General features: G+C 65.6%; 50 protein-coding genes, 3 other RNA genes and 1 pseudogene (1 of these 54 only partly in view). 28 read left to right on the top strand and 26 right to left on the bottom strand.

Translation table 11 applies throughout. The features are described 5' to 3' along the window. The 7 genes from bioB to lpxO form a co-directional block, all read left to right on the top strand. Positions 1 to 937: the 3' portion of a biotin synthase BioB gene (gene bioB, locus QRM60_RS08220; protein WP_285445948.1), read on the top strand. 98 nt of this gene lie to the left of the window's left edge; only the last 937 of its 1035 coding nucleotides appear in the window; its start codon lies off the left edge, out of view; it ends in the stop codon at positions 935 to 937. 99 nt (positions 938 to 1036) lie between these two features. Continuing rightward, complete coding sequence (bioF, locus tag QRM60_RS08215; RefSeq protein ID WP_285445947.1) at positions 1037 to 2242, top strand: 8-amino-7-oxononanoate synthase; 1206 nt, start codon at positions 1037 to 1039, stop codon at positions 2240 to 2242. Between the two features lie 2 nt (positions 2243 to 2244). Continuing rightward, positions 2245 to 2610, top strand: a complete 366-nt coding sequence (locus tag QRM60_RS08210) for a hypothetical protein (RefSeq protein WP_164497989.1) — start codon at positions 2245 to 2247, stop codon at positions 2608 to 2610. Positions 2611 to 2641: 31 nt separating this feature from the next. Continuing rightward, on the top strand, positions 2642 to 3403 hold the full coding sequence (bioH, locus tag QRM60_RS08205) for a pimeloyl-ACP methyl ester esterase BioH (protein ID WP_115557529.1): 762 nt from the start codon (positions 2642 to 2644) through the stop codon (positions 3401 to 3403). 795 nt (positions 3404 to 4198) lie between these two features. Continuing rightward, entirely contained in the window at positions 4199 to 4981 is a 783-nt protein-coding gene (locus QRM60_RS08200; RefSeq protein WP_016944935.1) for an SDR family oxidoreductase, read from the top strand. 96 nt (positions 4982 to 5077) lie between these two features. Next, the gene (bioC, locus tag QRM60_RS08195) at positions 5078 to 5962 is read left to right on the top strand and encodes a malonyl-ACP O-methyltransferase BioC (RefSeq protein ID WP_114997021.1); all 885 of its coding nucleotides are present in this window, start codon (positions 5078 to 5080) and stop codon (positions 5960 to 5962) included. 276 nt (positions 5963 to 6238) lie between these two features. Further along, positions 6239 to 7144 carry a lipid A hydroxylase LpxO gene (gene lpxO, locus QRM60_RS08190; protein ID WP_285445946.1) on the top strand — a complete coding sequence of 302 codons (906 nt, stop codon included), beginning with the start codon at positions 6239 to 6241 and terminating at the stop codon, positions 7142 to 7144. A 161-nt stretch (positions 7145 to 7305) separates the two neighbouring features. Here lpxO and QRM60_RS08185 read toward each other — a convergent pair whose 3' ends face one another. The 3 genes from QRM60_RS08185 to QRM60_RS08175 are packed head-to-tail and all read right to left on the bottom strand — an operon-like array spanning position 7306 to position 9330. Continuing rightward, a complete protein-coding gene (locus QRM60_RS08185) occupies positions 7306 to 7725 on the bottom strand; it encodes a nuclear transport factor 2 family protein (protein ID WP_011035635.1) in 420 nt (139 codons plus the stop codon). 43 nt (positions 7726 to 7768) lie between these two features. Further along, positions 7769 to 8386 carry a YdcF family protein gene (locus QRM60_RS08180; protein ID WP_011035634.1) on the bottom strand — a complete coding sequence of 206 codons (618 nt, stop codon included), beginning with the start codon at positions 8384 to 8386 and terminating at the stop codon, positions 7769 to 7771. Further along, positions 8371 to 9330, bottom strand: coding sequence for a pyridoxal-phosphate dependent enzyme (locus tag QRM60_RS08175; protein WP_011035633.1), 960 nt, complete (start codon positions 9328 to 9330; stop codon positions 8371 to 8373). Before QRM60_RS08175 ends, QRM60_RS08180 begins: the two co-directional genes overlap by 16 nt. A gap of 157 nt (positions 9331 to 9487) precedes the next feature. Between QRM60_RS08175 and QRM60_RS08170 the strand changes: the two genes are divergently transcribed. The 3 genes from QRM60_RS08170 (at position 9488) to QRM60_RS08160 (ending at position 13454) form a co-directional block, all read left to right on the top strand. Further along, the gene (locus QRM60_RS08170) at positions 9488 to 9958 is read left to right on the top strand and encodes a hypothetical protein (RefSeq protein WP_014509288.1); all 471 of its coding nucleotides are present in this window, start codon (positions 9488 to 9490) and stop codon (positions 9956 to 9958) included. Between the two features lie 552 nt (positions 9959 to 10510). Further along, the gene (gene mnmG, locus QRM60_RS08165) at positions 10511 to 12415 is read left to right on the top strand and encodes a tRNA uridine-5-carboxymethylaminomethyl(34) synthesis enzyme MnmG (protein ID WP_285445945.1); all 1905 of its coding nucleotides are present in this window, start codon (positions 10511 to 10513) and stop codon (positions 12413 to 12415) included. Between the two features lie 391 nt (positions 12416 to 12806). Continuing rightward, the gene (locus tag QRM60_RS08160; protein ID WP_043922235.1) at positions 12807 to 13454 is read left to right on the top strand and encodes a DUF2490 domain-containing protein; all 648 of its coding nucleotides are present in this window, start codon (positions 12807 to 12809) and stop codon (positions 13452 to 13454) included. Positions 13455 to 13537: 83 nt separating this feature from the next. Here QRM60_RS08160 and QRM60_RS08155 read toward each other — a convergent pair whose 3' ends face one another. Both QRM60_RS08155 and QRM60_RS08150 read right to left on the bottom strand, forming a co-directional pair. Continuing rightward, positions 13538 to 14506, bottom strand: a complete 969-nt coding sequence (locus QRM60_RS08155; RefSeq protein ID WP_285445944.1) for an alpha/beta hydrolase — start codon at positions 14504 to 14506, stop codon at positions 13538 to 13540. A gap of 284 nt (positions 14507 to 14790) precedes the next feature. After that, positions 14791 to 15648: a PA4780 family RIO1-like protein kinase gene (locus QRM60_RS08150; RefSeq protein ID WP_011035628.1), complete on the bottom strand. Its 858-nt coding sequence runs from the start codon at positions 15646 to 15648 to the stop codon at positions 14791 to 14793. A 151-nt stretch (positions 15649 to 15799) separates the two neighbouring features. Here QRM60_RS08150 and QRM60_RS08145 point away from each other — a divergent pair, with 151 nt between their 5' ends. After that, positions 15800 to 16660 (top strand): IclR family transcriptional regulator C-terminal domain-containing protein, encoded by an 861-nt coding sequence (locus QRM60_RS08145; RefSeq protein WP_011035627.1) that lies wholly within the window; start codon positions 15800 to 15802, stop codon positions 16658 to 16660. 15 nt (positions 16661 to 16675) lie between these two features. On the opposite strand, the gene QRM60_RS08140 is transcribed toward QRM60_RS08145, so the two are convergent. From QRM60_RS08140 to QRM60_RS08100, 9 genes are all read right to left on the bottom strand, one after another. Beyond that, the gene (locus tag QRM60_RS08140; RefSeq protein ID WP_285445943.1) at positions 16676 to 17602 is read right to left on the bottom strand and encodes an alpha/beta fold hydrolase; all 927 of its coding nucleotides are present in this window, start codon (positions 17600 to 17602) and stop codon (positions 16676 to 16678) included. 490 nt (positions 17603 to 18092) lie between these two features. Beyond that, the gene (gene pcaC, locus QRM60_RS08135) at positions 18093 to 18506 is read right to left on the bottom strand and encodes a 4-carboxymuconolactone decarboxylase (RefSeq protein WP_057671185.1); all 414 of its coding nucleotides are present in this window, start codon (positions 18504 to 18506) and stop codon (positions 18093 to 18095) included. A gap of 27 nt (positions 18507 to 18533) precedes the next feature. Beyond that, a complete protein-coding gene (pcaD, locus tag QRM60_RS08130; protein ID WP_285445942.1) occupies positions 18534 to 19316 on the bottom strand; it encodes a 3-oxoadipate enol-lactonase in 783 nt (260 codons plus the stop codon). Between the two features lie 9 nt (positions 19317 to 19325). Further along, the gene (locus tag QRM60_RS08125; RefSeq protein WP_285445941.1) at positions 19326 to 20708 is read right to left on the bottom strand and encodes a 3-carboxy-cis,cis-muconate cycloisomerase; all 1383 of its coding nucleotides are present in this window, start codon (positions 20706 to 20708) and stop codon (positions 19326 to 19328) included. Positions 20709 to 20911: 203 nt separating this feature from the next. Then, complete coding sequence (gene pcaG, locus QRM60_RS08120) at positions 20912 to 21475, bottom strand: protocatechuate 3,4-dioxygenase subunit alpha (RefSeq protein WP_285445940.1); 564 nt, start codon at positions 21473 to 21475, stop codon at positions 20912 to 20914. A 4-nt stretch (positions 21476 to 21479) separates the two neighbouring features. After that, positions 21480 to 22217 carry a protocatechuate 3,4-dioxygenase subunit beta gene (gene pcaH, locus QRM60_RS08115; RefSeq protein WP_115005285.1) on the bottom strand — a complete coding sequence of 246 codons (738 nt, stop codon included), beginning with the start codon at positions 22215 to 22217 and terminating at the stop codon, positions 21480 to 21482. A 72-nt stretch (positions 22218 to 22289) separates the two neighbouring features. Further along, complete coding sequence (pcaF, locus tag QRM60_RS08110; RefSeq protein WP_115529698.1) at positions 22290 to 23498, bottom strand: 3-oxoadipyl-CoA thiolase; 1209 nt, start codon at positions 23496 to 23498, stop codon at positions 22290 to 22292. Beyond that, the gene (locus tag QRM60_RS08105; protein WP_285445939.1) at positions 23495 to 24283 is read right to left on the bottom strand and encodes a CoA-transferase subunit beta; all 789 of its coding nucleotides are present in this window, start codon (positions 24281 to 24283) and stop codon (positions 23495 to 23497) included. Before QRM60_RS08105 ends, pcaF begins: the two co-directional genes overlap by 4 nt. Further along, the gene (locus QRM60_RS08100) at positions 24280 to 25143 is read right to left on the bottom strand and encodes a CoA-transferase (RefSeq protein WP_114996994.1); all 864 of its coding nucleotides are present in this window, start codon (positions 25141 to 25143) and stop codon (positions 24280 to 24282) included. Before QRM60_RS08100 ends, QRM60_RS08105 begins: the two co-directional genes overlap by 4 nt. A gap of 253 nt (positions 25144 to 25396) precedes the next feature. On the opposite strand from QRM60_RS08100, the gene QRM60_RS08095 reads away from it, so the two are divergent. The 6 genes from QRM60_RS08095 (at position 25397) to glpK (ending at position 33110) form a co-directional block, all read left to right on the top strand. Next, complete coding sequence (locus QRM60_RS08095; protein WP_285445938.1) at positions 25397 to 26473, top strand: aromatic ring-hydroxylating dioxygenase subunit alpha; 1077 nt, start codon at positions 25397 to 25399, stop codon at positions 26471 to 26473. Between the two features lie 147 nt (positions 26474 to 26620). After that, complete coding sequence (locus QRM60_RS08090) at positions 26621 to 27604, top strand: PDR/VanB family oxidoreductase (protein WP_285445937.1); 984 nt, start codon at positions 26621 to 26623, stop codon at positions 27602 to 27604. Positions 27605 to 27837: 233 nt separating this feature from the next. Then, positions 27838 to 28659, top strand: a complete 822-nt coding sequence (locus tag QRM60_RS08085) for a DeoR family transcriptional regulator (RefSeq protein ID WP_012437127.1) — start codon at positions 27838 to 27840, stop codon at positions 28657 to 28659. Positions 28660 to 29007: 348 nt separating this feature from the next. Beyond that, positions 29008 to 30534: a glycerol-3-phosphate dehydrogenase gene (gene glpD, locus QRM60_RS08080; RefSeq protein ID WP_285445936.1), complete on the top strand. Its 1527-nt coding sequence runs from the start codon at positions 29008 to 29010 to the stop codon at positions 30532 to 30534. A gap of 184 nt (positions 30535 to 30718) precedes the next feature. Then, positions 30719 to 31543, top strand: coding sequence for an MIP/aquaporin family protein (locus QRM60_RS08075; protein ID WP_011035613.1), 825 nt, complete (start codon positions 30719 to 30721; stop codon positions 31541 to 31543). 67 nt (positions 31544 to 31610) lie between these two features. Next, on the top strand, positions 31611 to 33110 hold the full coding sequence (gene glpK, locus QRM60_RS08070; RefSeq protein ID WP_014509304.1) for a glycerol kinase GlpK: 1500 nt from the start codon (positions 31611 to 31613) through the stop codon (positions 33108 to 33110). Between the two features lie 115 nt (positions 33111 to 33225). On the opposite strand, the gene QRM60_RS08065 is transcribed toward glpK, so the two are convergent. Both QRM60_RS08065 and pobA read right to left on the bottom strand, forming a co-directional pair. Beyond that, entirely contained in the window at positions 33226 to 33738 is a 513-nt protein-coding gene (locus QRM60_RS08065; protein WP_285445935.1) for a nuclear transport factor 2 family protein, read from the bottom strand. Between the two features lie 216 nt (positions 33739 to 33954). Then, complete coding sequence (gene pobA, locus QRM60_RS08060) at positions 33955 to 35139, bottom strand: 4-hydroxybenzoate 3-monooxygenase (RefSeq protein WP_285445934.1); 1185 nt, start codon at positions 35137 to 35139, stop codon at positions 33955 to 33957. Between the two features lie 92 nt (positions 35140 to 35231). On the opposite strand from pobA, the gene QRM60_RS08055 reads away from it, so the two are divergent. Next, positions 35232 to 36128 (top strand): helix-turn-helix domain-containing protein, encoded by an 897-nt coding sequence (locus QRM60_RS08055; protein ID WP_285445933.1) that lies wholly within the window; start codon positions 35232 to 35234, stop codon positions 36126 to 36128. A gap of 27 nt (positions 36129 to 36155) precedes the next feature. Here QRM60_RS08055 and QRM60_RS08050 read toward each other — a convergent pair whose 3' ends face one another. The 7 genes and pseudogenes from QRM60_RS08050 to QRM60_RS08020 form a co-directional block, all read right to left on the bottom strand. Then, complete coding sequence (locus QRM60_RS08050) at positions 36156 to 37637, bottom strand: benzaldehyde dehydrogenase (RefSeq protein WP_042597496.1); 1482 nt, start codon at positions 37635 to 37637, stop codon at positions 36156 to 36158. Positions 37638 to 37673: 36 nt separating this feature from the next. Beyond that, entirely contained in the window at positions 37674 to 38441 is a 768-nt protein-coding gene (locus QRM60_RS08045; RefSeq protein ID WP_042597494.1) for a coniferyl-alcohol dehydrogenase, read from the bottom strand. A 23-nt stretch (positions 38442 to 38464) separates the two neighbouring features. Further along, positions 38465 to 38887 (bottom strand): annotated as a pseudogene (locus QRM60_RS08040) (transporter); the annotation flags it as partial. 74 nt (positions 38888 to 38961) lie between these two features. Further along, positions 38962 to 39438 carry a MarR family transcriptional regulator gene (locus tag QRM60_RS08035; protein ID WP_103700869.1) on the bottom strand — a complete coding sequence of 159 codons (477 nt, stop codon included), beginning with the start codon at positions 39436 to 39438 and terminating at the stop codon, positions 38962 to 38964. Positions 39439 to 40200: 762 nt separating this feature from the next. Continuing rightward, entirely contained in the window at positions 40201 to 41442 is a 1242-nt protein-coding gene (locus QRM60_RS08030) for an HD-GYP domain-containing protein (protein ID WP_202863837.1), read from the bottom strand. 148 nt (positions 41443 to 41590) lie between these two features. After that, complete coding sequence (locus QRM60_RS08025; protein WP_285445932.1) at positions 41591 to 42901, bottom strand: MFS transporter; 1311 nt, start codon at positions 42899 to 42901, stop codon at positions 41591 to 41593. A gap of 461 nt (positions 42902 to 43362) precedes the next feature. Continuing rightward, positions 43363 to 43439: non-coding RNA, sX9 sRNA (locus QRM60_RS08020), on the bottom strand. Between the two features lie 351 nt (positions 43440 to 43790). Between QRM60_RS08020 and QRM60_RS08015 the strand changes: the two genes are divergently transcribed. Further along, entirely contained in the window at positions 43791 to 44336 is a 546-nt protein-coding gene (locus tag QRM60_RS08015; protein ID WP_019237180.1) for a gamma carbonic anhydrase family protein, read from the top strand. An 81-nt stretch (positions 44337 to 44417) separates the two neighbouring features. After that, positions 44418 to 45314: a DUF2167 domain-containing protein gene (locus QRM60_RS08010; protein WP_228437879.1), complete on the top strand. Its 897-nt coding sequence runs from the start codon at positions 44418 to 44420 to the stop codon at positions 45312 to 45314. 404 nt (positions 45315 to 45718) lie between these two features. Here the strand turns inward: QRM60_RS08010 and QRM60_RS08005 are convergent, their stop codons facing one another. Next, entirely contained in the window at positions 45719 to 45985 is a 267-nt protein-coding gene (locus tag QRM60_RS08005; RefSeq protein ID WP_285445931.1) for a YkgJ family cysteine cluster protein, read from the bottom strand. A 74-nt stretch (positions 45986 to 46059) separates the two neighbouring features. Between QRM60_RS08005 and QRM60_RS08000 the strand changes: the two genes are divergently transcribed. Together QRM60_RS08000 and ilvD are read left to right on the top strand one after the other, a co-directional pair. Beyond that, positions 46060 to 46134, top strand: a non-coding RNA gene (locus QRM60_RS08000) — sX9 sRNA. A 260-nt stretch (positions 46135 to 46394) separates the two neighbouring features. Continuing rightward, positions 46395 to 48233 (top strand): dihydroxy-acid dehydratase, encoded by a 1839-nt coding sequence (gene ilvD, locus QRM60_RS07995; RefSeq protein ID WP_285445930.1) that lies wholly within the window; start codon positions 46395 to 46397, stop codon positions 48231 to 48233. Between the two features lie 120 nt (positions 48234 to 48353). Here ilvD and QRM60_RS07990 read toward each other — a convergent pair. Together QRM60_RS07990 and QRM60_RS07985 are read right to left on the bottom strand one after the other, a co-directional pair. After that, positions 48354 to 48426, bottom strand: a non-coding RNA gene (locus tag QRM60_RS07990) — sX9 sRNA. Positions 48427 to 48498: 72 nt separating this feature from the next. Then, entirely contained in the window at positions 48499 to 49482 is a 984-nt protein-coding gene (locus tag QRM60_RS07985; protein ID WP_285446028.1) for an integron integrase, read from the bottom strand. A 1738-nt stretch (positions 49483 to 51220) separates the two neighbouring features. Here QRM60_RS07985 and QRM60_RS07980 point away from each other — a divergent pair. From QRM60_RS07980 to QRM60_RS07955, 6 genes are all read left to right on the top strand, one after another. Continuing rightward, positions 51221 to 51937 (top strand): hypothetical protein, encoded by a 717-nt coding sequence (locus QRM60_RS07980; protein WP_285445929.1) that lies wholly within the window; start codon positions 51221 to 51223, stop codon positions 51935 to 51937. A gap of 779 nt (positions 51938 to 52716) precedes the next feature. Then, positions 52717 to 53310: a hypothetical protein gene (locus QRM60_RS07975; RefSeq protein WP_285445928.1), complete on the top strand. Its 594-nt coding sequence runs from the start codon at positions 52717 to 52719 to the stop codon at positions 53308 to 53310. Between the two features lie 31 nt (positions 53311 to 53341). Then, positions 53342 to 53677, top strand: a complete 336-nt coding sequence (locus QRM60_RS07970; protein ID WP_285445927.1) for a ribonuclease E inhibitor RraB — start codon at positions 53342 to 53344, stop codon at positions 53675 to 53677. A 778-nt stretch (positions 53678 to 54455) separates the two neighbouring features. Beyond that, positions 54456 to 54920 carry a hypothetical protein gene (locus QRM60_RS07965; protein ID WP_103702910.1) on the top strand — a complete coding sequence of 155 codons (465 nt, stop codon included), beginning with the start codon at positions 54456 to 54458 and terminating at the stop codon, positions 54918 to 54920. Positions 54921 to 55451: 531 nt separating this feature from the next. Further along, positions 55452 to 55712: a hypothetical protein gene (locus tag QRM60_RS07960; RefSeq protein ID WP_147309370.1), complete on the top strand. Its 261-nt coding sequence runs from the start codon at positions 55452 to 55454 to the stop codon at positions 55710 to 55712. A 59-nt stretch (positions 55713 to 55771) separates the two neighbouring features. Next, positions 55772 to 56020 (top strand): hypothetical protein, encoded by a 249-nt coding sequence (locus QRM60_RS07955; RefSeq protein ID WP_147309371.1) that lies wholly within the window; start codon positions 55772 to 55774, stop codon positions 56018 to 56020. Positions 56021 to 56154: the final 134 nt, after the last annotated feature.

The raw sequence follows: 56154 nt of genomic DNA, 5'->3' as shown, positions 1-56154 counted from the left end.
CCGTGCCCACTTCGACCCGGCCGAGGTGCAGGTCTCCACGCTGCTGTCGGTCAAGACCGGCGGCTGCCCGGAAGATTGCGCTTACTGCCCGCAGGCGCAGCGCTACGACACCGGGGTGAGCGCGCAGAAACTGATGGATACCGAAGACGTGGTGGCCAAGGCCCGCCAGGCCAAGGCCGCGGGCGCCTCGCGCTTCTGCATGGGCGCGGCGTGGCGCTCGCCCAAGGACCGCGACATCCCCAAGGTGGCCGCGATGATCCGCGAGGTGAAAGCGATGGGCCTGGAAACCTGCGCCACCTTGGGCATGCTCGACGCCGGCCAGGCGCGCGCGCTCAAGGACGCCGGGCTGGACTACTACAACCACAATCTGGACACCGCGCCGGATTACTACGATTCGATCATCCACACCCGCCAGTACCAGGACCGCCTGAACACCCTGGAGCACGTGCGCGATGTGGGCTTGAAGACCTGCTGCGGCGGCATCGTCGGCATGGGTGAAACCCGCGAGCACCGCGTCGGCCTGTTGCATGCGCTGGCCACGTTGCCCGCGCACCCGGACTCGGTGCCGATCAACCAGCTGGTGCAGGTTCCCGGCACTCCGTTGCACGGCACCGAGCCCCTGGATGCATTCGAGTTCGTGCGCATGATCGCGGTGGCGCGCATCGCCATGCCCAAGTCGATGGTGCGCCTGTCCGCCGGCCGCGAGGCGATGAGCGACGAACTGCAGGCGCTGTGCTTCCTGGCCGGTGCCAACTCGATCTTCTACGGCGAAAAGCTGCTCACCACCGGCAACCCCGATACCGAGCGCGACCAGGCGTTGTTCCAGCGGCTGGGCCTGCGCCCGATGCAGATCACCGTCGACGCCGCCGAGCACGACCACCCCGGCACCGTGCATGCGGACATCACTTGCGGCCCCGCCTGCGAGCACGCGGCCTGACCGCATCAGCGCCCAGCCGGCACCGGCCGTCGGTGCCAGCTGGGCGCGATGGGCCCGGCACGCTACGCTAGCGGCCCTCTTCCGCTGTCGACGAACACCATGGCTCGCCCCGATCTGCACGAACGGATTTCGTCGCTGCGCAAATTGCGCGTGGCCCAGGAGCGGGTGCGGGTGCGGCGCCAGGTGGGCCGCCGCGACGGCGTGCGCCTGGAAATCGATGGGCGCTGGCTGACCGGTTTCTGCTCCAACGATTACCTGGGCCTGTCGCAACAGTTCGAAGTGGTGGCCGCACTGCAGGATGCCGCCGCGCGCGATGGTGCCGGGGCGACTGCTTCGCATCTGATCTGCGGCCATCACACCGCGCACGAAACGCTGGAGCGCGACATCGCCGAATGGCTGGGCTATCCGTCGGCGCTGCTGTTCGGCAGCGGCTTCATCGCCAACCTGGCCGTGCAGCAGGCGCTGCTCAGCGAAGAAGACGATGTGTGCGTGCAGGACCGGCTCAATCACGCCAGCCTGCTGGATGCCACGCGCCTGGCCGGCTGCCGGTTGCGCCGTTACCCGCACCTGGATGTGGAAGGCGCGATGCGCCAGCTCAAGGGCGCGCCGGAGGGCGCGGCGATGCTCGCCAGCGACGGTGTTTTCAGCATGGATGGCGACGTTGCGCCACTGCGTGCTCTGAGCCTGGTCGCGCGCATGCAGGAGGCCTTGTTCTATGTCGACGATGCGCACGGCGTGGGCGTGCTGGGGCCGCAGGGCCGCGGTTGCGTGGCCGATGCCGGGCTCGGCGTGGCCGAAGTGCCGCTGCAATTGGTCACCCTGGGCAAGGCCCTGGGCGGCTATGGCGCGGTGGTGGTGGGCGAAGAAGCGCTGATCCGCCATCTGGCCGAAACCGCGCGCCCGTACATCTACACCACCGCGCTGCCGCCCGCGCAGGTGGCCGCCACCCTGGCTGCGGTGCGCCTGGCGCGTCGCGACGATTGGCGCCGCACGCGGCTGACCGAACTGATCGGCACATTCCGCGATGGCGCGCGCCGGCATGGCTTCGAACTGATGGCCTCGGACACCCCCATCCAGCCATTGCTGTGTGGCGAAGAGGCCACCGTGATGGCGATGTCGGCAGCGCTGGAGCAAGCCGGCTTCATGGTCGGTGCAATCCGCCCGCCCACCGTGCCCGAAGGCAAAGCGCGGCTGCGGGTGACGTTGTCGGCGTTGCACACGCCGCAACAGGTGCAGACCCTGGTCGATGCCATCGTGCAGGCGCGCGATGTGGTCAGCCGCCAGCCGCAGCGCGCGCTGGCCTGAGCATGTCCCCCCCGACGCCGGCGCAACGCCGCGTGTGGGAGGCAATGGCCGAGCTGTATCTGGACACCGCAGTCGATGACATGCACGCGCGCATCGTGCGCTGCCTGGCGGAGTCGCCGTTTTCGCTGGAACAGCTGCGCACGATGTTGTTGCACGAGGTACATCCGGTGCTACGCAGCAATGTGTACAGCGTGGCCGGCGTGTGGGACGGCTTCGATCCGGCGTGGTTGAGCGCGGCTATCGCCGCACACCGTGCGCGCGCGTGGCGCTGGCCCGATCGCTGGTGCTGGCGCGGCTACGCACGTGCGCAATGGCGTTGGCTCGGCCCACGCGTGGCCGCGTTGCGCGCCGAGACCGCAGCTACCTGACCAAGCACGCGTGATCGGCGACACTACGCGCATGCATATCGACGTCATCGGCCACGGGCCGGCACTGGTTCTTCTGCACGGCTGGGCACTGCATGGCGGCGTGTTCGCGCCCTTGGTGGAGCGCCTGGCACCGCACTACCAACTGCATCTGGTGGACCTGCCCGGGCATGGCTTCAGCCACGACGACACTACGCCGCTGGCCTTGCCGCACGTGGTGGGCGCAATTGCCGCGGCCACGCCGCCGGCGGTCTGGGTGGGCTGGTCGTTGGGCGGCCTGTTCGCACTGCATGCAGCGGCCACCCAACCGCAGGTCCGCGCGCTGGCGATGATCGCCGCCACGCCGCGCTTCGTGCGTGGCAGCGACTGGCCCGATGCGGTGGAACGCGAGGTCTTCGTGCAATTCGGCCAGGATCTTGCGCGCGATTACCGCGGCACGCTCGACCGGTTTCTCGCCCTGGACACGCTGGGCTCGGCGCATGCGCGCAGCGAGTTGCGCAGCCTGCGCGAAACGCTCACTGCGCGCGGCGAACCGGCAACCAGCGCGCTGCAGGATGGCCTGGGCCTGCTCGAACGCACCGACCTGCGCCGCGCGCTGGCAGCGCTTGCGCGGCCCAGCCTGTGGATCGCCGGGCAACGCGACCGCCTGGTGCCGGCCGCCGGCATGCATGCCGCAGCTGCGCGCGCGCCACACGCACAGGCACTGACCATCGACGGCGGCGGACATGCACCGTTCCTGGGCCACGCCGACCAGGTGGCCGAGGCGCTGCAGCGCTTTGTTGCAGCATTGCCCTGAGAGACTCGCACTGTGTGATGCGACGCGGCAGCAAGGTGCATCTGCCCGTGCGCAGATGCATGGCAAAGGCTTCACGTCGGCCTGCGGCGTGTAGTGAGGATTCACTGGCCGCAAGCAATCGTGAGCTGGGTTGGATGGGGTGCACTTCCGCTGACGCAGGCCTGAGCCTGCCCAGTACATCGACATCGCAGTGCACGAGTCTCTGCAGATGCAGCCTATCTCGTCAGCCGATTTCAGTGGCATGCCATCCAGGATCGCGCATGGCGCACTCATGCCTCTCCGCGCCACATTGCGAATCGAACTGCACGCAGCACACTGTTTTTTCTGTTTCCCGTCGCTATCGCCGGTCAGTGCAACAGCCTCTCGCGCCGGATCAACTCCAACTACCGTCTGCCGGGCCTGAAGGACACGTGCGTGCGCGCCGACAAGCTGCCGTACACCGCGCTGTGCGTACGCGACCCACGCAGGCGTTTAGATCCGCATCGACGACATGCTGATCCCGGACGAGCAGACGGGTGCACGCATCCTGCGCAGGGTGTGCGCCCGACTAACTACAACGCACACCTGAGATGATGAGCTCATGCCGTCCTGGTGCCACCGCGCCCATGAGCCGCGGCAATCACGCAGCACGCACCGCAGCCGCCTCTCGCAGCCATTGCAGTGATCGTGAATCGCCACGTAATGCGAGATCGCTCCTGGGACTACCGCCAATCAACACACTGTCCGATCCACCACCACACGCCGTGCAGCCGCGATCACTGATCATGCGCATTCGTTGATTTGAAGGAGCACCGCATGGATCTGGGAATCGCCGGGCGCTGGGCCTTGGTATGTGCCGCCAGCAAGGGCCTGGGCCTGGGCTGCGCACAGGCGCTGGCACGCGAAGGCGCCAATGTCGTGATTGTCGCGCGTGGCCGCGAAGCATTGGAGCAGTCCGCCAGCAACTTGCGCGCCCTGCCCGGCGCGGGCGAAGTGCGCAGCGTCGTCGCCGACATCACCACCAGCGAAGGCCGCGCCGCAGCGCTGGCCGCCTGCCCGCAGGTCGACATCCTGATCAACAACGCTGGCGGGCCGCCGCCGGGCGATTTCCGTCAGTGGGAGCGCGCGGACTGGCTGCGTGCACTCGACGCCAACATGCTGGCCCCGATCGAACTGATCCGCGCCACGGTCGATGCGATGCGCGCGCGGCGCTTCGGCCGCATCGTCAACATCACCTCCAGCGCGGTGAAGGCGCCGATCGACATCCTGGGCCTGTCCAACGGCGCGCGCGCCGGTCTCACCGGCTTCGTGGCCGGGCTGGCGCGCAGTACCGTGGCCGACAACGTCACCCTCAACAATCTGTTGCCGGGCCAGTTCGCTACCGACCGGCTGCGCGGCAACTTCGCCGCGATCGCCGAGCAACAAGGCACCAGCGCCGAGGCGGTGGCCGCGCACAAACGCGCCGGCATCCCGGCCGGGCGCTTTGGCGAGCCGGACGAGTTCGGCGCGGCCTGCGCATTCCTGTGCAGTGCCCAGGCCGGCTACATCACCGGACAGAACCTGTTGATCGACGGCGGCGCCTACCCGGGCACGTTTTGACGCCACTGGCGCTGCGTATCAACACGCCAGCGCGCATCACACCGTGTCGCTGCGGCAATTCCCTCGGCGGCGCGCAGCGGCGACAATAGCGCGGCAATGAACAGCACTTTCGACCCCCGCCACGTCCGGCGCGCCTTCGCGCGTGCCGCCAGCAGCTATGCCGCCGCCGCCGCCCTGCAACGCGAGGTGGAGACGCGCCTGCTGGAGTCGCTCGACTATCTCGGCGACACCGCACCCAAGGTGGTGCTGGATGTGGGCGCCGGCCCGGGCCATGCCAGCGCCACGATCAAGAAACGCTGGCCCAAGGCGCAGGTGATCGCGCTCGACCAGGCGCTGCCGATGTTGCGCCAGGCGCGCAAGACTGCGGGTTGGTGGAAGCCGTTTGCGCAGGTCTGCGCCGATGCCCGCGCGCTGCCGGTAGCCGATGGCAGCGTGGATGTGATCTTCAGCAATCTGTGCTTGCAGTGGGTGGAAGACCTGCCGGCGGTGTTCGCCGGCTTTCGGCGCGCGTTGCGGCCCGGCGGCCTGCTGCTGTGCTCCACCTTCGGCCCGGAGACGCTGATCGAACTGCGCGAGGCATTCGCGCAGGCCGACCCGGCCCCGCATGTGAGCCGCTTCCCGCCGATTGCGCAGTTCGGCGATGCGCTGATGATGTCCGGCTTCCGCGACCCGGTGCTGGACCGCGACCTGTTCACCCTCACCTACAACGACCTGCCCGCCTTGATGCGCGAGTTGCGCGCGATGGGCGCCACCAATGCGCTCAGCAACCGCCGCGCCACGCTGACCGGCCGCGGCCGCTTTGCCGCCGCCAGTGCGGCCTACGAACCCCTGCGGCGGCCCGATGGCACCCTGCCCAGTTCGTGGGAAGTCATCTACGCGCACGCCTGGGCACCGGCGCCGGGCGCCCCGATCCGCGAGCGCGGGCAGGACATCGCCAGCGTGCCGGTGGGCTCGATCCCGATCCGCCGCCGCCAGGACTAAGCGTTGCGATCACTGCGCGGGCGCAGCCGCCAGGCAGGCGCGGCCGCGGCATGCACCAGTCGCCTGCTTCGGTCCACCGTTGCCTCCGGCAGCACCCCGGCGCCCGCACCACGGTGCGTCAACCGCACGCAAGCAGCGCACACCCTGCCGGCGCATGTCGCCGGTCATCGGTAGGACACAGTATTACCGCCGAGCCCATCCCGATCAGGCAGGCTCGTCGCTTGCAACCGGTAGAATTCACCAGTTAACGGCCCCCGCCCCCAACCGGCCTCCCCAATGTTGAAGTGGCTCATCATCGCGCTGTTCATTGCCTCAGCGCTGTACATCCATTACCGCGGTCGCGTGCGCCACCGGCTAAGCCGGCAGCTGCTGGACCATTCCACCTTCATGGCCCCGATCAACACGCTGATGTATCTGTGTTCGCGGGTGCCGACCACGCCGTTCATCGATCCGGGCAAGGAATTTCCGGAGCTGGCCCCATTGCGCGCGAACTGGACGCTGATCCGCGACGAGGCAGTGGCGCTGCAGCAGATGCAGAAGATCCGTGCTGCCGACGGCTACACCGACATCGGCTTCAATTCGTTCTTCCGCCGCGGCTGGAAGCGCTTCTACCTGAAGTGGTACGGCACCGCGCACCCGTCGGCGGCCGAGCTGTGCCCACAGACCACCGCGCTGCTGCGCTCCATCCCCACGGTCAAGGCGGCGATGTTCGCCGAGCTGCCGCCGGGTAGCGAACTGCGTCCGCACCGCGACCCGTTTGCCGGCTCCATGCGCCTGCACCTGGGCCTGGCCACGCCCAACGACGACCGCTGCTTCATCGACGTCGACGGCCAGCGCCGTAGCTGGCGCGACGGCGAGTGGACCATGTTCGACGAGACCTATATCCACCACGCACGCAACGACACCGACCAGGACCGCATCATCCTGTTCTGCGATATCGAACGCCCGATGCGCTGGCGCTGGGCGGCGGCGGTGAACCGCTTCGTCGGCCGCAGCCTGCTCTCGGCCGGCGCTTCGCCGAATCAGGAAGGCGACAAGACCGGCGGCATCAACCGGGTGTTCCGGTATTTCTACGCCGCACGGCTCAAGGCCAAGGCGCTGAAGGAGCGCAACAACCCGCTCTACCAGACGCTCAAGTGGGGCATCTTCGTGCTGGTGGTCGTGGGCATCGTGCTGCTGTAACGCAGGCGCTACGCCCGTCAGCTACTGCAATGCCCGACCAACCACGTAGGAGCGCGCTCGCGCGCGATGTGGCGTTACCGATAACGCTTCATTGCGCGCGAGCGCGATCCAACGCAGTCCAGCGGCTGATTTAGCCAACCTGCACCGCAGCAGCCCTGGCGTCAGCGCGACACCTGCGCAATCCATTCCTGCAGGTTGTAGTAATTGGTCACCCGCGTGATCTGCCCATCGCGCACATCGAAGAACGCGCCGCCGGGCAGGACATAGGTCTGCCCGTTCGCATCCGGCAGGCCTTCGTCGGTGGTGTGGTAGACGCCATGCACCACGTACTCGGCGCCGACGCGCGTGCCTTCGTCATTGGCAGTCACCACGATGTCGCGCAGCTGCTCGCGGTAGCTGTCGTTCATGCGCTGCAGGAAGCTGGCGAAGGCCGCCCGGCCAATCTCGCGTGGCCCCTGGTTGAGGTCGTGGGCGACGTCCTCGGCCAGGAACGCCAGCATGGCGTCCCAATCGCCGCGATTGAATGCCTCGTAGTAGGCCTGGACCAGGCCGGTGGCGCGTTGCCGATTGCTCTCGCTCATGCTCGAACCTGCCGCTGGGAAAGCCGCCATCATAGGCCCGGCATCAGGCGCCCTGCACCACCAGATCGCGGTGGAAGTAATAGACCTCCTGCAACAGGAAGCGCCAGCTGGTGTGGAAGCTGCGGAAGCGCGTGCTCGGGGTGGACGACGCCAGCGCATCCACGCCCAGCTCCTGGCACAGCCGCAGCGCGCGCGCCATGTGCAGCGGGTCACTGACGATGATCGCCCGGTGCATGCCATGCCGCTCCATCAGCGCGCGCGCCTGCAGCAGGTTCTGCCGGGTGGTACGCGAGCTGGTCTCGATCACGATGGCTTCCGACGGCACGCCGTGCCGCAGCGCGTAGCGCCGCGCCACCTGGGATTCGGCAAAACGCGCCCCGTTGCCGAAGCCGCCGGTGAACAGCAGATGCGGCGCGTAGCCGCGTGCATACAGGTCCAGCGCGTGCCGGATGCGCTCTTCGAACACGGGAGAGGGGCGCGCGTCGTAGGCCGCCGCGCCCAGCACGATGATCACGTCAGCCGGTGCGGCCTGGTCGCGGTCGCCCACCCAGACGATCCAGCCGGCCACGCCCACCAGCCAGATCAGCGCCAGCATGCACAGCCGCCACCCCCAACCCCACAGGCCGAGCCCACGCGAGGGCCTGCTCACGCGGCGGCCCACGGCAAGGCGTCCAGATCGACGTTGCCGCCAGACAAAATGACGCCCACCCGCTTCCCGGCAAAGCGCGCCGGGTCGGCCAGCACGGCCGCCAGCGCGATGGCCGACGACGGTTCCACCACCTGCTTCAAGACCTGCCAGAGCAGGCGCATGGCCTGCACCACGGCGGCATCGTCAACGGTGATGACCTGCGCGCCGGCGGCCTGCAGCAGCGCGAAGTTGGGCGCCCCCAGGGTGCCGCGCAGCCCGTCGCACACGGTGTCGGGAACGAAGTCCACCAGCCGCTGCCCCGCCGCCAGCGACCGCGCGGTGTCGGCTGCGCCCGCCGGCTCGGCCAGCACCAGCGCGCAGCCGGGTGAAGCCTGCAGCGCCAGGGCCGCCCCGGCCGCCAGCCCGCCGCCGCCCACGGGCGCCACCAGCACATCCAGGCCGCCGCTGTCGTGCAACAGCTCCAGGGTTGCGGTGCCCTGCCCGGCAATCACCGCCGGATCGGTATACGGGTGAACCAGGGTCGCACCGCTGCTGGCCTGGACCTCGGCGCACAGCTGCTCGCGCGCGGCGATGGTCGGCGCGCAGCGCCACAAGGTGGCGCCATGCCGGGAAATATTGGCCAGCTTGGCAGCCACCGCGCCTTCGGGCACCACCACATGGCAGCCGATGCCGCGGGTGCGCGCGGCCAGTGCCAGCGCCGCGCCATGGTTGCCGGAAGAGTGCGTCACCACGCCATGTGCGGCGGTCTCGGCCGGCAACGCCCAGACCGCATTGCAGGCGCCGCGGAATTTGAACGCACCGCTGCGCTGCAGGTGCTCGGCCTTGAACATCAGCTGCGCACCGCTGAGCGTGTCCAGCGTGTGCGAGCGCAGCAACGGGGTCGGTGCGGTGTGCGGGGCAATGCGTGCAGCCGCCTGCAGGACGTCGGAATAGGCAGGAAGAAGCGTTTCGATCATGCTCCCAAGATTAACGTATCGCCTCACTCTTCACGGTCGAGGGTCGGCGTCCCGCGCATGCTCGTTCAATGAACATACGCGCCATCACCGCACAGTTAAGGACCGATTCAATGCCGTGGTTCGACAGTGACACCATGGTTGCAGGAGGGCACCATCCATGAAATTCCGTCTGATCCTTGCCGCCGGCCTGCTGGCCTTGAGCGGCTGCGCGACGTACGACTACACCGGCGCAGGGTCGGGTGGGTATTACCGTGGCGCGCCCGCGGTGCAGTACCGCTACCCGCCGGGCTATGCGCCGTATTCCTATGGCAGCCCTTACGGAGCCGGCGGGATCGGTCTGTACGACTATCCGGTGTACCCGGTCTATCGCGGCGGCGGCGGCTATTATTACCGCGAGTACGATCGGCGTCCGCAGTACCGTCCCTATAACAACTATGGTCCCCGGCCGAATGGCCCGCGCCCGAGTGGCCGGCCCAACGGTCCGCGCCCGCAGCGCCCCAACCCGCCGCCAGCCACCGGCGCGCCACCGCGTCCGGCGCAGCCGCCGCGTATTGGCGCTCCGCCGCGGGTGATCCGCGAGATCCAGCGGCAGACCGCACCACGCAATACGCGCCAGCAGATTCCCTGATCGGCTGACTGCGACGCAGCCCACACTTGGCAATGTTGGGGGCTTGCGTTCAGTCTGCACTTGGCTGCAAGCTAGGTGCACTGTGTGACCCGCCACGTCGTTTTCTGACCTGGCCACTCCACTGACCGACTTATGTCGATGTCCGACAGGGAAATCTGGATCCCCCCTGTTCCGGCCCTGTCGGATATCGGCGCCTCCAATGCACAAAGCCCCGGCATGCCGGGGCTTTGTGCATTGGAGCGTTGCGAAGCAGGCCAGAGCGTGTGCGCCGGCGACGTGCAGATAAAACTAAGGGCCGGCAGTCCCCCGACTACCGGCCCTTACGCTACCCCATCGCACGCGCGGCTGGCCCCTGTTCCAATTCCAGCCTTGCGCCCATGTCGCAATGCCACGACGGGTGCAGTAGGGATATCCGCACGAAACATGCCAACTTGAGTGCCAGTGTTCGATAATGTGATTCGAGTCACATAATTCACGTGTTAATGCCGCAAACCACCCTTCAGCCGCTACGTTCGCGGCCGCTGGTCTTCCTCCTGCTTCTGGTCCACGCCCATGTCCGACTCCTTCTATCGCTACGACGTCATCGTGATTGGTGGCGGCCACGCCGGCACCGAGGCGGCGCTGGCGGCTGCCCGCGCCGGTGCACGCACGCTGTTGCTGACCCACAACATCGAGACCGTGGGCGCGATGAGCTGCAACCCGGCCATCGGCGGGATCGGCAAGGGGCACCTGGTCAAGGAGATCGACGCACTGGGCGGGGCGATGGCCAAGGCGGCGGACCTGGCCGGCATCCAGTGGCGCACCCTCAATGCCTCCAAGGGGCCGGCGGTGCGGGCCACCCGCTGCCAGGCCGATCGCAACCTGTACCGCAGCGCGATCCGCCGCATCGTCGAAGCGCAGCCCAACCTGACCGTGTTCCAGGCGGCGGTGGACGATCTGATCATCCATAACGGTGCCGCCGAAGGCGACAGCGTGCGTGGGGTGATTACCCAGACCGGGCTGCGCTTCGAAGCCACGGCCGTGGTCCTGACCGCAGGCACCTTCCTGGCCGGCAAGATCCATGTCGGCGAGACCCAATACGCGGCCGGGCGCATGGGCGACCCGCCGGCCACCACGCTGGCAGCGCGGCTGCGTGAGCGCCCGTTCGCTATCGATCGCCTCAAGACCGGAACTCCGCCGCGTATTGATGGGCGCACCCTGGACTACACGTTGATGGATGAGCAGCCAGGTGATGACCCGCTGCCGGTGATGTCGTTCATGGGCCAACTCAGCGACCACCCGACCCAGGTCAGCTGCTGGATCACCCATACCACCGAGCAGACCCACGACATCATCCGTGGCGCGTTGCACCGCTCGCCGCTGTATTCCGGGCAGATCGAGGGCATTGGCCCGCGCTACTGCCCGTCGATCGAAGACAAGGTGGTGCGTTTCGCCGACAAGACCAGCCATCAGATCTTTGTCGAGCCGGAAGGCCTAGACGTCACCGAGATCTATCCCAACGGCATTTCCACCTCGCTGCCGTTCGACGTGCAGCTGGCGCTGGTGCGCTCGATTCGCGGCTTTGCGCAGGCGCACATCACCCGCCCCGGCTATGCGATCGAGTACGATTTCTTCGACCCGCGCGGGCTCAAAGCCTCGCTGGAAACCAAGGCGGTGGGCGGGCTGTTCTTCGCCGGGCAGATCAACGGCACCACCGGTTACGAAGAAGCCGCCGCGCAGGGCCTGTTGGCCGGGCTCAACGCTGCGCGCCACGTGCAGGCGCTGCCGGCCTGGTCGCCGCGCCGCGACGAAGCCTACCTGGGCGTGCTGGTGGACGACCTGATCACCCACGGCACCACCGAGCCGTACCGCATGTTCACCAGCCGCGCCGAATACCGGCTGCAGCTGCGCGAAGACAACGCCGATCTGCGGCTGACCGGCGTGGGGCGCGCGATGGGCCTGATCGACGATGCGCGCTGGGCACGTTTTTCCAGCAAGCAGGAGGCGGTGCAGCGCGAAACCGCGCGCCTGTCGGCACTCTGGGCCACGCCGGGCAATGCCCTGGGCCGCGAGGTGGTCGACACCCTGGGCGTGCCGATGAGCCGCGAGACCAATGTGCTGGACCTGATCAAGCGCCCGGAACTCAGCTACGCCGCGCTGATGCGGGTGCCGACGCTGGGCCCGGGCGTGGACGATGCGCAGGTCGCCGAACAGGTGGAAATCGGCGTCAAGTACGCCGGTTACCTGGATCGTCAGCGCGACGAAATCGCCCGCCAGCAGCGCCACGAAACGACGCCGATCCCCGAAGGTTTCGACTACGCCGGCGTGCGTGGCCTGTCGATGGAAGTGCAGCAGAAACTCGAACGCGTGCGCCCGCAAAGTATCGGCCAGGCACAGCGCATCCCGGGCATGACCCCGGCCGCGATCTCGCTGCTGTTGGTGCACCTGGAACGCGCGCGGCGCAGCCAGGTGGCGTGACGCTGTCATTGGCATGCAAGGCAGCGACGTGACGTTACACGCGCTGCCTTGGCCTTGAGGTCTGCATTGGCGTGAGTGACGGATGTTCCTGGCTGCCGTGCAGCCGGGTGCCCGCAGAACCCTTATGTGTCTGCTCGACTCGGCCGATCGTTCGCGAGAAATCGGGGGGCACCGGAACACAGGCGCTGATTGCCAACAGATGTCACGCAGCGATTTCATGTCGCCCTGTGCGAAGCGATTGAGCCGTATCGCATGGTGGATGCCGCGAAGTTTGATGGCGGTCGCGACCGAGTTGGTATGCTCCGGCACCACTGACGACTTCCTGATCATGAACAGACTGCGTGCGCTGCTGACGGCAACCTACCGAATCGCCTGTCCCGCCCTGTTGCTGATGCTGGGCAGCACCTCGCAGGCGGCCGCACAGACCGAAGAAGACGGGCGTTACTGGCTGAGCGTGTATGCGCAAGGCAAGCTGCCGGTCGAGAATCTTTACTGGAGCATGGACGTGCACCCGCGCTGGCGCGAGGAAGGCGAGCAGTTCGATCAATTGATCCTGCGCCCTGCCGTGTTCTACCGACTCAATCCCAAAGCCAGTGTCTGGATGGGCTACGACACCATCATCAGCCACCCGGCCGGGCAGCCGTCCAATCGCGAAAATCGCTGGTGGGGACAGTTCCAGTATCAGTTCGATCCGATCGCCAACATCACCATCACCAGCCGCACGCGTCTGGAGCAACGCCACCGCGAAGGCTTCAGCGATGAAGGCTACCGGGTGCGGCAGATGATCAGGGCCGTGCGTCCGAGCAGCCTGAGCCCGCAGTTGTCGTGGGTGGCGTTCAACGAGTTGTTCGTCAATCTGGATCAGACCCAGTGGGGCGCACGCAGCGGCATCGATCAGAACCGGGTGTTCGTGGGCATCAACTGGAAGTTCAATGCGATCTCCAATGTCGATGTCGGGTATTTGAATCAGTTCGTCAATAACCGCACGATCGACCGCGAAAACCACGTCTTGATGACCACCTTCCGCTTCAATTTCTGAGCGCACGCACCGGCCGCGCGACTTGGTCACGGCCTTTCGGTAATGCGTTGAATGCGCCGCCGGCGCGCCGACGCAAGTGCTAGCTACGCAGCAAAGCGCGGCTGCACTGGCAGCAGCCGTTGCCGCAACATCAGCGCCGCCAGGTCGATGGTTTCGTCGGCCGCGCGGATCACACCACCCATGGTGATGAAGCCATGGATCATGCCGACACAGGTGCGCTGGGTGACCTCCACGCCGGCGGTGCGCAGGCGCTCGGCGTACTGCAGTCCCTCGTCGTGCAGGATGTCGCGGTCGGCCAGCACCACCAGAGCCGGCGCCACGCCGGCTACGTCCGGCGCCAGCAGCACGGAGATGTGCCAGTGGTCGGCCAGGCGCGTGTCCGGCAGCAACAGGCGATTGAAGAACTGCACCGCGCTGCGGGTCAGCGGCGGGATCTCGGCATTGCGGCCGCGTGAGGGATGCACGCCGGTATCCGGGCGCGCATCCGTCAGCGGGTACAGCAACAGCTGACAGCGCAACGCGATACCTCGCTGCTGTGCAGTGATCGCGGCCACCGCCGCCATGCCACCTCCGATACTGTCACCGCAGATCGCAAGACGCTGCGGATCGGCGCCCACCGCGTCGGCATGCTCGGCCAGCCAGTGCAGCGTGGCGATGACATCCTCCACGCCGGCCGGCGCCGGATGTTCGGGCGCGAGGCGATAGTCCACCGCCAGCACCTGACACGGCGTGCGTGCCGCCAGCTGCCGGCAGACGTCGTCATGCGAGTCCAGATCGCCCACCACACCGCCACCGCCGTGCACGAACAGACACGTAGGTGCGGGCGTGTCATCCAGGCCCGGCGGCCGGTACAGACGTAGCGGCACCGTGCCGGCGGCAGTGTCGGCCTGCAGAGCGGTTACCTGCGCCATCGGCAGCCGTGGAAATCCCAGCTGCGCTCCCATGCCGCGCATCATGGCGCGTGCTTCCTTCAACGGCAGCGCCTCCATCGGGGGCTGCCCCGCTTGCTGCAGCTGCACGAACAGGCGCACGACATCGGGATCGAATTCCATGACGGACTCCAGCAGCGATGAGAGACGCTGAGCTTGCCAGATCGTTATGATCTTTAACCATTACGGGTCATCAATTGTTTCGATCATGCGCGTGATGTCGATGCAGATAGGTCACTGCAATGCAGCGTATTGGCCAGGCGCATCACCGGGCATCGTCCATGCTGGCGTCACGTGTGCGTGCCGTTAGACACAGGCAGCCAAGCGCTGTTGCGGATGACCGCAGCAGCTTTAGACAGCAGCGTTAGCCGCTGGTAACGCCGCAGCCACACCTGCAGCCATCGCGATCAATCGTCTTCGGCGGCCGCCTCGCGGCCCTGCTGACGGATCAGGTTTTCCTGGCGCGCGTCCTCGATCGAGGCGCGGATGGCACGCACGTCGGCGCGCTTGGTATCGAAGGTGAAACGGCCGGTCAACGCGCTGTCCGGGCGCAACTCGCCCTTTTCGAACAATGCCCACATTTCTTCGCCGTAATAGGTGTCCAGCAGCTCGGGGGCAAATCGGCCCAGGCAGTCGCGCAGGTTGTGCACGTCGCGCAGCAACATGTCGCGCGCGGCGTTGTTGCCGGCCGCGCTGACCACCTGCGGGAAGTCGATCACCACCGGGCCGTCGGGCGAGACCAGCACGTTGTATTCGGAGAGGTCGCCATGCACCAGGCCCAGGCACAGCATCTTGACCACGTCGCCGACCAGGCTGGTGTGGAAGAGGCGCGCCTGTTCCGGCTCCAGCTCTACTTCGCCCAGCCGTGGCGCGCTGTGGCCGGCGTCATCGGTCACCAGGTCCATCAGCAGCACGCCGTGGAAGTAGCCGCGCGGCTTGGGCACGTGCACGCCGGCATCCACCAGTTGGTAGAGCGCGTCGGCCTCGGTGTTCTTCCAGGCGGTCTCGGCTTCCTTGCGGCCGAACTTGGTGGCCTTGCCCATCGCACGGGCCTGGCGGCTGCCGCGCACCTTGCGTCCTTCCTGGTATTGCACGCGCGCCTGGAAGCTGCGCTGCGCCATGTCCTTGTAGACCTTCGCGCACAGGATGTCTTCGCCCGCGCTGACCACGTAGACGGAGGCTTCCTTGCCGCTTTTCAGTGGTCGCAACACTTCGTCGATGACGCCATCGTCGATCAGCGGTTGCAGGCCCTTGGGGGTTTTCATGGAGGAAGAGGACCAACGCAGGAAAAAGACCAGTGACGATTATGCGTCAAGCAGGGTGAAGCGCTCACCCCGTACGGGGCCGAGCTGAGACCGGGGCCATGCATTGGGACGATGCGCTTACCATGCAGGCACCTGCCCCTAGCGCGATGCGATGCCCGAGCCCACCTCTTCCCGCCGCAAACGTCCCGCCGCGCCGGCCATCGCCAGCAGCGAGCGCGGCCTGCCGCATGCCTTGATGCAGCAGATTGCCGCTGCCAAAGGTGACCCGGATTTCATGACCTCGCTCGGGCGCGGGCTGGTGGTGTTGAGCGTGTTCGCCCAGCACGCGCGCGAGGTGACGATGTCGCAGATCAGCCTGGAGACCGGCATCTCGCGCGCCGCGGTCAGGCGCGTGCTGCACACCCTGGCGGCCCTGGGTTATGTGGGCGAGCAGGGCCGCGGCTATGTGTTGCTGCCGCGGGTGCTGGGGCTGGGCGGTGCGTACACCGCGTCCTCGTCGATGACCGCCGCGGCGCAGCCGGTGCTGGATGGCCTGCGCGACCAAGTGCACGAGTCGTGCTCGCTGGGGGTGCTGGATGGCGATGACCTGCTGTACGTGGCACGCGCGGAAACCGTGCGCATCATGTCGATCGGGCTGCGGCCCGGCACCCGCCTGCCGGCCTATTGCACGTCGATGGGGCGGGTGCTGCTGGCGGCCCTGCCTGCAGACACACTGCAGGCCTATTTGGAACGCACCACCTTGCGTCCGCGCACCGACCGCACCGTGACCCAGCCCGCCGCCCTGCTCGAGGTGCTGGCACGGGCGCGCCGCGAGGGCGTCTGCCTGACCGACCAGGAGCTGGAGATCGGCCTGCGCTCGATCGCAGTGCCGGTGCGCAACCTGCGTGGCGAGGTGATTGCCGCGCTCAATATCGGTGCGCAGGCCGGGCGGGTGAGCCTGCAGACGATGCAGACCCAGTGGGTGGAGCCGCTCAAGCAGGCGGCGCAGCGCTTGGGCGCCCTGCTCAGCTGAGCGCGTCCGGCTGGTTCAGCGCGGGCGACGCAGGAAGGCGACCACCGCGTCTACCCAGGCGGCATGGCTGTCTTCGACATGCGCCACATGGTCGGCGTGCGGCAAGGTGACCCAGCTGCGGTCGGCGCTGCCCAGGCGTGCGAACAGGTGCGCGTTCTCCGCCTGCGTGGCGAGCGGGTCATCCACACCGCGCAGCAGCAGCACCGGCACGCGCGTCACCTGCTCGGGCTGGTAGGCGAATTGCTCCATCGCGCGCCAGTCGGTGCGCACCGGGTCGGCCGCGAGTGCGGCGGCCACATACGCCTTCTGCACGGCGGCGGGCGCGGCATTGGCGGTGATGAAGTCCGAGCCAGCGGCTTCGGCGGTGGTGCGCTCACGCGGCGGCTGTGCGGGCACGGCGGTGGCCTGCGGCGCGGCATCGACATCGTCCGGAAAGCCATACAGTACCAGCGCCGACAGCAGCTCCGGCTGCGCCTGGGCGAGCAGCAAGGCCACCCGTGCGCCATTGGAATACCCCAGCAGTGCAGGCGGCGGCAGACCGGGATGGCGCGTGGCGATCCATGTCAGCGTGGCGCGCAGATCGGCCACGGCGCGTACCGGTGTGTTCCACCCGCTGCCATCGCGCGCGGTGCCGCCATAGCCGCGTAGATCCAGCGCGTACACCGCGTAGCCCGCCTGTGCCAGCGCCGCCAGCACCGAGCGCGTGTCGGCAGGCTCGCCGGCCACTTGCAGATCGAAGTTGGGCAATGCACTCCAGGTGCGCCCATGCACCAGCAGCAGCGTGCCACGCGGCCGTGCCGGCAGCCGCGACCACACCGCCAGTGGTTGGCCATCGTCGGCCTGCACCTGCGCACGCTGCGTGCCCGGGCCGGGCTGTGGTTGCGCCTGCGCGCCGCAGGTGAGGAGCAGCAGCACCGCCAGGCAGGCGAGACGTAGCATCATGTGGAGCCTCGTGGATGGCGGCGCGCTGCAAGGACTTGGCAGGCCGACGTGGTGGGAGGCTGCATCATCACCGCAGTGCGGCGGTGTGTCATGGCCGCTGGCAATCGGGCGATGCGTGGGCGTCATCAGTGCGGGGATGCGCTGCTGTTGCGCAGATGTTTCTTGCGGCGTGCGTGCGGGTGGTTCTCCATCGTTGGTCACGGCGCCTCTCTCAACGAAACCCTCTCCAACGCAGGGCGTTACGGTGCGATTGCATGTTTGATGCGCGGCCGCCGCCGGTGCGACGCATGCGAGGCGCGTCCATGCGCTTGACCACCTTCGATCACAGCGCGGTCTTGCGCCGTGCACGCGCCCTGCCTCTTTCCTGGCGGAGGAATGGCATCGGGTGCGGATGTCTTCGTGTTGATGTGCGCTGCGGGCGCCGGCGCGTCTCATCCGTTACGCGTGCATGGTGTGCCGTGCCATCCGCGCTCGCAGTCGTGCCGATCCGCTAACCATCGGTTGCCGGCTCTCCTGGCTCACCTTCGGCCGCCTGCGCGTCCAGGATCGGTTGGGCCAGTGCGAAGGCATGGTTGGCCGCTGGCACGCCGCAATAGATCGCTGCCTGCAGCAATACTTCCTTGATCTGCGCGGCAGTGACGCCGTTGTTGCGCGCGGCGCGCACGTGCAGCTTGAATTCCTCATCACACCCCAGCGCCACCATCATCGCCAGGGTCAGCAGCGAGCGGGTGTGGGCGGGCAGGCCGTCGCGGGTCCAGATGGTGCCCCAGGCGTGGCGGGTGATCATGTCCTGGAACTCGCCGGTGAACTCGGTGCGCGCGGCCAGCGCGCGGTCGACATGTGCATCGCCCAGCACGCGCCGGCGCTCGCGCAGGCCGGCCTGGTACCGTTCGTCTTCGTGCATCGGGTGTCCTTGCAGTTGGGGGAAAGCTCACTCGGCCTGGAGAAAACCCAGCAGCACGTCGTTGAACGCTGCGGGCGATTCCAGGTTGCAGATGTGGCGACCGGGCACCTGCGCGTACTGGCCGTCGGGCACCGCATAGGCGATGTCGCGCAGGTCGGTGGGCGGGCAGACCGGATCGTCGTCGCCGGCGATGGCCAGCAATGGCACCTCCAGCGCGTCCAGTGCGCCACGGAAATCGGCATCGGCCACCGCCTGGCAACAGGCGATGTAGCCGTCGGGCGAGGTCGACACGAACGCGGCGGCGATCATGTCCAGACGTTGCGCATGCGAAAGGGCGAAGTGCGGGGTGAACCAGCGCTGCAACGTGGCGTCGATCAACACCGGCAAGCCGTCGTGGCGCACCTGCTCGATCCGCGTAGCCCAGCTGTCGGCGCTGCCGATCTTCTGCGCTGTGGCGCAGACCACCAGCCGCCGCAATCGCTGCGGCACGTTGAGGCCGAGCCATTGGCCGGTGAGCCCACCGATCGAGAGCCCGCAGAAATCACTGCGCGCAATCTGCAGCGCATCCCAGAGCGCAATCACATCCTGGCCCAGGTCGGCCACGCTGTACGGGCCGGGCGGCGATTCGGAGAAGCCGTGACCACGGCGGTCGTAGCGCAGGATGCGGTAGTGCGGTGCAAGCGCCTCCAGCTGCACGTCCCACATGTGCAGGTCGGTGCCAAGCGAGTTGCAGAAGGTCAGCCAGGGGCGCCCTTCTGTGCCATCCAGGCGGTAATGCAGGCGATGTGTCGGCAACTGGAGAAATGCCATGGGCCACCGTCAGGGGGAAGGTGAAGCGGCCAGGACGCGGTCGATCCAGACCGACGCCATGCCACGCCAGCTGTCGGGCGCGAAGATCGCCTCCAGTTGTGCCGGCGAGAGCATTGCCTGCACGTGAGGATCGTCGGCCAGCTCCTCGCGCAGATGACGCCCTGCCGACTGCGCACGCGCCACCGCATGTTCGACCAGCGTATGCGCCTGCGACTTGCCCAGCTGCGGCGCCAGTGCGAACACCGCGGCCTCCGCGTAGAGCACGCCACCGTGGCTGTGCAGATGCGCCTGCATGCGTGTGCGGTCCAGTTCCAGCCCGGCCAGGCAGGCCTGCATCTGCGCCAGGCTGCCGGCGGTCAGGCGCACGATCTCCGGTAGCGTTTCCCATTCGGCATGCCACTGCCCGGCCGCGCGCTCGTGTGGCTGCGCCATCGTGGCGAACAAGGTGGCCACCAGCCCGGGCACGCGCGCGGCCGCGGCGACCGCCACCACGCCGGCCACCGGGTTGCGCTTGTGCGGCATCGCCGAGGAGCCGCCCTTGCACGCCGCCGCCGGCTCGAACGCCTCGCCCACTTCCGATTGCATCAGCAGCACCACATCGCCGCCGATCTTGCCCAGGCTGCCGGCCAGCAACGCGAATGCGCAACCCACCTCCACCAGGCGGTCGCGCGCGGTGTGCCAGGGCAACGCCGGCAGCGGCAACTGCAGCGCATGCGCCAAGGCCTGCGCCACCTCCAGCCCACGCGTTTCCAGCGCCGCCAGGGTGCCGGCGGCCCCGCCGAATTGCAGCACCAAGGCTTCGGTGCGCGCGGTATGCAGGCGGCGGCGTGCGCGCTGCAAGGCGTCCAGCCAGCCGGCGGCCTTGAGCCCGAAGGTCACGGGTACCGCCTGCTGCAACAAAGTGCGGCCCGGCAGCCCGGTGGCGCGCTCGCGTGCGGCCAGCGTCGCCAGGCAGGCGCACAGTGCGTCCAGGCGCGGCAGCAGCAGGTCGAAGGCCGCGCGCAGTTGCAGCACGCTGCCGGTATCGATCACGTCCTGGCTGGTGGCGCCCCAATGCACCCAGCGCGCGGCATCGGCATCGTGCGCGGCCACCTGCCGGGTCAGTTCCTTGATCAACGGAATGGCAGGGTTGCCGGCCAGTGCGGTGGCCTGCGCCAATGCGCCCAGGTCGTAGTGCGCTGCGTGGCACTGCGCGGCAATGACCTGCGCAGCCGCCAGCGGAATCACCCCGCATTGCGCCTGCGCCTGGGCCAGCGCGGACTCGAAGTCCAGCATCGCCTGCACGCGTGCGGCATCGTCGAACACTTCATCGCACGCGGGGTCGCCAAACAGGCCGCCCAGCAGGGAAAACGTTGCACTCATGCATTGCATCTCTTGGCGTGGCCGGAGCATGGCACCGATGCGCACAGGTGCCAACCATGCGCGTGCCGGACGCGCGGCTCGCGTCCGTGGCGGTGGCGCATCGGTAGGTCGCTTGCGCGGGCGCGATGCCACGCCGATGGCGCGACCTGGAGGCTGTGGTTGCATGCGCCAACCACCTGGCGACCTGTGCAAACAACTGCCTCGTCAGGCACGCGTTTCAGTGCACGCGCCCATCAGTAGGTGAAGAACACCGTCTCGGCATCGCCCTGCATGTGGATGTCCCACACGTAGTCGCCAGCGCTGCGCGCGCGCGCCAGCAATGTGCCGCGCCGTTCGGGCGGCACCAATGCAAGGATGGGGTCACCGCTCAGCTGTGGGTCGTCGGCGAAGTACAGCCGCGTCGCCACGCCGCGCAACAGCCCGCGCATGAACACGAGGACGACCAGATGCGCCGCCTGCGGCTGCCCGTTCGGGCCGGCCACCGGGCCTGGCCGAATGGTGGTGAGCCGGTAGCAGCCCTGTGCATCGGTGGGCACGCGGCCCCAGCCATCGAAACTGGGGTCGTGCGCGGCGCAGCGCGGATCGTGCGCATGGGCATAGATGCCGGCGGCATCGGCCTGCCACAGCTCCAACACCGCATCGCTCACCGGCATGCCGGCCCCATCGAACACGCACCCGCTGATCTGCACCTGCATGCCGGCCGCGTGCTCCGGTGCGATCTGTGCGCGATACAAGGGCTCCAGCCCCAGCCGGTAGTACGGGCCAACCGTTTGCGACGGCGTTGCATGCAGGCTCATTGGCTCACTCCCAGACGGTTTGCTTGCGGCCGCGCAGCACGATGTCGAACCGATAGGCCAGCGCGTATTCGCTCACCGCGTGCTCCCAATCGAAACTGGACACCATGCGGTCGCGTGCCAGCGGGTCGTCCACGCAGTTGTAGATCGGGTCGTGCGCGAGCAACGGATCACCGGGGAAATACATCTGCGTGATCAGGCGTTGGCCGATGCCATCGCCATGCAGCGAGAAATGGATATGCGCCGGCCGCCAGGCGTTGTAGTGGTTGCGCCACGGATAGGCACCTGGCTTGATGGTCTTGAAGGCGTAGCGCCCGTGCGCGTCGGTCAGCACTTGGCCGGTGCCGCGAAAGTTGGGATCCAGCGGCGCATCGTGGCGGTCGCCCTCGTGTTGGTAGCGCCCGGCAGCATTGCATTGCCAGACCTCCACCACGCTATTGCGGACCGGCGCGCCGTTTTCGTCGAGCACACGGCCTGAAACGATAATGCGCTCGCCCAGCGGCTCACCGGCGAAGCCGGCGGTGAGGTCGGCCGCATGCGCGCCCAGGGTGATCTGCGAAGGCCGTGGCCCGGTGACTTCCGACAGCGTGACCGGCATGGCGATCGGTGCACGTGTGGGCGCACGCAACGCGGTGGACGCATACGGCGCATGCAGATAGGCGGGCTGCGTGCCGGCGCGGGGGCGCCGATAGCCGAGCAGGACATCGCCGGGCGGCGCATCAGGGGGAAGATCGTGCATCGGCATCTCCGTCAGACGCAGGTGTGAGCGTGATCGATGAAGTGGGCATGCAACGGCGCGGGCGCGAGATCATGGCGCTCAAACACGCTCGATCGCCAGCGCTACGCCCTGGCCGACGCCGATACACATGCTGGCCAGCCCGCGGCGGCCATTGCAGGCGTCGAGTTGACGCAGCAGCGTCAGTGCGAGCCGTGCACCACTCATGCCCAGCGGGTGGCCCAGCGCGATCGCGCCGCCGTTGGCATTGACGTGCGCGGCATCGTCGGCCAACCCGAATGCGCGCGTGCAGGCCAGCGCCTGCGCGGCGAAGGCTTCGTTGAATTCGATCGCATCGAACTGCGCGATCTGCAGCCCCAGCCGCGCCAGCAGGCGTTGCGTGGCCGGGATCGGGCCGATGCCCATGTAGGTTGGCTCCACGCCTGCCGAAGCAAACCCCAGCACCCGCGCGCGCGGCGTGAGCCCGTGCAGGTGCAGCGCGCGCGCCGAGGCCAGCAACAGGCTGGCGGCACCGTCATTGAGTCCGGCCGCATTGCCGGCCGTGACCGTGCCCGGCTGGCGGAACACCGGCTTGAGCCGCGCCAGGGCCTCGGCACTGGCATCGGCCCGCGGATGTTCGTCGCGCATCACCTGCACACCCTCGCCGCCCTTGCGCCCGGCCACCGCCACTGCGGTGATCTCGTCGTCGAAAAAGCCGGCGGCCTGCGCGGCGGCGGTGCGCTGCTGGCTGCGCAAGGCAAACGCATCCTGGTCGTCGCGGCTGATGGCGTAGCGCTGCGCGACGTTCTCGGCGGTCTCGCCCATCAGCTCCACGCCGTAGGTCGCTTCCAGGCGCGGATTGATGAAGCGCCAGCCCATCGTGGTGTCGTGCAGGTGCTGGGTCCGCGCGAACGCCGATTCCGCCTTGCCCATCACCCACGGCGCGCGCGACATCGATTCCACGCCGCCAGCCACTGCCAGCTCCAGTTCGCCGGCACGGATGCCGCGTGCGGCAATGCCCACCGCTTCCAGCCCCGAGCCGCACAGGCGATTCACCGTGCTGCCCGGCACCGAACTGGGCAAGCCAGCCAGCAACACACTCATCCGCGCGACATTGCGGTTGTCTTCGCCGGCCTGGTTGGCGCAGCCCAGGTAGACATCGTCGATGGCCGCCGGGTCCAGCTGCGGATGCCGCGCCAGCAACGCGGCGATCGGCACCGCGCCCAGGTCGTCGGCGCGCACGCTGGACAGTGCGCCGCCGTAACGGCCGATCGGCGTGCGAATGCCATCCACCAGATACACCTCGCTCATGCCTCGGCTCCCGCCGATTGCGTTCCGTGGGCTGCTGCGGTGCGTGCCTGCAATGCACGCAAGGCGTGCAACTCGGTGGCGGTGGGTGCGGCAGTTTCGGTCAGCGTTGCGGCAAAGCGCACCGCCCAGCCGGTGGCCGCGCTGACCTGCGCCTGGGTCACGCCAGGATGCAGCGCGGTCACGGTGAGCTCGCGGCTGACCGGGTCGGGTTCCATCACGCACAGATCGGTGACCACCACGGTGGGGCCGGCGCCGGGCAGGCCCGCGCGGGTGCGTGCATCACCGCCGTCCAGATGACCGACGGTGGTGATGAAGTCCAGGGTCTGCACGAAGCTGCGCGTGGACTGCCGCATGATGATGAAGACCTGCTTGGCGCTGGTGGAGATTTCCGGCGCGCCGCCGGCACCGGGCAGGCGCGTCTTCGGCGCAGCGTAGGGGCCGATCACGGTGGTGTTGAGGTTGGCATGGCGATCGATCTGCGCCGCGCCCAGGAACCCTACATCCACCCGCCCGCCTTGCAGCCAATAGCGAAAGATCTCCGGGGTGGAGACCACGGTGTCGGCGGTCTCGGCCAGTTCGCCATCGCCGATCGACAGCGGCAACACCTGCGGGCGCGCACCGATCGGGCCGGATTCGTAGATCAACGTCACCTCCGGTGCATGCGTCAGACGCGCCAGGTTTGCCGCGGTGGAGGGCAGGCCGATGCCGACGAAACACACCGCGCCATCGGGCAGGCGACGTGCTGCCGCCACGGTCATCATTTCGTTGGTGCTGTAGTCGCTCATGCCGCCTCCGCGTGCTGGCTGCCGGCATACACGCGCTGGAACCCGGCAAAGTCGTCGGTGTCCAGGATATGGGCCTGGATCCACGCCTGGAACCGCGCGCGATCGCGGGCGATGGCATCCCAGGCCAGATAGAAGCGGTTGTCGCGTGAGGAGTAGCCATGCGCATACGACGGCGCGGCGCCCCCGGGCACCACGCAGACCGCACTCACCACCCAGCGCGGCAGGATGCAGGCATTGGGCGGCGCATCGAGCGTGTCGACGATCTCCTCCACCGTCACGATCACCTTGCGCGCGGCCAGCGCGGCCTCTTTCTGCACGCCCAGAATGCCCCACAGCAACACATTGCCGCGGCGGTCGGCCTGCTGCGCGTGGATCACGGTGACATCCGGATTGACCGCCGGCGAGGTCGCCAGGGTCTGCCCGGTGTAGGGGCATTGCAGGAAACGGATGCTGTCGTTGACCTTGGGCAGGTCCGAGCCCACATAGCCGCGCAGCACCGCGAATGGCAGGCCCGACGCGCCGGCCACATACGCGTTGGCCATGTCCGCGTGGCTGTGTTCGCGCAGTTGCAGCGGCGCAGGCCAGCCATGTTCCACCGCATCGCGCAGCCGGTGCAGCGAGCCCACGCCAGGATTTCCGCCCCAGGAAAAGCGCAGCGCCGACGCGCAGCCGGCGCCGATCAGCTGGTCGTAGATTAGGTCCGGGGTCATCCGCACCAGCCGCAGGTTGCGTTTGCGCTGGCGGATCACCTCGTGGCCGGCGGCGTGCGGGATCAGGTGGGTAAAGCCTTCCATTGCCACGCAATCGCCATCGGCGATCAGCTGTGCCACGGCCTCGGACAGGGAAACGATGTCGGCCATTCCAGACTCCTGCACACCACGGTGTCGCCACGGTAGGCCCCGGTTTGCGCGCCGGTCAATCCGATTATCGAAATTGTCATTCGATAATCGCACATAAATACCAGCCGCTTGTGCCGCCAACATTGTCTCCGGTGTATACATAACTTCGCCCGCAAGCGGACGCCAGCGCGGCAGTGCGCGTCAACTTCGGGTTGGGCGCAGTGCCTTGCGCCAGTCTTCACCCAGGTTGCCTAGAAGCCCAGGAGTCACGGTCATGTCCCAGTCCAAGCCGCTGTTCCCCCTCAACGCGTGGTACGCCGTCGCCTGGGACCACGAGGTCAGGCACGCGCTCACCCCGCGCAAGCTCTGCAACCTGGACGTGGTGCTCTACCGCACCACCGCCGGGGCCATGGTGGCGTTGGAAGATGCCTGCTGGCACCGGCTGGTGCCGTTGTCGATGGGCAAGCTGCGCGGCGACGACGTGGTGTGCGGCTACCACGGGCTGGTCTACAACGCGCAGGGCCGCTGCGTGCACATGCCCTCGCAGGAAACCATCAACCCCTCGGCCTGCGTGCGCGGCTTTCCTGTCGCCGAAAAGCACCGCTACGTGTGGGTGTGGCCGGGCGACCCGGCGCAGGCCGATGTGGCGTTGATCCCGGACCTGCACTGGTCGCACGATCCGGCCTGGGCCGGCGACGGCCGCACCATCCACGCCAAATGCGATTACCGGCTGGTGCTGGACAACCTGATGGACCTCACCCACGAAACCTTTGTGCATGGCTCGAGCATCGGCCAGGACGAAGTGGCCGAAGCGCCGTTCGAGGTGGTGCACGGCGACCGCACGGTGACCGTGTCGCGCTGGATGCACAACATCGACGCACCGCCGTTCTGGGCCGGCCAGATCGCGCGGCACCTGAACTACCACGGCAAGGTGGACCGCTGGCAGATCATCCATTTCGAAGCACCGGGCACCATCGCCATCGATGTCGGCGTGGCCATCACCGGCACCGGCGCACCGCAGGGCGACCGCAGCCAGGGCGTCAACGGGTTCGTGCTCAACACCATCACCCCGGAAACCGACACCACCTGCCATTACTTCTGGGCGTTCATGCGCAACTACGCGCTGCATGACCAGTCATTGACCACGCTCACGCGCGAAGGCGTCACCGGCGTATTCGGCGAAGACGAAGCCGTGCTGGAAGCCCAGCAACGCGCGATCGACGCGCATCCGGACCACGCGTTCTACAACCTCAACGTAGACGCCGGCGGCATGTGGGCGCGGCGCGTCATCGACCGCCTGATCGCGCGCGAACAGCGCGCCGACGACCTGTCCCTGCGCATGGTGGGGTGATGGCCATGCGCGATGCATCAACACCGCTGCACGTTGCGTGCGTGGCCTGTGTCCTGTCGCCAGTGCCTGCAGCGCATCAACGCCACACACGTGCTGCACAAACGCCAGGCGCAGGCCGCATATCGGGATCGAAGCAAGGAGATCAGCATGCGTAAAGACACCCATTGGCACCACGCCCGCGTGGTGCGTGTTGCCGATGCCTGCCAGGGCGTGCGCGAGATCGTGCTCGACCCGGGCGCGAACACGCGCAGTTTCGAGGTGGGCAGCCATCTGGATTTCCGCCTGCAGCTGCAGGGGCGCGAGGATGTGCGGTCCTATTCGCTGGTGGGCGAGCCCCGCGCCGATGGCTATTACCAGGTGGCGGTGCGGCAGATGCCCGAAAGCCGCGGCGGCTCGCGGCATATGTGGACCTTGGCACCGGGCGACGTGGTAGAAATTTCACCACCCAGCAATAACTTCGCGCTGGATGAAGCAGGCGAGGAAATCCTGCTGATTGCCGGTGGTATCGGCGTGACGCCCATCGTGGGCATGGCACAGCGGCTGGCGCGCCGGCATCAGGCGTTCCGCATGCTGTACGTAGGCCGTGCACGCGACACCATGGCCTATGTGGACACGCTGGAGGCGCTGCTCGGCGCACGCCTGCAAGTGCACTGCGACGACCAGGCCGGCCCGCCGGATCTGGCCGCGGAACTGGACACCTTGTCGCCCAATGCCGAGGTCTATGTCTGCGGGCCGCTGGGCATGCTCGAAGCAGTGCGCCAGCAGTGGCACGCCGCCGGCCGGCCGCGCGCGCGCCTGCATTTCGAAACCTTCGGCAACAGCGGGCGGGTGCCGGCACAGGCCTTCGTGGTCAAGCTGCCTGGGCTGGGGATGGAAGTGCAGGTGGCCGAGAACGTATCGATGCTCGACGCCCTGGCCGACGCCGGTGTGGAGCTGATTGCCGAATGCCGACGCGGCGAATGCGGGTTGTGCGCGGTGGACGTGCTCGACACGGCGGCCGACATCGACCACCGCGACGTGTTCTTCAGCGATGCGCAGCGCAGCGAGAACCGCAAGCTGTGCGCGTGCGTGTCGCGTGCGGTGGGCGGCAGCATCAGCATCGATACCGGCTACCGCGCGGGCTCCGGCTGAGCGCGCGGGCGTCATGCTTGGGTCGCGTCATGCGACATCATCGCGGTGGTGTGAGCGACAGGCCCCGTCGCTTTTCGGGGCAGTCATAGTCGAGCCGTTCGCCACCACCCACCATCCACCGACTGGCCGGTGGTGCGTATGACACGCAGTGATCGCAGTGGCCAGGCGGCCACTGTCGTGGTCGGTCTGGCCCAGCGTGGCGCTGCCATGCCCGTGCTTGCATCCTCACGCGCATGGGCGATGATCTGCGCATGGAGTCGACTCATTACAGGACCGTGCCGGCGCCGGCACTCAATCCGCGCCAGGAGCAGTTGGTGGCCTTGGTGCGGCAACAGGGCTTTGCCGACGTGGAAGGGCTGGCAACGCGCTTTGAGGTCACGCCGCAGACCATTCGCCGCGACTTGACCTTGCTCTGCGACGCCGGCGTGCTGCGCCGGTATCACGGCGGCGTCAGCATGCCCTCCAGCGTGGAGAACCTGGCGTATGCGGCGCGCAAGGCGCTGCAGGCGCGCGAGAAGCAGCAGATCGCCACGCAGGTGGCGCGCTTCATTCCCGACGACGCCTCGCTGTTCATCAATCTCGGCACCACCAACGAAGAAGTGGCGCGCGCCTTGCTGCAGCACCGCGGCCTGCGCGTGATCACCAACAACCTCAACGTGGCGGTGATGCTCAGCGCCAATCCCAGCTTCGAGGTGATCGTGGCCGGCGGCGTGGTGCGTGGCCGCGACCAGGGCGTCACCGGCGAGGCGACGGTGGAGCTGATCCGCCAGTTCAAGGTGGACTTTGGGGTGATCGGCATTTCCGGGATCGACCTGGACGGCACGCTGCTGGATTTCGATTACCAGGAAGTGCGCGTGGCCCAGGCGATCATCGAGCATTCTCGGCAAGTGCTGCTGGCCGCCGACCACAGCAAGTTTGGCCGCAACGCGATGGTGCGGCTGGGGGCGATCGCGCAGGTGCACGACTGGTTCACCGACCGACCGCCGCCGGAGGAGTTGCGCACGGTGCTGGCCGAGGCTGGCACGCGCGTGCATCTGGCCGGCGTCGCGGGCTGACTCCCGCGCGTGAGGGCTGGGCGGCCGGAGCCGCAGGGCTTGCGCTGGCGGTCTAGCAGGCGGCTGATGTACGTGGTGCTGTTCGGCATGCAGCGGGGCTCGGGCCGGGGTTACCGACCAAGCCTGGATAATGTTCGTTTGTGTGCGATTGCGGCGATCTGCGGCACACGCGCCATCCATCCATCGCTAATATCTATCGAAATACGCGGTTCAATAGTCCAATTCTTACTAGAAGCCGCTGATCAGCCACATACGCCTCTTCACGCCTCCACAAGGTGCTATGTTCGAATATGTTCGAACATGACAACTTAGGTTCGCTGTTGCTGGCGAGCCGGGACGGAGGCACCGATGGGCGAGACATACGATCTTCTGGTAATCGGCGGCGGCATCAACGGGGTCGGCATTGCCCGTGACGCGGCCGGGCGCGGTCTGTCGGTGTGCCTGTGCGAACAGGACGACCTGGCCGCGCACACCAGCAGCGCCAGCACCAAGCTCATCCACGGTGGCCTGCGCTATCTGGAGCAGTACGAGTTCGCATTGGTCGGCAAGGCGCTGGCCGAACGCGAGGTACTGCTGCGGCTAGCGCCGCACATCATCTGGCCGCTGCGCTTCCTGCTGCCGCATCAGCCGCATCTGCGCCCGGCCTGGATGATTCGCGCCGGGCTGTTCCTGTACGACCATCTTGGCGGCAGCAAGCGCAGCCTGCCGCGCTCGCGCCGGCTGTCGCTGCGCACCCATCCGGTTGGCCAGCCGCTGCAGGAGTCGCTGCGCACCGGTTTCGTGTATTCCGACGCCTGGGTGCAGGATGCGCGGTTAGTGGTGCTCAACGCGATGGACGCGGCCAAGCGTGGCGCCCAGATCCATACGCGTACGCGCTGCGTCGGTGCCTGGCGCGATGCCGGGTTCTGGTATGCGGAGCTGGAAGGCCGCGACGGCCGCCGCCGCACCGTGCAGGCGCGTGCGCTCGCCAATGCGGCCGGTCCGTGGGCGGTGTCATTCCTGGACAAGGTGGCCGCCGTGCCGCACCAGCATGCGCTGCGCCTGGTCAAGGGCAGCCACATCGTGGTGCCCAAGCTGTTCGACCACGACCACGCGTACATCTTCCAGCAACCCGACCGGCGCATCGTGTTCGCCATTCCCTACGAGCACGACTTCACCTTGATCGGCACCACCGACGTGGATTACGAGGCCGACCCGTCCGCACCCAAGATCGACGCGGCCGAGGTGCAGTACCTGTGCGATGCGGTGAATCTGTATTTCCAGCAGCAGATCACTCCGCAGGATGTGGTGTGGAACTACAGCGGCGTGCGTCCGCTGCTCGACGACGCCGAAGACAACGCCGCCGAAGTGACCCGCGACTATCAGCTGGAAGTGCTCACCGACGGCGCACCATTGCTCAACGTATTCGGCGGCAAGCTCACCACCTACCGCAAGCTCGCCGAAGAAGCCGTCGACCGGCTGACCCAGGCCCTGGGCGCGCGCAAGCCGGCGTGGACCGCGCGTGGCGAGGCCCTGCCCGGCGGTGAACAACGCGACATCGCCAGCCTGCTGGAGCGCGTGCGCACTGCGCGGCCCTGGCTGCCGGTGGCCACCGCACAGCGGCTGGTACGCAACTACGGCACCTGTGCCGAGCAGCTGCTTGGCGATGCGCAGGACATGGCTGCACTCGGCCAGCATTTTGGTGCGGACCTCTACCAGGCCGAGGTGGATTACCTGTGCGCCCGCGAATGGGCGCAGACCGCCGACGACATCCTGTGGCGCCGCAGCAAACTGGGCCTGCGTGTAGATGCCGAGGCGCGCGCGCGCCTGGAGGCGTATCTGCAGACGCGGCCCGCTGCGCACGCCAACGCGCAGACGCACGCGGTCCCGGCCTGACAGCGTGACTGACGTTGCCAACGAGGAAGGGTCGTTGGCAACGTATCCTGGCGCGCGCGCCGCGCATCATCATGGGTATTTCGTGGAGGGCAACTGAGATGAGCACAACCAGACACACTTGCGCGTCGCCAGACGCGTCGCAACACCGCCATGGCCATGCACCGCGCAGCGCGCAAGGCCGCCCATGAGCCGTCAACTTGTTGGTGAGTTGATCTCCGAAGCGGTGGCGATGTTCATCATCATCGCGCTGGGCGATTCGGTCGCGGCGATGTACATCCTCTACGACCCCAGCCCGTACCAGAACGCCTATTGGGGCGTGTGCATCGCCTGGGGTCTGGCGGTGACGCTGGCGATTTATGTCACCGGTTCGGTGTCCGGCACGCACGCCAACCCGGCGGTCACACTGGCGCTGGCGTTGTTCCGTGATTTTTCCTGGAAAAAGGTGCTGCCGTACTGGGGCGCGCAAGTGGTTGGCGCGTTTCTTGGCGCGGCGATTGTCTACCAGCTCTACGGGCCGGTGATCGACCACTACAACCAGGTGCAGCAGCTCACCCGCGAAGCCGGCGGCGCTGCCGGGGTGTTCTTCACCGCGCCGGGCCTGGCGGTCACGCCGATGCATGCATTGGTGGACCAGATCATCATCACCGCGTTTCTGATCTTCGGCATCTTCGCCATCACCGAGCGCTTCAACGAGGCTGCGCCAACCGCCAACTCGGGCGCGTTGATGATCGGCTTGCTGGTTGCCACTCTGGGCGCCTCGATGGGCTATCTGGAAGCCTGGGCGATGAACCCGGCGCGTGACTTCGGCCCGCGCCTGTTCGCGTATTTCGCCGGCTGGGGCGAAGCCGCACTGCCGGCCAAGGACAACTACTGGTGGATCCCGATCGTCGGGCCATTGATCGGTGGCCCGCTGGGCGCCCTCGCCTACCAGTGGCTGATCCTGCCCTTCCTGCCGGCGCGGGTGTTGCACCTGCAAAAAGCCGCCACGCCGCCACTCGATCCGCCGTGATCGCACCGCTGCACTGACAGTCACGCCGTGCGCGCGGTGCGCCGGCCTTTGTTTCGAGGAATGCACGATGGAAAAGAAATACGTCCTTGCGATCGACCAGGGCACCACCAGCTCGCGCGCGATGTTGTTCGATCGCCAGGGCAAGGTGGCCGGCGTGGCGCAGCGCGAATTCGGCCAGATCTTTCCGCAGCCGGGCTGGGTGGAACACAACCCGCGCGAGATCATGACCAGCGTCTACACCACCATTACCGAGCTGCTCAACAACGCGCAGATCGACGCGCGCGAGATCTCAGGCATCGGCATCACCAACCAGCGCGAGACCGCGGTGGTGTGGGACAAGGCGACCGGCCAGCCGATCTACAACGCCATCGTCTGGCAATCGCGGCAGACCAAGGACATCTGCACCCAGCTCAAGGAGGCCGGCCATGAGCAGATGGTGCGCGACAAGACCGGCCTGCTGATCGATGCGTATTTTTCCGGCACCAAGGTCAAGTGGATTCTCGACCACGTGGAGGGCGCACGTGAGCGCGCACGCAAGGGCGAGCTCGCCTTCGGCACCATCGATAGCTGGCTGATCTGGAACCTCACCGGCGGCAAGGTGCACGTGACCGACTACACCAATGCCTCGCGCACCATGATGTACAACATCCACACCCTGGAGTGGGATGCCGAGCTGCTGGAGATGCTGGACGTGCCCGCGCAGATGCTGCCGGAGGTGCGCTCCTCCAGCGAGGTCTATGGCATGACCCAGACCCAGTATTTCTACGGCGAACAGGTGCCCATCGCCGGCATTGCCGGCGACCAGCAGGCCGCATTGTTCGGGCAAGCGTGCTTTGAACCGGGCATGGCGAAGAACACCTATGGCACCGGCTGTTTCATGCTGATGAATACCGGCGACAAGGCCGTGGCCTCCAAGGCCGGCTTGCTGACCACCATCGCCTGGGGCATCGACGGCAAGGTGGAATACGCACTGGAAGGCGCCATCTTCGTGGCCGGCTCGGTGGTGCAGTGGCTGCGCGATGGGCTGCGCATGTTCGGCAAGGCGAGTGATTCGCAAGCCTATGCGGAGCGTGCCGGCGACAATGATGGCGTGTATTTCGTCCCGGCCTTCGTGGGCCTGGGCGCGCCGTACTGGCGCAGCGATATCCGCGGTGCGGTGTTCGGCCTGACCCGCGGCACCAGCAAGGAACACTTCGTGCGCGCGGCGGTGGAATCGATGGCCTACCAGACCCGCGATGTGCTCACCGCGATGCAGAGCGATTCGGGCATCGAACTGAAGGAGCTGCGCGCCGACGGTGGCGCGATCGCCAACGACTTCATGGCGCAGTTCCAGAGCGACATTCTCAACGTGCCGGTGCTGCGTCCGGAGGTGGCCGAAACCACCGCGCTGGGCGCGGCCTACCTCGCGGGCCTGGCCACCGGATTCTGGAGCAGCCGCGAAGAAATCGCCAAACAATGGGCGGTGGATCGCCGCTTCGAGCCGAACATGCCCGAAGAGCGGCGCGAACAGCTGTATGCCGGCTGGCAGCAGGCAGTGGAAGCCACCATGGGCTTCCGCATCAGCTAAGCACTACCATCGAAACGACTGCGCCCACCATCTGGTGGGCGCAACGTTAGGTTGGCAACTCGCGTGAGTTACGCACTGCAGTGCTACACGCTGCAGCCCTGCAGTGTCGCAGCAGTTACTGACCGCCGGTATTGGCACGGCCGGCGATGGTGTCCGGGTCCCAATGTTCCTTGATCAGGCCTTTTTCGATACGGAACATGTCGAACCAGGTGGTGGTGTAGGTCTTGGACGGATCAAGCGGGTCCGGCAAGGTCCGCACCGATACCAGCGTGACCAGATCGCCATCGGCGGTGATCGCCACCAGCGGCAACTGCACGCGCGGCTGCACCGGGGTGGGCGGCACGAACGCGGTGAGGAAGGCGATGAACGCATCGCGGCCATTGGCCACGTTCGGGTTGTGCTGGATGTAGTTCTTGTCCATGTACATCGGCGCGTACTGCACCTGGCCGGCTTCGAACACGATGCGCCAGAAATCGTAGACCAGGCGCTTGTTGGCAGTTTCGGACCAATTGGAGCCGATCAGCAGTTTCTGGTGGTTGGGGTTGGCGGTGACGGCGGTCTGCGCGAAGGCCGCCATCGGCGCCAACAGCATGACCAGCAACAGCGCGCGGGAGAACAGTTGTTTCATGGGGTACTCCTGGGTAGGGAGGCCAGCCTGCCGCTCGCATGTCATCAAGGCGGTCAGTGCCGACGATTGGGGGAATGACGCGTCCTTGCCAACGTTGCGCTCCGCACGCGTCACCGCCACCCTACCGGCCGCGCTCGCTCGCCCGCTAGACGCTTTGACGTGTACCAGGGCACTTTTTGCTTCCCTTTGATCGGCCATCGCGTTGGTGTGCGGGGCTCAATCAGGCAAGGTGACCAGCGGAAGGCCGGCATAATTTTCCGCCACGGTGGTACGGCCAGCCTCGCTTTGCAGCAGATACGCCAGCTCGGCATCGCGGATGCGTGCAGTAAATGCATCTTCGCCCTCGAAGGTGTGCAGCAGGCTGGTCATCCACCACGAGAAGCGCTCGGCTTTCCACACCCGCTGCAATGCCAGCGTCGAATACTGCTGCAACACCGCCGCATCGCCGCGCTGATGCCAGCGCGCGAACAGCTGGGCCAGCAGGCCCACATCGGCCAGCGCCAGATTCAAGCCCTTGGCGCCGGTCGGCGGCACGATATGCGCCGCATCGCCGGCCAGGAACAGCCGCCCGTATTGCATGGGCTCGGCAACGAAACTGCGCAGTGGCGCGATGCTCTTTTCGATCGATGCGCCGGTCACCAGCTGCTCGCCCAGCGATGCCGGCAGGCGCGCGCGCAACTCCGACCAGAACGCCTGATCGTCCCACTGCGCAGGCTGCGTGCCGGTGGGCACTTGCAGGTAGTAACGGCTGCGGGTGGGCGAGCGCATCGAGCACAGCGCAAAGCCGTGCGTGTGGCGTGCGTAGATCAGCTCCTCATGCACCGGCGGCACGTCGGCCAGCACCCCCAGCCACCCGAACGGATACACCCGCTCGAAGAGTTGCAGCCGCTCAGGCGGAATCGCCGCGCGGCTGATGCCATGGAAGCCGTCGCAGCCAACGATGTAATCGCAGCTCACGCGATGACGCTGCCCGTGCTGGGTGAATTCCACCGCCGGCTGCGCGCTGCTGATGTCGCACAGCGCCACGTCCTGCGCTTGATAGTAGCTGCGCAGCCCAACGCGCTCGCGTGCCTGCATCAGGTCGAAGGTGACCTCGGTCTGCCCATAGACAGTCACGCTGCGCCCACCTGCGCGCTGCAGATCAATGCGTTCGCGGCGGCCTTCCACGACCAGTTCGAACCCGCTGTGGCGCAGCCCCTCGCGCTGCAGGCGTGCGTCGACGCCGGCGTGCTGCAACAGCGCCACGCTGCCCTGCTCCAGCACGCCGGCGCGAATGCGTGAGAGCACGTGCGCAGGCGTCTGGCGCTCGATCAACATCGCATCGATGCCGACGTTCGCCAACAGCTGGCCCAGTAGCAGACCGGCAGGGCCGGCGCCGATGATGGCAACCTGGGTGCGCATACGGAGTTCCTTCAGCGACGATGGTTGCAGTGTCGGTAGCCATGCCGCCCGATTGAAGGGATGATTGCCGGCAGTGCTTGGACTTTTCGACGATGCCCACTCGCGTGCGTGATGTATCTGCAGCTGCAGCGGTTCCAGCGTTCGGCCTGTATGGCGAACACGGCGTGGCGGTGCCGGATCTGCTGCACTGGGAATCGATCGGTGCGCGCAGCCGGCTGCATGATTGGCGGATTGCGCCACACCGCCACGACGAACTGGCGCAGTTGCTCTATGTGCAACGTGGCCCGGCCACCGTGCATTTGGATGGCCGCACACAGCGCATCGGCGGTGCCACGGTGATCTGGTTGCCACCGATGTGCGTGCATGGCTTCAATTTCGATCCGCGGGTGCGCGGGCATATCGCCACGCTGTGCATGCCGCTGGTGCACGCCACCGTGCAGGGTGCACCTGCGTTGCGTCAGGTGTTGGCGTCCCCCCAGCTGCTTGCGGCCGGGCGCAGCCGCCCACTGCTCGATCTTGTCTTCGCCAGCATTGCCGACGACCATGCGCGGCAACGCATCGGCCGCGAGGTGGCGATGCAGGCAGCGGCCGCGCAACTGCTGGTCTGGTGCGCCCGCACGGCGCTGGAAAAGGCCCACGACCACGCAATCACCAGTGCACATGCCGACCCAGGCCTGCGGCATCTGCGCAGCTTCCAGGCCTTGATCGATGTGCACTACCGCGCGCATTGGTCCATTGCCCGTTATGCCGCGCAGGTGGGGCTCACCCCCGGGCACCTCAACGTGGTGTGCCAGCGCCTGGCCAACGGCTCGGCGCTGCAATTGCTGCAACGCCGGCTCATGCTGGAAGCCCGGCGCAGCCTGCGCTACACCAGCATGAGCGTGCAGCAGGTGGCCGCCGACCTTGGATTTTTCGACGCTGCGTACTTCAGCCGGTTCTTCGCCCGGCACGCGGGCTGCTCCCCATCGCACTTCCGTGCGGCGGGGTAAGCCACCGGCCGGGCATCAGCCGCACACTCAGAACGGGTACTGCGGCACCGCGTGCTTGATCGTCAGCCACTGCCAGTGCATGTATTGCTCCCAATCGGCCGGCCCACCCACGCTAGTGCCATTGCCTGAAGCGCCCGTGCCACCGAATGGATTGATGACTTCATCGGCCACGGTCTGGTCATTGATGTGCAGCAGCCCGGTGTGCAATTGCTCACCCAGCACCATGGCGCGCGACACCGACGCCGACATGATGCCTGCCACCAGGCCGTATTCGCCGTGGTTGGCCAGTACCGCGGCTTCTTCGTCGGTGTCGAACACCGTAATGTTGATCACCGGGCCGAACACCTCTTCATCGAACACCCGCATGCCCGGGCGCACGTTCGACAACACGGTCGCTGCATAGAACAGGCCGTCATGGGTGGCGCCGGCTTCGACCACCGCACCGGCGTCGATACTGTCATCGACGATGTCCAGCACGCGCTGCAACTGGCGCTGGTCGATGATCGGGCCCAGCGCCACCGTGCCGCTGACCGGGTCACCCACCGGCAGATGGCGTGCCTTGTCGGCCAGCAGTTTGGTCAGCGCGTCGGCCACACCGCGTTGCACCAGCACGCGGCCGGTGGCCATGCAGATCTGGCCTTGATGCAGGTACGCACCGAAGGCGATCGCCGATGCGGCGCGCTCCAGGTCGGCGTCGTCGAGCACGATCACTGCGTTATTGCCACCGAGTTCCAGCGCCACCTTTTTCAGGTGACGGCCGGCGAGCTCGCCGATCCGGCGCCCGGCGGCGGTGGAGCCGGTGAAGGCAATCATCGGCACGTCCGGCGCTTCGACCAGGGCCTGGCCGATGTCGGCGCCGCCGTGCAGCACGTGCAGCAGCCCCTTGGGCAGCCCGGCTTCTTCGAGCACTTGGGCGATGATCACACCACCGGTATACGGCGTGCGCGGGTCTGGTTTGAGGATCACCGCATTGCCCATGGCCAGCGCCGGTGCCACCGACCGCAGCGACAGGATCAGCGGGAAGTTGAACGGCGAGATCACCGCAATGATGCCCAGCGGCAGATGCCTGGCCAGGCTGAGCTGGCCTGCGGCGGTTGGCAGCACCTGGCCCATCGCCTGCAGCGGCAGCCCGGCCGCTTGCTGGTAGTAGGCAATCGCCTCGCCCACCTCGCGCTCGGCCTTGGGCATGATGCCGCCGGTCTCGCGCGCGATCAGCAAGGTGGCCTCGGCGCGGTGCGCTTCCATCAGTTGCGCAGCGCGGTGGAACACCGCTGCACGCTCGCGCGGCGAAGTGGTTGCCCAGGCACGTTGGGCATGCTTGGCCTGCGCAATGGCGGCCTCCACATCGGATAGGTCGGCCTTGCCGACCTCGTGCAACAGGCCGCCGGTAGCCGGCTCATGGATCTGCAGCGTGCCGCCGCTACCGGGGACCCAGTCGCCATTGAAGATACAGCCGTGCCACGCCGGTGTGGCGGTCGTGGGTGTCGCAATGCTGGGGAGCGCATGCATGGTCGAGCCTCCTGCTGGTTGGGGGTCCAAGGGGACTTACAAAGTGGTGGATGCCAGGCCGCCATCGACCGGCAAGGTGATGCCATTGATCCAGCGCGCGGCGTCCGATGCAAGGAACACGATCGCCTCGGCCACCTCGTCGGCATACGCGGGGCGTTGCATGCGTTTGGCGTCTTCCTGCACACGCTCGGCGCCAAGCATCGCGGCAAAGTCGCCCAGGATCGGGGTGAACACCGGCCCGGGCGAGACGTTGTTGACGCGCACGCCGTGTTCGGCGAACCACGGCCACGATTGCAGCAAGGTCCACACGATCAGGGCCTCCTTGAAATACTGATAACAGGTGTCGTGCGCAACCGGATGCGCGGCCAGCCAAGCGCTGCCATCGGCGAAACTGGCAGCGGCGGCCAGCTGCTTGTGCAGGTCCAGCCGCTGCGGCCATTCGGCGCCGAGAATCGATGCGACGTTGATGATGGCGCCGCCACGGCTGATGCGCGGCAGCAGCGCGTGGCTGAGGTGACGCAGGCCCAGGTAGTTGACCCGCGCCACCGCCTCAAGCGGCGCGGTGCCGGGCACCCCGGCCACATTGGCCAGGGCGTCGATCCGTTCCGGCAGCGCCTGCACCAGCGCATCGATCGCAGCGGGATCGCCCAGGTCGGCCTGATGGAAGCTGTGCAGGCTCATATGCACCGGCGTGCGATCGATGCCGATCACGGTCGCGCCTTCAAAGCGCGCCAGGCGCGCCACCTCCGCACCGATGCCCGATGCCACGCCGGTCACCACGATGGTCTTGTTCAACAAGCGCATTGCCTTCTCCGAAGTTGCCGGCATCACCGGCGCTGGAACACGTGGACGAACTGCACATTGAGGTTGCTGCCGGAGGCCGCGTTTTTGACCTCCACCGGCAGATAGAGATTGGCGAACAACAGATTGTTGGCATCCACGCGCCAGGCACCGCCCGGGCCGGCATGGAACGCGGTCTGGTGACTGTTAGCCACGCGTTGGCTATTGGTGCGGTTGTCGCGCAATTGGATGAGGGAGTAGGCGTTGATGCCGACCCGCACATCGCCGGCCTGGCCATTGCGGAACGCAACGCCATCGGGAAGATTGGGCCGGCGGTGGCTGCGCAAGGTGTCGATGTAGTTCAGGCGCGCACTGATCTCCCAATGCGGCGCGGGCAATGCGGTGACCGCATAGTTGGGCACCAGCGACCAGTACCCGGCACCCGGATTGAGAGCGCGACGACCACTGAACGTGGATCGCAGTCTGGACTGGCGGATACGTGGTGTACTGCACGTGCCATCGCGCGATGCGCGCGCGTGGTCGGTTACAGCGTGTCGAGGCGATCCAGGCGATCGAGTGCACGCAGCAACGGCGCTTCGCTGGGGCCGAGCACGACGCTGAGCTGCTGTTCCATGCGCAGCACCTCCGCTTCGGCCTGCGCCAGCAGGCTGGACCCGGTGGCGGTCAAGGACAGATGCTGCATGCGACGGTCCTGGCGCCCACGCACCTGCCGCAGCAGGCGCCGCTTCACCAGGCGTGCCACCACGATGGCCAGATTCGGCGCCGAGACATGCAGCACGTCGCCGATCTGGCGCTGATTGATGCCCGGGTTGCCATCCACCAGCATCAGCAGCGAAAAGTCGACCGGCTTGAGCTCGAAGGCCGCCACGCAATCCTGGAACATGCGCCGCACCAGCAGCTCGGTGCGGGTGATGCGGTAGCCCAGCAACCGCAGCAGGCGCGCCTGGTCCACCGTGGCAACAGGATCGGGGAGCAGCACGGCGCTGGACGTTGCAGGCATGTGGATTCTCGCGACAAGGGCCATCACCGAACCAGGGAGCGGCGCGCCAGGCGCCTGCAACGCCGGCCCGCGACGTGAGCCGCATTGTAGACGTGGCGGGGCGTGCCGGTATCGCTTGCGTTGCCCGGTCAGCCTGCTGTGCCGACCACAGCGGCAGCGCGCCGGCCGCTGCAGTGCCCATGCTGGAGACCACGCACCGGCGCCGCACTGGCGGCGGAAAAGCGGAATGGTCCAGGTGCGGGTACGGCATGGGGATCCGGGCGCCAATGATTGCGTTCCGGAATAGTTATGCACCATAACTACATTGCCAAGCTGCAGCGCAGCATGGTCGCGCTCGCTAGGCGCCGGGCTGGCGGCCGCTGGTAGTGGTGAGCGCCCGTCCAGACGAGGAAAAGCCCATGTCATGGCAAGCGCCTGAGGGCGTGAGATGGCGCTGGGGAAGAGGCCCAGGCGCATCGTGGCCTGCGACGGCAGCGCGGCCTGGCCGCAGGCACTGCCGGGCTAGGTGGCGCACGGTGAACTCTTGGGGGCATGCAGCAGCGTCGCGCTGCGGCAGCATCCGGGCGGTCACCGCGACCAGCGACGGCCGCAGAGCGCGCCACATGGGCGCGTGACGCACCAAGCCTTGGAGGAGCGCGCCTGGGCGCGATAAAGCGCCACGCGGCCCGCGGCTGCGCGCAACGCTGATCCGGCACACGGCCCGGCGACTACTACCGCGCGTGCACCAGCAGCTCTCCGCACAGCGTCAACGTGCAAGACGCCTTACGGCAGCCAGAGTTTCTCAAGATCGCGGAAGCCCCAATCAGTGGGGCTTTCCATCTGCACGATGCGGTCCTGGCACTCCGCACGCGACAGATCGATGTCCTGCACCAGCACGTGGCTGCGCAGCTTGGCCGAATAGAACACCCGCACCTTCGGCTTGAGCAGGGACTCGGCGGCCTGTTCGATCACCACCGCAAGCTTCTGCGACTCCAGCCGCACCAGCGAGCCCACCGGGTAGATGCCCAACCGCCGCACGAAGGCCTGGAACACCACCGGGTCGAAGTGACCGGTCCACGAGGCCATGCGCTTGAGCGATTCGGCCGGGTCCCAGCCGCGCTTGTAGGGCCGGTCAGAGCTGATCGCATCGTAGACATCGCACACCGCGCCCATGCGCGACATCAGCGAGATCTCTTCGCCTACCTGGCCCTTTGGGTAGCCACTGCCATCCATCTTTTCATGGTGATGCAAGGCGATTTCCAGCACCACCGCGTTCTGCACCCCGCCGGCCAACAACAGGCGATGGCCATCCAGCGGATGCCGGCGGATGACGTCCATTTCTTCGTCGGTGAGCTTGCCGGGCTTGTTGAGGATATCCAGCGGCGTCACCGCCTTGCCCATGTCGTGCAGCAGGCCGCCCATCGCCGCCTCCACCACCTGCGCATCGGGCAGGCCGAGCTGGCGCGCCAACCCGCTCATCAGGCCGGCCACCGCCATCGAATGCAGGTAGGTGTAATCGTCGGCGGTCTTGAGCCGCGCCACGCTGATCAAGGCCTGCGGATGGCGCAGCACCGAATCGTTGATGGCCTCCACCAGCGGCATCGCCGCCTCGGTGTCCACAGTGCGGCCAAGCCGCACGTCGCGAAACATTTCTTCCACCACGCTGCGGCCGTCTTCGAAGATGCGGCGTGCACGCACCACTTCGGCTTCGATGCCCACCTTGGGCGCAACATTAGTGGCGCGTGCAGAGCGTTCGACAGGCGCAGCCACTGGTGGTTCGGAGACTGCAGGCGCGGGCGCCGGCGGAGCGGGCTCTTCCACTGCGGCAGGCGCAGCCGCTTCCACGTCCAGCCCACGTGCGGTGTCGATCACCAGCTGCTCGATGCGGCTGTCGTGGATCTTGCCCACGTCGTCGGCATCGACCAGGAAGGAGGTCTTCCAGAACGGATGGTGCACCCACGCGCCCAGCAGCTTGTAGACATACATGCCGGGGCGGAGTTGGTCGGAGTCGATGGTTCTGAGCATGCCGGCGCTGGTCTGCAAGTGGTCCGCGTAGCGCCCACCACAGGCGTGGCGGGTCTGCTGAGTTATCGGCAGCCGCGCAGAATTCTTTGGGCCGGGCGCAACCGCAGCCGTCTCGCCAACCGGCAATAGGCAATGCCCGCTAAGCAGTTCAGCGCTCCGGCAGGCGCATCGCCACCACCGCGGCAGCGGCGAACAACAACGGCACGCCGCAGGCCAGATACAACATGGCCGGCGACCACCCGGCATCCAGCAGCACCCCGGCGCACAGCGGCGAGACAATCGCGCCCAGCCGCCCGATCCCGATCGACCAGCCCATGCCGGTGGAGCGCACCGCCGCGGTGAAAACCACCGGCGCCACCGCATACAGCCCACCCATCGCTGCCGTCAGCGCGGCACCGGTCAGCAACGCAGTGGCAAATGCCCAACTCAGCACCGTGCTGCTCAACCCGAACGCGACCATCCCCACCGCCACCAGCACCAGTGCGCCGGCCGTGAGCCGCGACAAGCGCCCACGCAGGGCCAGCCAACTAAACAGCGTGCCGCCAACAATGCCGCCCAGATTCAACAGCACCCCACCGGTGACACCCTGGGCAGCCGACAGGCCCGCGGTCACCAGCAGCTTGGGAGTCCAGCTGAGCACGAAGTAGAACGCGAACATCAACAAGAAAAATGCCAGTGCGATCAACAGCGATTGCCGCCGCAGCGCACCTACGAACAGGGCCGCATACCCCTGCACCTGCCCGGCGGCCTGCGCAGGCGGCAGCGGCAACTGCGCATGCGGAGGCATCCCCATGCGTGCCAGCACCGCATTGAAGCGCGCCTGCGCGTTGGGCGACCGGCGGGCGATCAGGAACTCCAGCGATTCGGGCAAACAGGCCAGCACCAGCGGGACGCAGAGCAACGCGCCGAACGCGCCAAGCCAGAACACCGATGGCCAGGACCAGTGTTGCAGCAGCAGCGCGGCGATCGCGCCCCCAATCGTCGCCCCGACCGGGTAACCGGTGGCCTGCAGCACCGTCGCCGTGCTGCGCCAGCGTGCAGTGGAATATTCGGCGGCAGTGACCGCCACGCAGGCCAGCATGCCGCCGATGCCGACACCGGTGAACGCCCGCAGTGCGCCCAGCTGCCAGGCATTGCCTGCCAGTGCGGATGCGCCCATGCCGACAGTCAGGATGGCCAGACACACCAGGATCAGCGCACGACGGCCAATGCGGTCTGCCCACGGCGCCAGCACCAGCGAGCCGACCGCCATGCCGACCAGCCCGGCACTGAACAGCGCTCCCAGCAGCTTCCCGGACAACTGCCAGTCCGCCGACACGTGCGGGGCGGTGAACGCCATCGCCATCACGTCGAAGCCGTCGAGCATCGTCAGCAGCACGCACACCGCCACGGCCCTCCACTGGAACGGCGTCATGCGCTCCAGAACAAAGTGCGCGGAAGTTGGCGTGCCTTGAAGCATTGGCGTGTCCTGTGAGGGGGCTGATGTGGCGCAGCGGTGGCACGGGTGCATCCACGCTGCGCGATGGGAGAACGCGCGGACGCACCCTCGAAAACCGTGTGTGTTGCGACAGACGCAACCGATACGTCGCAATGGCCTGCACGCTAGGCCGATTGCGGGTGTCGTTCAAGGCCGATGACCGCAGTGGTGTGCGCTTTTCGGATGCAGACCCAATGAGCTTCGCTTGCGCAGCACCAGGTTCGGATGTGGTGTCTGCATTATGTGGTGCGCCTCAAGGCGAGGAGCACGACTGGCAATCAGGTCCTGCGCGGTGGCATCGTTCGTCGCCGCATCGCTACCGCGTTAGCTGTTCGAGATCGCTCTGACGCACGTGTGCGGTGATTGCCCGCACTGTCGCGCGACCTTGCGCAACGCACGTGTCGGCGAATAGCAACGCGACAGCGATCCATGCGACTTAGAGCGGCTGACAAAACGGGGCGAACAGTCGTCAGGTGGTCATGGACTATGTGCTCAGAATCGAAGCGTACGAGCGGCACATGCCGATTCCGCTAACCGGACGCGCCCGCCTGGCGGTCGCGCAATCGTTTTGTCAGCTGTTACTGACCATGCACGCATCGTGGTTAGCGGACGCGCTGCGTCCCCCCGTCAGATCGCCGGATACACCGCATGCCCAAGCAACAGCACCGCATATGACTTCAAACGCGCGAGTCACTTGCAGCGATACACACAGCTTCACCCAACACGCATCGAGATGCACCGCCTCCAAGCATCCACAACCCGCATCCATGCCATCTGCATAATGGCGCATCGCCGCGCAGCAACACGCACCGCACAGGTATCATCCACCTGTGCCCGCAGTTGGTGGCACGCTAACTTGCAGGAGAGTGCCGTGACCCCGATTCGCCCGTTTCTGGAACACACCCCGCAGCTGGGCGCGCGCGTCTATGTCGACCCGGCCTGCACCATCATCGGCAAGGTGCAGCTGGGCGACGACGTGTCGGTATGGCCGGGCACGGTGATTCGTGGCGACGTCAACTCTGTGCAGATCGGCGCGCGCACCAACGTGCAGGATGGCACCATCATCCACGTCAGCCACCACAGCCCGTTCAACAAGGGCGGCTACCCGACCGTGATCGGCGAAGACGTCACCGTGGGCCACGGCACCATCCTGCATGCCTGCACCATCGAAGACCTGTGCCTGATCGGCATGGGCGCCTGCGTGCTGGATAACGCCACCATCAAACGCTACGGCTTTGTCGGTGCCGGCGCGGTGGTGGGCCCGGGCAAGGTGGTTGGCGAAGCGGAATTGTGGCTGGGCAATCCGGCCCGGCTGGCGCGCCGCCTCAGCGACCAGGAGATCGAAAGCCTGCATTATTCGGCGCAGCATTATGTGCGGCTCAAGGACCAGTATCTGGGCGCGGCCAGCGCGGGCTGACCCGTTGTCTGCCATGTGACCGCGTGGCAGAATCGGCGGCCTGCGGCGTGGGGACGCTGCCATCGAATGGATTCGACCTGCATGCACACCACCGTTGTCCTGCGCGGCCTGCTGGCCGCTTGCCTGCTTGTCGCAAGCCCGCTGCTGTTCGCCATCCCGGCCGACGCCGTTGACGAAGCGCAAGTGCTGGCTGCGCTGCAGTACCGCGATGGCCACATCGCCGTGCCGCAGGCCAAGGCGCATTTCGATCTGGACCCGGCCTTCCGTTACCTGGACAAGGCCGATACGCGCCGCGTGCTCGAACAGCTGTGGGGCAACCCGCCCGACGACAGTGTGCTGGGCATGATCGTGCCGCGCACGCCTGCGCTGGATGCACCAGACAGCTGGGCGGTGGTGGTGACCTATAGCGATGAGGGCTATGTGTCCGACGAGGATGCCGCCAAGATCGACTACAGCGAACTGCTGGCCGACATGCAGAAAGGCACCGCGGAAGAAAACGCCGCGCGGCGCGAACAGGGCTACGGCACGGTCGACCTGCTCGGCTGGGCGGTACCGCCGCGCTACGACGCCGGCAGCAAGAAGCTCTACTGGGCCAAGGAGCTGCGCTTCGACGGCGCCCAGCAGCACACGCTCAACTACGACATCCGCGTGCTGGGCCGTAGCGGCTATCTCAGCCTCAACGCCGTCGCCGGCATCGGCCAGCTCGACCAGGTGCGCCAGGGCATGCAGCAGCTGCTGCCGATGACCGAGTTCGACCAGGGCGCGCGCTACGCCGACCACAACCCCTCCACCGACAAGATTGCCAGCTATGGCCTGGCCGGCCTGATCGGCGGCGGTCTGGCGGCCAAGGCCGGGCTGTTCGCCAAGCTGGGCCTGCTGCTGGCCAAGGGCTGGAAGCTGGTGCTGTTCGGAGTGCTGGCGTTGGGCGCCGGTATCAGGCGGGTGTTCGCCGGTCGCAAGGCGAACGGCAACGGTTGAGTGCGGGGCTGGCGCTGCTTCGCCATTCTCCATCGGCTTTTTGGCTCAGCAGATGTTTCCCGCCTGCCGCGCTGTGATGCGCGATAGTCGCTGCCGGCACTGCGCTGTGCGGCAATGGTCAGGCTGACCGGCTGGCATCCGTGCAAGTACGGGCCCAAGAAGGCTGCCTGGTCACCGCACCCGGCCCCGGCGGGGATGCAACGCATGCGGCAACAACGCCGCGCTGCATGCGGCGCCTAGGTTGGCATGTCCATCAGAGCCACGCGCCGGTCGATCACATCGCTGCCAGCTTTGCCCGGATTGACCTGGAACGCGCAAAGCAGCGTCCCCACGCAGCAGCGATCCTGGCAGTGCCTGCGTCGCGCTTCCGTCGGCAGCGTGCAACGCTCCAACGCGGTTTACATTCAAGGCTGTGTCGCGCGCTCCAGGGCGGCGAGCATCGCCAGCGCCTGCGTCCGCGAGCTGCCGCACATCTCCAATGACGGACGCAGGCTGGCACAGACCGCCGGGCGGCTCGGCTGCCCGAACAGGCGGCAGCCCCACTGCGCATCCAGCTGCACGCACGGCACACCGGCCGGCTTGCCCTGCGGCATGCCCGGAATCGGCGAACTGATGGACGGGGCAATGCAGCATGCGGCACAGCCGGCGCGGCACGAAAGGGTGGAGGTCATGCGCACAGTCTAAGAGCAGCTATCAAAACTGCTGCGCAGCCGCCAGGCGGGCGCGGCCGGTGCTCGGAATCCTCATGTACCCACGTACACTCCGGTTCCTCCGCGCCGTCCGCACCCACCTGACGGCTGCTCGCTACGTTTTGTTAGCCACTCTAAACTGCGGCCGCTCGCGCGCAGTTGCGAGCGCCTGCGCTATTGCTGCGCACGGATGAACCGTTTGGCGCAGCGGGGTGGCGCGCTCGACGTTTGATGTCATCGCCCCAGTGGCAGTCATGTTTGGCCGCCTGTTCACCCGGCAGCTGCGTGCTACCGTGCGAGATCACCGGAACGCGCCGCGACGGTTGCAGCAGCAACAGTCCTGGCGCGGTCTAATTGCCAGCCACCGCTCGCTCACGTTGTCGATCCCGCCATGCCCGAATACCGCTCCAAGACCTCTACCCACGGCCGCAACATGGCGGGCGCCCGCGCACTCTGGCGCGCCACCGGCATGAAGGATGGCGATTTCCACAAGCCGATCATTGCCATCGCCAATTCGTTCACGCAGTTCGTGCCCGGCCATGTGCACCTGAAGGATCTTGGGCAACTCGTGGCGCGTGAGATCGAACGTGTCGGCGGCGTGGCCAAGGAGTTCGACACCATCGCCGTGGACGACGGCATCGCGATGGGCCACGACGGCATGCTGTATTCGCTGCCCAGTCGCGAGATCATCGCCGACTCGGTCGAGTACATGGTCAACGCGCATTGCGCCGACGCGCTGGTGTGCATCTCCAACTGCGACAAGATCACCCCCGGCATGTTGATGGCCGCCTTGCGCCTCAACATCCCCACCGTGTTCGTCTCCGGCGGGCCGATGGAAGCCGGCAAGACCAAGCTGGCCGACCATAATCTGGATCTGATCGACGCGATGGTGATCGCCGCCGACGACAGCGCTTCCGATGAAAAAGTCGCCGAATTCGAACGCAGCGCCTGCCCCACGTGCGGCTCGTGCTCGGGCATGTTCACCGCCAACTCGATGAACTGCCTCACCGAAGCGCTGGGTCTTTCATTGCCCGGCAATGGCACCGTGGTGGCCACGCATGCCGACCGCGAGCAGCTGTTCCTGCGCGCCGGGCGCGTGGCGGTGGAACTGTGCCATCGCTGGTATGGCGGCGAAGACCCCACCGCACTGCCGCGCGGCATCGCCACCTTCGAAGCGTTCGAAAACGCGATGACGCTGGACATCGCCATGGGCGGCTCCACCAACACCATCCTGCATCTGCTCGCTGCCGCACAGGAAGGCGAGGTGCCGTTCGGCATGCGCGATATCGACCGCCTGTCCAAGCGTGTGCCGCAGCTGTGCAAGGTGGCACCAAACACGCCCAAGTACCACATCGAAGACGTGCACCGTGCTGGCGGCATCATGTCCATCCTCGGCGAACTGGCACGTGGCGGCTTGCTGCACACCAATGCAGCCACCGTGCACACACGCACCCTGGCCGACGCCATCGCGCAATGGGATGTCACCCAGGTCGACGACGACAAGGTGCATACGTTCTACAAGGCCGGCCCGGCCGGCATTCCCACACAGATTGCGTTTAGCCAGGCCACGCGCTGGGACACCCTGGACACCGACCGCAGCGAAGGCTGCATCCGCGATGTTGCGCATGCGTTCTCGCAGGAAGGCGGCCTGGCGGTGCTGTACGGCAATATCGCGCGCGATGGCTGCGTGGTGAAGACGGCAGGCGTGGACGAATCCATCCACATTTTCGAGGGTAACGCACGCGTCTACGAGAGCCAGGATTCGGCGGTCAAGGGCATCCTCGCCGACGAAGTCAAAGCCGGCGACGTGGTGGTCATCCGCTACGAAGGCCCCAAGGGCGGCCCCGGTATGCAGGAGATGCTCTACCCCACCAGCTACCTGAAATCCAAGGGCCTGGGCAAACACTGCGCACTACTCACCGACGGCCGTTTCTCCGGCGGCACCTCGGGCCTGTCGATCGGCCACGCCTCGCCGGAAGCCGCCGCAGGCGGTGCGATCGGCCTGGTGCGCAACGGTGACAAGATTCTCATCGACATCCCCAAGCGCTCGATCGACCTGCTCGTCTCCGACGGAGAACTGGCCGCACGCCGCACCGAGCAGGAAGCCAAGGGCTGGAAGCCGGTGGAAGTGCGCCCACGTAAAGTCACCACCGCGCTGAAGGCTTACGCGTTGCTGGCGACCAGTGCGGACAAGGGCGCGGTACGCGACAAGGCGATGCTGGACGGCTGAGGCATTGCCATGAAGACCGCGGATATTTAGCGGTCTTCGTCGTATCACGGCATCGGAGGGTGGAAGGGACTTCCTTCCCGATGCGTGACTGCAACCCAGCGTGGGGTGGCTTTTTAGAGCCGCTAACAAAACGTAGCGAGCAGCCGTCAGGTGGGAGGACAGCGCTCGGAACCGGCGCGTACGGGGAATGCCGACTCCCGGCACCGGCCGCGCACGCCTGGCGGCTGCGCAGTCGTTTTGATCGCTGCTCTTATTGGCGGCAACGTCACCCACCGCTGAGATGCAGCCCATCCAGCGGGCTGCGTACCGCCGACGCTCCGCGCCCCAGCACATGCGTGTAGATCTGCGTGGTTGCCACATCCTTGTGGCCCAACAGCTCCTGCACAGTGCGGATATCGTGGCCGGCCTCCAGCAGATGCGTGGCGAACGAATGCCGCAGGGTGTGGCAGGTCGCCGGCTTGTCGATCCCCGCACGGCGCCGTGCCGCCTGTACCGCACGCTGCAGGATCTCCTCCGATACGTGATGCCGGCCAACTCGGCCACTGCGCGGATCCACCGATCGACGCGCGGCGGGGAACAGATACTGCCAGCCGGGCTCGACATCGGCAGTGGGATACTTACGCGCCAACGCATGCGGCAGGAACACCCGTCCTGCTCCCTCGGCGAGATCAGCGGCATGCAGCAGCAGCGCCCGCTCGCGCTGCTGCATTAATTCCCCTCGCAGGCTGCGCGGCAGCGGCACCCGCCGATCCTTGCCGCCTTTTCCGTCGCGCACCGCGATCTCGCAACGCACCATGTCCACATCCTTGATCCGCAACCGCAGGCATTCCAGCAACCGCATCCCGCTGCCGTAGAGCAGCCCCGCCATCAGCCGACACGCCCCCTCCAGCATCGTCAGCAGGCGCGCCACCTCCTCGACCGAGAGCACCACTGGAATGCGCCGCGGTCGCTTGGCGCGCACCAGGTTTTCCATCCAGGGCAACTCCAGGCCCAGGATCTCGCGATACAGGAACAGCAGTGCCGCCAGCGCCTGATTCTGCGTGCCGGCCGACACCTGGCCCCGCGTCGCCAGGTCGGTGAGAAACGCCTCGACCTCTGCCTGCCCCATCTGCGCTGGATGCCGTTTACCGTTGGCCAGGATGAAGCGTCGGATCCAGCCCACATACGCCTGCTCGGTGCGCAGGCTGTAGTGGCGAAGCCGCAGCCGACCACGGACCTGATCCAACAGCTTGGGGGTCAGACGCGTCATTACGCCTGCATCGTCACGGGTGTAACTCATACGCCGGCTCAAACGTCGGATAACGCAACTAGCATCGACGCCAAGATTGTCGGTTACTATCCGACAAGTCACTGTTACGGAATAGGAATTTCCCCTTCCCAGACCTCCGGCCTTCGTCGATACTTGGCGCAACACCGCTTTTAGGCGGTCCAATATTAGTTAGGCCGTGGTGGAGCAAATGCGTTGGTGGTCGTCGCTTCGGTGAGTTCGCAGGCATGCATGCGGTTGGCTCCGGACAGAGGTCATCACCGTTGCTTGTTGCGGTAAGTTCGGTGCTTCGCCTTGGCACGTCGTTCCCGCGCTGCGCTCGTTGCAGTTGACTTCGGTGGCATCACGCGCCGCTGCATCGCTGAGCAAGCTCCATCCCGCAAGCTGTGGCAAACTTGATCCAGGCGGCAGTGCTGGGGAGCATGGTTGCACCATCCAACCTTCGCGGCCACTCACTGCCTAACAACTCATTCAAGCCGAAGTTGCTTCGCAACTCGGCTTAATTCAAGCGTTAGGCCGTGGTGGAGCAAATGCATTGGTGGTCGCCGCTTCGGTGAGTTCGCAGGTGTGCATGCGGTTGGCTCCGGACAGTAGTCATCACCGTTGCTGGTTGCGGTAAGTTCGGCACTTCGCCTTGGCACGTCGTTCCCGCGCTGCGCTCGTTGCAGTTGGCTTCGGTGGCGTCACGCGCCACTGCTTCGCTGGGGCAAGCTCCATCCCGCAAGCTGTGGCACACTCTGCCCAGGCGGCAGTGCTGGGGAGCATGGTTGCATCATCCAACCTTTGCGGCCACTCACTGCCTAACAACTCATTCAAGCCGAAGTTGCTTCGCAACTCGGCTTAATTCAAGCGTTAGGCCATGGTGGAGCAAATGCGTTGGTGGTCGCCGCTTCAGTGAGTTCGCAGGCGTGCATGCGGTTGGCTCCGGACAGCAGTCATCTCCGTTGCTGGTTGCGGTAAGTTCGGTACTTCGCCTTGGCACGTCGTTTCCGCGCTGCGCTCGTTGCAGTTGGCTTCGGTGGTATCACGCGCCGTTGCATCGCTGGGCAAGCTCCATCCCGCAAGCTGTGGCAAACTTGATCCAGGCGGCAGTGCTGGGGAGCATGGTTGCACCATCCAACCTTTGCGGTCACTCACTGCCTAACAACTCATTCAAGCCGAAGTTGCTTCGCAACTCGGCTTAATTCAAGCGTTAGCGCCCTATGGCAATTGATCAGCAAGCTCGAGCAACTTTGGCTGAGTCAACGCGCTGGCTCATTGGCGCTCGTATCACAAATTTCCAGTTCGACGATGCGGTGCCAAAGTCGGCGGATCCGGCGATCCGAGAGATCTACACCCAATTCCTATGGCTGCTCTACTGTGATCTTCGAGAGCACCGCCTGGTCGGTGCCGACAGGCTGTCGCAAGCTCAAAGGGACGCGGCAGTTCGCTGCGTCCTCTTTCTCAAGTCAGGCCTTGCCTACCTTTGGCCGGTTCTCTCCCGCGGCCAGTCTGCGCTTCTCACTATTGGCAACTTGCTGACACTTGGATTAGCAGGACGCATCTACTTCCGTCGCCTACGGTCCGCCGGCGACATGGCGTACTGGCCGTTCTCATCTCAGTCACATTACGCTGCCGCGCTCGGTACGCCTGTGTACTTGCCCGGCGCGGGCGCTAACAATTCATTCAAGCCGAACCCGCTTCGCGGGTCGGCTTAATTCAGGCGTTAGGCCTCGAATTCATGCAGCCCTACATCTTCCAAGGAATCGTACTTCCCGAGCGGGCCCAGCTTTCATTGCAGTTTTCGCTGGGCTTTGAGCATCTATCCTCCGGGATCAAGGCTACGGCTCGAGTGAGCATCCTTCTCAATCAAGTCGTCGTCTGGGTCGAAACAGCTCATGACTGGAACGTCTTTGACCTGCGCAACGTTGTGAGCAGCATTGTTCAAGGTCATTTGCAGATGGTCGGCTATCTAAAGGGATTTGCCTACGACTTCGAATTGACGCGAGTGCTGAATCAGGAACGCGCAGTCGACTATGTGTTCGGCATTGACATCCCTTGCCTCGCGGAGCGAGGTAAGGATGTCGACCTATCCCAGGCCTTGGCCAAGCTGCGCGAGAAGACGACGGGGAAGAACGGAGTCTATTTAAATCGTTGCTTTAGCGACTTGGCCGCCGCCATGAAGCACGCAGATGACACTGGCTTCTATTGCTACCGTGCGATCGAAGCGCTGCGACATCACTGTGCAGCGGTCAAATCGCTGACGGAGGAAAGCAAGGCAATACAGTGGCAAAAGTTCCGAGAAGTCGCAGGATGTGAGGAGCAAACATTGCGGGAAATCAAAGCGGCAGCTGATCCGCTGCGTCATGGCGATGTTGTTGGTTCAACCTCCGCCGACCGCGAGAAAATCCTCACAATCACATGGAACACCGTTGACAGCTACCTCGTCGAGGCCTAATCCCTTGCTCAAGCTTAGCGCCAACGGCAGGCCACCAGGCCAGGTCTGACGGTGCACGGTACATTTTCGCCAGCCCGGGTGCCTGGCGTCCTGCCGTCGTCGCCCGCTTAGCTCGAACGTTAGGCGGTGCAAGACATGCTGTCGACACTTGGACCTGCAATCAGAAGCCTCGGCCCGAACGAATCACACCGAAAGGGAAAAGAAGATGAGCGCGTTACTATTCGTCATCGCAATTCTCTCAGTTGGTTACGGCTTGATCTCTTTGAGTCAGGCCACACTAGGCGTGGGCATGATCGCGATTGGCTGCTTTGTTGCCATTCTTGCGAGGCTGGTCCAGGCGCAGAACACCATCGTGCTCTATCTAGGCCCAAGGCCTAACAATTCATTCAAGCCGACACCACTTCGTGGCGCGGCTTAACTCAGGTGTTAGGCCGTGGTGGAGCAAATGCGTTGGTGGTTGCCGCTTCGGTGAGTTCGCAGGCGTGCATGCGGTTGGCTCCGGACAGTAGTCATCACCGCTGCTGGTTGCGGTAAGTTTGGTACTTCGCCTTGGCACGTCGTTCCCGCGCTGCGCTCGTTGCAGTTGGCTTCGGTGGCATCACGCGCCGCCGCATCGCTGGGCAAGCTCCATCCCGCAAGCTATGGCACACTTGGTCCAGGCGGCAGTGCTGGGGAGCATGGTTGCACCATTCAACCTTTGCGGCCACTCACTGCCTAACAACTCATTCAAGCCGAAGTTGCTTCGCAACTCGCCTTAATTCAAGCGTTAGGGGGCAGTGGTGAGTACCGCGCGATTCTTCAAAGAGCACGGCGCTGCAATGCGATCCGGTGACAGCACAGACCATCGGCAGCGGATGCAAGAGGCCTATGACACTGTCCGGGACAACTGGCTCGCCAAAAGGGAATATATAGCGCTCGTGAAGGCCATTGTCGGCAATTGGACGTCCGGAAACTGCGTTGATTACATGCTTCCTGTTACCTCAGCACTCGTCGCAGATGAGAAGTTAGATCTTCACCGACACCTCTGGACACGTACGTTAAAGAGGCAGGCCAGCGACTTCTTTCGCGAGTACTCGTTCATTCGCCGTCAACGACTGACATTCCAAGACATCGCTTCTACGGATTCTTCGGGCTTCGATGAGTTTGATTACGCCAATTACAGTGATCATCGAAAAGCCGCCTCTTTTCTTCTTAGTCGCATCTCTTCAAGCTTGACGATTTGGAGAGACGAGCTGATCGGCGCTGGTCTGAGCACAGAGGATCCAGACAATATTGCGGCTAGTCTCCAACTTCTTAAGCAGCCCCGCATTGAGGTCAATCGCTTGCCCCCTAACAATTCATTCAAGCCGAACCCGCTTCGCGGGTCGGCTTAATTCGGGCGTTAGGCATCATCAGGAAAGAACAATGAACTTCCCCAGGGATGAAAACGGCGATGTCCTCCGTCGTATGCAGGCTTCCAATTTCGACTTCTCAAAAAAACACGACGTGGAGTTCTTTGCTGTTTTTCGCACCGAAGAAGCGGCCCGCTACGTAGCAATGGAATTTGTTGCTGATCGTAAAGCTGGCGAGCATTTTGTAAATATTGAGACTAGGCCGGCAGATTCCGGGGGTATGGAGCTTGAGCTAGTCAAGCGCATGATCGTCACCCATGATGCCGTTACGGAATTCGAGGAGCGCCTTGCTAGTCGTGTTTCCAGGCACGATGGTTACATGGATGGGTGGGGCGTTCTTCAGCAATGATGCCTAACAACTCAATCAAGCCGAACTGGCTTCGCCAGTCGGCTTATCTCGGACGTTAGGTCGCATGGACAACTTTGCATCACGTCAGGCTCTAGTGCTCTCCTTGGTCCGAGGCCTGTGGGGTGAGGTCCATCCGCAGTTGCGTCAAGCCTCGATTGAGGCTGATAAAAGCGCGTGCATTGTTCGCCTCCGCTTCGAATACGACGGCGAAGCCACAGGCCCCGCGCGAGAGAGCTGCTCTTCTGCGGCCACCGAGGTCATTGCCGACTTCCCTGCAACTTGGGACTTAGATGAACAACATGTGGCCGCGGCTTTTCCCGGCTCTTTAACTCCGCTTGAGCATGTTGTCTTCCGACGTTGGGAGCCCGATGATGCGGCCTAACAATTCATTCAAGCCGAACCCGCTTCGCGGGTCGGCTTAATTCAGGCGTTAGGCCGTGGTGGAGCAAATGCGTTGGTGGTTGCCGCTGCGATGAGTTCGCAGGTGTGCATGCGGTTGGCTCCGGACAGCAGTCATCACCGTTGCTGGTTGCGGTAAGTTTGGTGCCTCGCCTTGGCACCTCGTTTCACTTCTGCGCTCGTTGCAGTTGGCTTCGGTGGCATCACGCGCCGCTGCATCGCTGAGCAAGCTCCATCCCGCAAGCTGTGGCAAACTTGATCCAGGCGGCAGTGCTGGGGAGCATGGTTGCACCATCCAACCTTTGCGGTCACTCACTGCCTAACAATTCATTCAAGCCGAAGTTGCTTCGCAACTCGGCTTAATTCAAGCGTTAGCCGTATGGAAGAACTCGCTTCGATCATCGACAAACCTCTCACCTCAGCAGAGGTGCAGCGTGCACTGTCTCGTTTCAACCTGATCGAGCAGGTGTTCGATCCGCTCGAGGAAGGGATGCCTGCGGAGCGCTTCCTGACAGACAAGGTGGGCGGCCTTCAAATTGAAATTCGGCCGGATGGGCGCATCGGCACGGTATTTCTTCACTCATTCGGCAAGGATGGCTTCGGACAGTTCCACTATCCCTTGATAGGCGGCCTTACGTTCTCCTCCATGCCGGCCGATGTCCTAGAGTGCTTAGGCAGCCCATCAGCAGGCGCCGTAGTCGATCCGCCGTCATTCGGTGTTACCTCTTGGGCCAAATACGAAACGCCATTGCACACAATACATTTCAGCTTTGGCATCAACAGCATCACACTCGTTACTATCATGCCGGTCGACTGGCAGCCCGGAGGCTACAGTGGCGGCTAACAATTCATTCAAGCCGAACCCGCTTCACGGGCCGGCTTAACTCTGGTGTTAGGGGGCATGGAAAGATCCTCGCACATTTGGCTGACTACCCGCCTGACTTTAGTGGCGCTATCCATACCGGCGTGGTTACCCATTCGCGCCACAATGCCTGACGACTTCTCACAACCGCCCAAGTGGTACATTACTTTCATTCTTTGCGGATTCGCCTTGGTCTCGGTCATTGCCTGGCAAGTACTTCGCAATGACCTGGTTTGGCAACGCCCCAGTTGGACTGCCAATCCATTCAACCAAAGCATGCCGCTTGAGGGGCTACACTTGTCGGGCTGGTCGTTTGTTTTGGGGGCGCTAGGGTTACTTCTCGCAAATTTTTTTCACCAACCAACGGATTGCGCGTGGGTACTGCCCGGTTGCATTGGCACTGGCCTGCTTGTAGGCGTGCGTGTTGCGGCCACCAGCAATGCCCCCTAAAAATTCATTCAAGCCGAGCCCGCTTCGCGGGTCGGCTTAACTTAGGCGTTAGACGACAGGATCATGATCAATCGCACTGACAATCCCTTGGGCTGGTCCATGCTGCTCCACGACCTGGAGGATGCATACGAGCATCTGGGCAATCTCATAAAGGAGATTTCTGCTGAGCCCGAGTATGGGGAGCCTGAGCTACGGGTAGACTTGGGACACGTCTATGCGCATCTCAATCGAGCATGGCGCCGCCGCTTGGTCGCAGATGACTTTTCTGAAAGTGAGTGGGCATCTGCAGGAGCGTTTCCCGATGATCTCGCGCCTGTCGCCTAACAACTCAATCAAGCAGAACTTTCTTCGCAAGTCGGCTTATCTCGGACGTTAGGCCTCACATGACAGATTCAAGCGAACCCCTTTCCGAAGCACTTGTAGTAGTTAAGCGCAATGGAGTCCACCGCATCGAGATTCGAGAGGTGCTTCAAGATGGCGACTCTTACTTCCTTGTCTTTGCTAGATCAGACGGTACAGAAGCGCGAGTTCCGATTGACGGGACAAAGCTTAAGAAGACGATAGACGAACGGGTACTGGCGGATTTGATCTATCACGGTGGAGCACTCGTCGCACCTCAGCAGGATGTTTGATAGCTCGCGGGTCTGCCCGAAAGGTGAGGCCTAACAATTCATTCAAGCCGAAGCCGCTTCGCGGCTCGGCTTAACTCAGGCGTTAGGCATCAATGTATATTCGGCCTCTATTAGTCAACCTTGAGTCTCCGTAC

Source organism: Xanthomonas sp. fls2-241-TYG-148, from assembly GCF_030208815.1.
Lineage (GTDB): Bacteria > Pseudomonadota > Gammaproteobacteria > Xanthomonadales > Xanthomonadaceae > Xanthomonas > Xanthomonas campestris.
The sequence above is the reverse complement of the archived record's forward strand: the minus strand, read 5'-3'. Positions and strand labels throughout refer to the sequence as shown.

What these genes read in the sequence shown, in the direction of transcription:
- bioF (WP_285445947.1), top strand. Translation starts at nt 1,037, where the DNA reads ATGGCTCGCCCCGATCTGCACGAACGGATTTCGTCGCTGCGCAAATTG.
- QRM60_RS08210 (WP_164497989.1), top strand. Translation starts at nt 2,245, where the DNA reads ATGTCCCCCCCGACGCCGGCGCAACGCCGCGTGTGGGAGGCAATGGCC.
- bioH (WP_115557529.1), top strand. Translation starts at nt 2,642, where the DNA reads ATGCATATCGACGTCATCGGCCACGGGCCGGCACTGGTTCTTCTGCAC.
- QRM60_RS08200 (WP_016944935.1), top strand. Translation starts at nt 4,199, where the DNA reads ATGGATCTGGGAATCGCCGGGCGCTGGGCCTTGGTATGTGCCGCCAGC.
- bioC (WP_114997021.1), top strand. Translation starts at nt 5,078, where the DNA reads ATGAACAGCACTTTCGACCCCCGCCACGTCCGGCGCGCCTTCGCGCGT.
- lpxO (WP_285445946.1), top strand. Translation starts at nt 6,239, where the DNA reads ATGTTGAAGTGGCTCATCATCGCGCTGTTCATTGCCTCAGCGCTGTAC.
- QRM60_RS08185 (WP_011035635.1), bottom strand. Translation starts at nt 7,725, where the DNA reads ATGAGCGAGAGCAATCGGCAACGCGCCACCGGCCTGGTCCAGGCCTAC.
- QRM60_RS08175 (WP_011035633.1), bottom strand. Translation starts at nt 9,330, where the DNA reads ATGATCGAAACGCTTCTTCCTGCCTATTCCGACGTCCTGCAGGCGGCT.
- QRM60_RS08170 (WP_014509288.1), top strand. Translation starts at nt 9,488, where the DNA reads ATGAAATTCCGTCTGATCCTTGCCGCCGGCCTGCTGGCCTTGAGCGGC.
- mnmG (WP_285445945.1), top strand. Translation starts at nt 10,511, where the DNA reads ATGTCCGACTCCTTCTATCGCTACGACGTCATCGTGATTGGTGGCGGC.
- QRM60_RS08160 (WP_043922235.1), top strand. Translation starts at nt 12,807, where the DNA reads ATGCTGGGCAGCACCTCGCAGGCGGCCGCACAGACCGAAGAAGACGGG.
- QRM60_RS08155 (WP_285445944.1), bottom strand. Translation starts at nt 14,506, where the DNA reads ATGGAATTCGATCCCGATGTCGTGCGCCTGTTCGTGCAGCTGCAGCAA.
- QRM60_RS08150 (WP_011035628.1), bottom strand. Translation starts at nt 15,648, where the DNA reads ATGAAAACCCCCAAGGGCCTGCAACCGCTGATCGACGATGGCGTCATC.
- QRM60_RS08145 (WP_011035627.1), top strand. Translation starts at nt 15,800, where the DNA reads ATGCCCGAGCCCACCTCTTCCCGCCGCAAACGTCCCGCCGCGCCGGCC.
- QRM60_RS08140 (WP_285445943.1), bottom strand. Translation starts at nt 17,602, where the DNA reads ATGATGCTACGTCTCGCCTGCCTGGCGGTGCTGCTGCTCCTCACCTGC.
- pcaC (WP_057671185.1), bottom strand. Translation starts at nt 18,506, where the DNA reads ATGCACGAAGACGAACGGTACCAGGCCGGCCTGCGCGAGCGCCGGCGC.
- pcaD (WP_285445942.1), bottom strand. Translation starts at nt 19,316, where the DNA reads ATGGCATTTCTCCAGTTGCCGACACATCGCCTGCATTACCGCCTGGAT.
- QRM60_RS08125 (WP_285445941.1), bottom strand. Translation starts at nt 20,708, where the DNA reads ATGCTCCGGCCACGCCAAGAGATGCAATGCATGAGTGCAACGTTTTCC.
- pcaG (WP_285445940.1), bottom strand. Translation starts at nt 21,475, where the DNA reads ATGAGCCTGCATGCAACGCCGTCGCAAACGGTTGGCCCGTACTACCGG.
- pcaH (WP_115005285.1), bottom strand. Translation starts at nt 22,217, where the DNA reads ATGCCGATGCACGATCTTCCCCCTGATGCGCCGCCCGGCGATGTCCTG.
- pcaF (WP_115529698.1), bottom strand. Translation starts at nt 23,498, where the DNA reads ATGAGCGAGGTGTATCTGGTGGATGGCATTCGCACGCCGATCGGCCGT.
- QRM60_RS08105 (WP_285445939.1), bottom strand. Translation starts at nt 24,283, where the DNA reads ATGAGCGACTACAGCACCAACGAAATGATGACCGTGGCGGCAGCACGT.
- QRM60_RS08100 (WP_114996994.1), bottom strand. Translation starts at nt 25,143, where the DNA reads ATGGCCGACATCGTTTCCCTGTCCGAGGCCGTGGCACAGCTGATCGCC.
- QRM60_RS08095 (WP_285445938.1), top strand. Translation starts at nt 25,397, where the DNA reads ATGTCCCAGTCCAAGCCGCTGTTCCCCCTCAACGCGTGGTACGCCGTC.
- QRM60_RS08090 (WP_285445937.1), top strand. Translation starts at nt 26,621, where the DNA reads ATGCGTAAAGACACCCATTGGCACCACGCCCGCGTGGTGCGTGTTGCC.
- QRM60_RS08085 (WP_012437127.1), top strand. Translation starts at nt 27,838, where the DNA reads ATGGGCGATGATCTGCGCATGGAGTCGACTCATTACAGGACCGTGCCG.
- glpD (WP_285445936.1), top strand. Translation starts at nt 29,008, where the DNA reads ATGGGCGAGACATACGATCTTCTGGTAATCGGCGGCGGCATCAACGGG.
- QRM60_RS08075 (WP_011035613.1), top strand. Translation starts at nt 30,719, where the DNA reads ATGAGCCGTCAACTTGTTGGTGAGTTGATCTCCGAAGCGGTGGCGATG.
- glpK (WP_014509304.1), top strand. Translation starts at nt 31,611, where the DNA reads ATGGAAAAGAAATACGTCCTTGCGATCGACCAGGGCACCACCAGCTCG.
- QRM60_RS08065 (WP_285445935.1), bottom strand. Translation starts at nt 33,738, where the DNA reads ATGAAACAACTGTTCTCCCGCGCGCTGTTGCTGGTCATGCTGTTGGCG.
- pobA (WP_285445934.1), bottom strand. Translation starts at nt 35,139, where the DNA reads ATGCGCACCCAGGTTGCCATCATCGGCGCCGGCCCTGCCGGTCTGCTA.
- QRM60_RS08055 (WP_285445933.1), top strand. Translation starts at nt 35,232, where the DNA reads ATGCCCACTCGCGTGCGTGATGTATCTGCAGCTGCAGCGGTTCCAGCG.
- QRM60_RS08050 (WP_042597496.1), bottom strand. Translation starts at nt 37,637, where the DNA reads ATGCATGCGCTCCCCAGCATTGCGACACCCACGACCGCCACACCGGCG.
- QRM60_RS08045 (WP_042597494.1), bottom strand. Translation starts at nt 38,441, where the DNA reads ATGCGCTTGTTGAACAAGACCATCGTGGTGACCGGCGTGGCATCGGGC.
- QRM60_RS08035 (WP_103700869.1), bottom strand. Translation starts at nt 39,438, where the DNA reads ATGCCTGCAACGTCCAGCGCCGTGCTGCTCCCCGATCCTGTTGCCACG.
- QRM60_RS08030 (WP_202863837.1), bottom strand. Translation starts at nt 41,442, where the DNA reads ATGCTCAGAACCATCGACTCCGACCAACTCCGCCCCGGCATGTATGTC.
- QRM60_RS08025 (WP_285445932.1), bottom strand. Translation starts at nt 42,901, where the DNA reads ATGCTTCAAGGCACGCCAACTTCCGCGCACTTTGTTCTGGAGCGCATG.
- QRM60_RS08010 (WP_228437879.1), top strand. Translation starts at nt 44,418, where the DNA reads ATGCACACCACCGTTGTCCTGCGCGGCCTGCTGGCCGCTTGCCTGCTT.
- QRM60_RS08005 (WP_285445931.1), bottom strand. Translation starts at nt 45,985, where the DNA reads ATGACCTCCACCCTTTCGTGCCGCGCCGGCTGTGCCGCATGCTGCATT.
- ilvD (WP_285445930.1), top strand. Translation starts at nt 46,395, where the DNA reads ATGCCCGAATACCGCTCCAAGACCTCTACCCACGGCCGCAACATGGCG.
- QRM60_RS07985 (WP_285446028.1), bottom strand. Translation starts at nt 49,482, where the DNA reads ATGACGCGTCTGACCCCCAAGCTGTTGGATCAGGTCCGTGGTCGGCTG.
- QRM60_RS07980 (WP_285445929.1), top strand. Translation starts at nt 51,221, where the DNA reads ATGCAGCCCTACATCTTCCAAGGAATCGTACTTCCCGAGCGGGCCCAG.
- QRM60_RS07970 (WP_285445927.1), top strand. Translation starts at nt 53,342, where the DNA reads ATGAACTTCCCCAGGGATGAAAACGGCGATGTCCTCCGTCGTATGCAG.
- QRM60_RS07965 (WP_103702910.1), top strand. Translation starts at nt 54,456, where the DNA reads ATGGAAGAACTCGCTTCGATCATCGACAAACCTCTCACCTCAGCAGAG.
- QRM60_RS07960 (WP_147309370.1), top strand. Translation starts at nt 55,452, where the DNA reads ATGATCAATCGCACTGACAATCCCTTGGGCTGGTCCATGCTGCTCCAC.
- QRM60_RS07955 (WP_147309371.1), top strand. Translation starts at nt 55,772, where the DNA reads ATGACAGATTCAAGCGAACCCCTTTCCGAAGCACTTGTAGTAGTTAAG.